A 56075-nucleotide genomic window follows, 5' to 3' on the forward strand; every position below is an offset into this window, starting at 1 on the left:
CGGTACAGGATGTTGCCCACATGGCGCCTCATCCGCGCCGACGACACCCTCTTCCTGGGGGCGTTCGACGCGGGCTGGGAAGGGCACGAGTCGGCCACGTACAAGGTGATGGCGACGCCGCACGGTCCTCTCTTCCGCGGCTTCCGGCGCATGTTCGAGGCGATCGTGGCAGGGGCGCAGCGCACGGTCTGAAAGGGGAGCGACACGTGATCGAGGCCGAGTTGAAGGCGCGGGTACGGGATCCGGAGCGAGTCATGGCACAGCTCGACGAGCGTGTGCGGGCGCGCAATGAGGTGTACCAGGACACGTACTACGAGCGGCCGGACGGCGCCCTCGCAAAGGCCGACGAGGAGCTGCGTGTCCGCACGGTCCACAGCGAGGACAGCAGTCGTACTGTTCTGACCTTCAAGGCGGCCGCGGTCGACGCAGCGTCCGGGTCGAAGCCCGAGCATGAGACGGGTGTCAGTGACGCGGCGGCAGCGCACGCCATCCTGCGCGGCCTTGGGTACGTCGAGGCCATCGCGTTCGAGAAGCGGTGCCGGAACTACGACTTCGAGGCGCGCGGCCGGCAGATGCTGGCCACTCTCGTGCGGGTCCCTGAGATCGACGGGACGTTCCTGGAGATCGAGACTCTCGTCGGTGAGGATGAGGTGACCGCGGCCTTGGACGACGTCCGCAGCGTCTTGACGGACCTGGGCATTGGAGCCGAGGACCTGACGCGCGAGACGTACACGGACGCCGTCGCGCAGCAACGTCGGTAAGTGGCCGGACATGACTCCGGGTGCGCGTGATCGCGCGTGAGTAGTCCCGCGGTGCTGTCCGGGGACGAGGCGGCGTTGGAGGTTCGTACGGGGTGGGTCGCATCTGCGCCGTAGATCTCCCTCAACTTTTACAAATGCGAGCTGATCGCGCCTATCTTGTCGCACATGCAGTCCTACACAATTGGGCAGGCCGCTCGTCTGCTCGGGGTCAGTCCCGATACCGCTCGCCGTTGGGCGGATGCCGGTCGCGTCGCCACGCACCGGGATGAAGGCGGGCGGCGGCTCATCGACGGGCGGGATCTCGCCGCGTTCTCCGTCGAGGTCGCGCAGAGCGGTGGTGCGGGGGAGGAGGACGTCTCGTACACCACCGCTCGTAACGCCTTTCCCGGCATCGTCACCGCCGTGAAGCTCGGTGATGTGGCCGCCCAGGTGGAGATTCAGGCGGGTCCGCACCGGCTGGTCTCGCTGCTGACCAGGGAGGCGGTGGAGGAGCTCGGCCTCGAGGTCGGGATGCAGGCCACCGCCCGGGTGAAGTCCACCAACGTGCACATCGATCGGGCCTGAGAGCCTGTGTCATATTCCCGGTCGGATCAGTGGGCGTCGTCTGGTGCGTGCGATCGCAAGGCGCCGGGAAGTCCTCGGTGGGGGTCCCCCCGGGCCGTTCAGGCCTGGGGGAGGAGCTACTAGGGCTTTTCGGCAACGCGGCGAGCGTGCGTGCCAGGCGGCGACCACCCGGCCGGGGATATGACACAGGCTCTGAGCAGGGGCTCGGTTCGTTGCGGGTCCCTTCCGCCTTCTCCGTTCGTCGCTCACCATTTCGCCAGGAGCTCTGCCATGTCCCCGAAGTTCCCCGCCCGCGCCGTCCGCCGTACCGCCGCCGCCGTCGTGACCGCCGCGCTGCTCGTTCCGCTCGCCGCCTGTGGGAGCGATGACGACAGCGGGAGCGAGAAGAAGGGCGGGGGCAAGGACGTGAAGCTCACCGTTCTTGCCGCCTCGTCGCTCACCGATGTCTTCGCCGCCGCCGAGAAGGCGTACGAGAAGGCGCACCCGGGCACGGACATCACGGTCTCCGCGGCCGGTTCGCAGGAGCTCGCCGCGCAGGTCAAGCAGGGGGCGCCCGCCGACGTCCTCGTCACCGCCGACACCAAGACCATGGAGGGGCTCACGGGCGAGACCGGCGCCCCTACCGTCATCGCCAAGAACCGCCTCGTCATCGCCACCCGCGAGGGCAACCCGGACAAGGTGAAGGGGCTGAAGGATCTGGGCGACAGCAAGCTGAAGGTCGTCCTCGCCGACGACACCGTGCCCGTCGGCCGCTACAGCAAGCAGGTCCTGGACAAGCAGGGCGTCAAGGTGAAGCCGGTCTCCAAGGAGGCCAACGTCCGCTCCGTGCTCAGCAAGGTGGAGCTCGGTGAGGCCGACGCCGGCATCGTCTACCGTACGGACGCCGCCACCGCGACCGACAAGGTCGACGCCGTCGAGATCCCCGACGCGCAGAACGCCGTCGCCTCCTACCCGGCCGCCACCCTCAAGGGCTCGAAGAACGGTGACGCCGCCGCCGCGTTCGTCAAGTGGCTCAGCACGCCTCAGGCGCAGAAGCTCCTGCGCGACGCGGGTTTCCAGAAGCCGTAGCCTGCACATTCACCATGAACCGCCGCCGCCCTCGCACGCGTCCCCGCGCGCCGCTGACGCTCGCCGTTCCCGCCCTGCTCGCCGTCGCGTTCCTGCTGATGCCGCTCGTCGGCATCCTCGCCAGGACCGAGTGGGGCGACCTCGGCACGCATCTGAGCACCCCCGGCGTCACCCAGGCCCTCAAGCTGTCCCTGCTCGTGTCCTTCTGGGCGCTCGGGCTCTCGCTGGTGCTCGGGGTGCCACTGGCCTGGCTCCTCGCCCGGGTCGAGTTCCGCGGGAAGGCGCTCGTACGGTCCCTCGTCCTGCTGCCGATGGTGCTGCCGCCCACCGTCGGCGGCGTCGCGCTCCTCCTCGGGTTCGGGCGGCGCGGCCTTCTCGGGCCCTGGCTGGAGGACACCTTCGGGATCGTGCTGCCCTTCCACACGTCGGGCGCGGTCGTCGCGGCGACGTTCGTGGCCATGCCGTTCCTCGTCATCAGTCTCGAGGGCGCCCTCGGCGGGCTGCGGCCCGGCTTCGAGGAGACGGCGGCCTCGCTCGGGGCCTCCCCGGTACGGGTGTTCTTCACCGTCACCCTGCCGATGGTCGCCCCCGGGCTCGTCGCGGGCGCCGCGCTGACCTGGGCGCGGGCCCTCGGCGAGTTCGGCGCCACGATCACCTTCGCGGGCAACCTGCCCGGCACCACCCAGACCCTGCCGCTCCAGGTGTACCTGCTGCTCCAGGACTCGCCGGAGGCCGCGACCTCGCTGTCGCTGCTGCTGCTCGCCATCGCGATGGCCGTACTGGCCGGGCTGCGGGGGCGCTGGACGACGGGGGCCCCCTCCGTACGCGTACGGGAGCGGCCCGCCGGCTCCGAGGAGGGGGACGACCCTCTGGCGACGCCCCCCGCGCCGCTCGTCAAAACCCCGGCCCCGCAGGAGCGCTGGGCCCTGCACGCCGACGTGACCGGGCACAACGAACTCACCCTGGACGCCGAGCCCGGCACCACCATCGCCGTCGTCGGGCCCAACGGCGCGGGCAAGACCACGCTGCTGCGCGCCCTGCTCGGCCTGACCCCGCGCGCCCACGCCCGCCTGCGGCTCGGTGAGCGCGACGTCACCGCGCTGCCGCCGCACCGCCGCGGCGTCGCCTGGGTCCCCCAGGAAGGCGCGCTCTTCCCCCACTTGAACGCCCTCGGCAACACCGCCTACGGGCTGCGCGCGCAGGGCGTCCGGCGCGCCGAGGCCCGCCGCGACGCGCAGGACTGGCTCGACCGGCTCGGCGTCGGCCATCTCGCGCACCGCAGGCCCGCCCAGCTGTCCGGCGGGCAGGCCCAACGGGTCGCGCTGGCACGGGCGTTGGCGGCGCGGCCCCGGCTGCTGCTCCTCGACGAACCGCTCGCCGCCCTCGACCAGACCACCCGCGCCCACGTCCGCCACACGTTGCGCCGCCACCTCGACGGGTTCGGCGGGGTGTGCCTCATCGTCACGCACGACCCCGTCGAGGCGGTGTCGCTGGCCGACCGGGTCCTCGTACTCGACGAAGGCCGTACGTTGCAGGACGCGCCGCCCGCCGACGTCACCCGGCACCCGCGCTCGCCCTGGGTGGCCCGCATGCTCGGCCGCAACGCCTGGCCCGGCACCGCGGACACCGACGGGTCGCTCGTCCTCGCCGGGGACGGCCGCCTGGTCGTCGCCGACCCGCCGACGGCGGGGGCGCGGGTGCTTGCGGTCATCGCCCCGGAGGCGGTGTCGGTGCACCGCGAGAGGCCGCAGGGCAGCCCGCGCAACGTATGGCCGGGGCGGGTACGCGAGATCACCACCGCCGGGAGCCGGCTGCGCGTCCTGATCGCGTCGGACGAGGCGCCCGACCTGGTCGCCGAGATCACTCCGCAGGCCGCGCTGGAACTGGGGCTCGTGGACGGGGCGGAGGTGTGGACGAGCGTGAAGGCTACGGAGGTTTCGGTGGTGGCGTTGTGAGGCTGGTGCCGGGCGGGGTCGGTGCTGGTGTGCTGCTGGTGTTGGCCTCGGCCTTGGGGGTCGGGGTGGTTGGCGGTCTGTGGGGGGGGATTACAGCGGTGCCTGCCAGGTCACCGTCGTGCCCGCCTCCGTACCGTTCGCGCTGCCCGTATCGCCCGTATCGCCCGTATCGCCCGTGTCCCCGTCGTCGTACACCGTCAGGCGTACTCCCTCCCGGTGGTCGGGCAGGGTCGCCCTCGCGTCGATGACCACGTCGACCCGTGTGACGCCCGTGCGGCGTGACGTGGCGGCCAGCGCGCGGCGCAGGGCCGCGAGCAGGTGGCTGGCGGTCGGGTCCGTGACCCGGTTGTCGACCGCACCGGCGAAGTGCACCGACGGCTGGATGCCGAGGACCGCGGCGGCGCCCGCCGTCTCGCGCAGGACCTTCCCGCGGAAGGTGGCCGGGGCGTCGGCGGGCGGCTGCTGGAGCGCGAAGATGGCCGTGCGCACCTCCTGGATGGTGGACTCCAGCTCGTCGACGGCGAGATCGAGCGTGGACTCGACCTTCGTCGACCGGGCCCTGCGGCGGGTCGCGTCCAGCATCATGCCGGTGGCGAAGAGTCGCTGGACGACGAGGTCGTGCAGGTCACGGGCGATGCGGTCGCGGTCCTCGAAGACCGCGAGGCGTTGCCTGCTCTGCTGGGCGTCGGCCAGTACGAGGGCCAGTGCGGCCTGCGAGGCGAACTGCGTGGCGAGCAGGCGTTCGGCCGCGGTGTAGGCGGGCGCGCCGCGTCGGCGGGGCAGGGCGAGCGTGCCGATGAGCCGGCCGCCGGCCTGCAACGGCAGCATCATGCTGGGGCCGAAGCGGAGGCGTACGTGCGTCGTCATGCGGGGATCGGTCGCCGAGTCCTCGATGAAGACGGGCTCCCCACCGAGCAACTGCTCGAGCACCGCGCTGCCGGGTTCGATGGTGGTGCCGATGAGGTCGTTGTGGCTCGGGGGGTAGGGGTGTGAGTTCGGCTTCGGTTGCGGGTTCGGGGCACCAGTGCTCCCCTGACGCGATACGGGGGCGGTCGGGCGCGGGCCGGAGCCGGAGCCGGGACCGGAGCCGGGGCCCGTGTCGGATGACGTCCCGCGGGGCCGGGCGTCGGCCGTCTTGCCCCAGCCGTGCGGCGCACCGTCCGTGGCCGCCGCCACGATCCGCATGCCCCCCGTCTCCGTCGGCTGCAGGATCACGCCCGCCGCCGCGCCCGCGAGGATCCTCGCCCGGTCCGCGACCGTCATCAGCGCGTCGGCCGCCGCCTCGCCGGTGAGCAGGGCCGTGGTGACCGCCGCCGCGCCCTCGATCCAGCGCTCCCGCTGCCGGGCCGCCTCGAAGAGCCGGGCGTTGCCGATCGCGATGCCCGCCTGGCTCGCCAGGACCCGCAGGAGCTGCCGGTCCTCCTCCGTGAAGGGGCCGCCGCGCTCCTTGCGCGCCAGCAGGAGCGTGCCGAACGGCTCGTCGTGAACGTATACCGGTACGTCGATGACCGTGCCGTCGGCGGTCGGCCGCACGGTCGGCACCCCCTCGGGGAAGCGTCCGGGGCCGCCCGCCACGTAGAGCTCGGCCGGACCCTCGCGACCGGCGGCGTCGACGCCGAGCGTGCCGAGCCCCGCCCCGGTCAGCCTCGCCGCGCTGTCCACGATGTGCTGGAGCGTGGCACGGAGTTCGAGGTCCGTGCCGACGCTGAGGACCGCTTCGAGGATCGGCTGCAGCGAGGGCGGTGCCGCGTCCGCTCCTTCGGGCATCTCGGTCACGTACTGAGCGCTCCGTGGTCGGTGGGGGCGGCGGCCCGGTCAGCCGGAGAGCGGAGCCAGGGACAGCGGTTGGATCTTGCCCTCCAGCATCGCACCGAGTCCCATCACGGCACACACATCGGGTCGCTCCGCGATGTGTACGGGCATTCCGGTGGCGGTCCGCAGCAGCTGGTCGAGGCCGGGGAGCAGCGCGCTGCCGCCGACCATCATGATGCCGCGGTCCGCGAGGTCGGCCACCAGATCCGGCGGGCAGTCGCGCAGCACCTTGCCGATGCCGTCGAGGACGGCGGTGAGCGGGGTGTGGATGGCGTCGCGGACCGCGGCCGTCTCCACGCGGACGGAACGGGCCGCGCCCGTCGCGACGTCCCTGCCGTGGATCTCCGTCGACTCCGGGCCCTGCGGCGTGAGGCCGTTGCCGTGCAGGGCGAGCTGGAGAGGGCGTACGGACTGGGAGGGCAGCATCAACTCGTGGTGGTGGCGAAGGTGTTGCACGACCGCGTTGTCGATCGCCTCGCCGCCCACCGGGATGCGCTCGGCGGTCACGATCGCGCCGAGGGAGAGGACCGCGACCTGCGTGGTCGCGGCGCCGCAGACGAGGATCATCGTCGCTTCGGGACGTTCCACGGGCAGGCCGCAGCCGACCGCCGCCGCGATGAGCGTGTCGACCAGTTCCACGCGGCGCGCGCCGAGCCCGACCATGGTCTCGACGGCGGCGCGCTGGGCGAGCGGATCCGCGTCGTGCGGGGTGCAGACGGCGGCGCGCAGCCGGGGCTTGCGGCGCAGGGTGCGGCGCAGCTTCTCGCTGATCAGGTTGCGCAGCATGCGCTGGGCCATGTCAATGTCGACGACGGTGCCGCCGGAGACGGGGCGGGCCACCCGGATGTAGGCGGGCGTACGTCCCGTCATCTCCTCGGCGAACCGGCCGACCGCGATGAGCGCGCCCGTGCGGGTGTTGACGGCGGCGGCGCTCGGCTCGTCGACGACGAGGCCCACCCCCTTGACGAACACCCGGGTCCGCGAGGCTCCCAGGTCTACGGCGATATGGCAGCGGCGCAACTGCTCCAGACTGACGGTCATGGCAGATCCTCCCGAGAGCGCAGACCGTGCGGACCACCGGGCAGCGGTCCTCTCTCGCATCGTGCGGCGGGCGCGGGCGGCACGCGCGCTGGACTGAGCCGGGCGGGGTGCCGCCGCACGGGTGATGTTTCGCGGCGGGCGGCGCCGGTGGAGACCGCGCCCAGCCGTCCCCCGCCCCTCGTCTCCAGTCCCTCGTCCGCCGGGGGCCGGCGGTCTCACATGTCGTGGAGCGCGCCGACCACGTCCGCGCTCACGACGGCCGCGGCCGCGCCGAGCGACCTGTGGTGCGGGAAACGGCCGGTGACCTCGCGGGCCCCGCTGTCGCGGACGACGTGTGCGCAGGTCAGCAGGTGGCGCTCGGAGGCCAGGGAGCCCGCGCCCGTCTCGCGGCCGCACTGGATCCGGGCGTGCCAGGACATGCTGCTCATGGCGCGCCGGTCGGCTCCGGTGACTGCCCTGTCCCCCCTGACTGCCCTGTCTGCGCCGACTGCCCCGACGGGCCTGCCTGACCTGCCGACGCGGCGGTCCCGGCAGCGGTCCCGGCGGTGGCCCACTCCTCAGCCCGCGGGGGCGCGTCCGGTGTCCAGGTGAGGCGGACCACGAGGTGGCCCTCGGCCTGGCCCTTCACGATCACGGCGCCTGCCTCAGCCGACATCCGTACCCCGAACTCGATCTCGACCGAGTCGGGCCGGAGGCTGCCGTCGCGGAACACCCGCAGCGCGGACGCGGCGGCGGCCCGCGCGCCGTCGAGCGACGCCTCGAACGTGCGGGCCGCCAGGGCGGGTTCGTCGCCGCGGGAGACGAGGCGGGAGCCGGAGCCGTCGTCCACGTCGGCGACGACGACCCGCGCGCCGTCCTCGGTCGTGAACTCCACCAACCCGTCCATGCGACGCCCCCGTTGAGCTGTGTCGATGCCCCACATCTGCCAACGGCATTGTTGCGGAACCCGCTGGTGGCTGTCAGCCACACCGGCGCACCGAGGGCCTCGGGGCCGCGAACCCGCGCCGCTGGCGGGTAGGTGCCCTGGCGGATTCCCGCCACGTCCCGCCAACTCCCGTACGCCACAAGGGCCCCGACACTCTTCGCAGTGCCCGGCACCACCCCCCGCCCGGGTCCGACGAAGAGAGGCAGCCCCATGACCAGAGCCCCCGTGCGGCGAAGAGCCCCGCTCGTGGCCGCCGCCGGTCTCGCGTTCGCCCTGCTTCCCGCGGGGCAGCAAGCCACCGCCGAAGGGCCGGCGGGCGGCGGCACCCCGGCGCCCACCACCCGTATCGCGCGCTCCGCCCACACCGTCACCCTGATCACCGGCGACCGGGTCACCGTCACCCGGCTCCCGGGCGGGCGGCGGACCGTCACCGTCGACCGGCCCGCCGGGGGGAGCGGGGCGGTGCGCAGCCTGATCTCGGACGGGCACGTCACCGTCGTACCGGACGAGGCGCGGCCGTATCTGCGCTCCGGCGTCCTCGACCAGCGGCTGTTCGACGTGACCGAGCTGATCCGGCTGGGCCGGGCGGGCGCCCCGCTGCCCCTCATCGTCACGTACGACAACGGCACGGCCCGCGGCCCCCGCGCCCGACTGCCGCGCGGGGTCGAGAAGGTGCGGCCCCTGCCGAGCGTCGACGGCGTTGCCGTCAGGGCCGATGAGCCGGGCGCGCTGTGGCGGTCCGTGCGCGGTGGGGCGGCGGGCATCGCCAAGGTGTGGCTGGACGGGCGCGTCGAGGCCGACATGGCGCGGAGCAACGAGCAGATCGGCACACCGAAGGCCTGGGCGGCCGGGCTCACGGGCAAGGGCGTGAAGGTCGCCGTCCTCGACACCGGGGTCGACGCCGGGCACCCGGACCTCAAGGGGCGCGTCGACGAGAGCAGGAGCTTCGTTCCGGGCGAGGAGGTGGCCGACCGCAACGGCCACGGCACCCACGTCGCCTCCACCGTCGGCGGCAGCGGGGCGGGCTCCGAGGGCGCGAAGGAGAAGGGCGTCGCGCCGGGCGCCTCGCTCGCCGTCGGCAAGGTGCTCGGCGACGACGGTTCCGGCAGCGAGTCCGAGATCATCGCCGGTATGGAGTGGGCCGCGAAGGACGTCGGCGCCAAGGTCGTGTCCATGAGCCTCGGCTCGCAGGAGACCAGTGACGGGACCGACCCGATGGCCGTCGCCGTCAACTCCCTCTCCAAGGAGACCGGCGCCCTCTTCGTCATCGCCGCGGGGAACACGGGCGCGCCCTCGTCCATCGGCTCGCCCGGTGCCGCCGACGCCGCGCTGACCGTCGGCGCCGTCGACTCCCGCGACGAGGCCGCGTACTTCACGGGACAGGGACCGCGCGCCGGTGACCACGCGCTCAAGCCCGACCTGTCGGCGCCCGGCGTCGACATCCTCGCGGCCCGTTCCCAACTTGCGGGCGGCACCGGCCTCTACACCGGGATGAGCGGTACGTCGATGGCGACGCCGCACGTCGCGGGCGCCGCCGCCCTGCTCGCCGAGCGGCACCCCGACTGGACGGGCGCCCGGCTCAAGGACGCCCTGATGTCCAGCGCGAAACAACTCGGCGCGCCCGCCTATGTGCTGGGGGCCGGACGGGTCAGCGTGCCCGACGCCGTCGACGCGAAGGTCACCGCGACCGGCACCGTCGACCTCGGCTTCCACGGCTGGCCGTACGACACCGACAAGCCGGTCGCCAAGACCCTCACGTACGCCAACACCTCTGACCAACCCGTCGCGTTGAGCCTGGACGCGCGAGGTGCCGCCGACGGAGTCGTCACCCTCGCCGACTCCACCCTCACCGTCCCGGCGCACGGCACCGCGTCGACCACCGTCACCGGGGACGCGGCCGAGGCGCCCGCCGGGAACACCAGCGGCGCCGTCGTCGCGAGCAGCGGCGGCAAGGAGGTCGCCCACACGGCGTTCGGCCTGGTCAAGGAGGAGGAGCGGTACACGCTCACCGTCCGCGTCAAGGACCGCGACGGCGCCGCGACACCCGCCGACCTCGTGGTGCAGCGCCTCGCCGAGGGGACCGAGCCGTTCCCGGCCGCTGTCGGCGACTCCGGCACCCTGGAACTGCGCCTGGAACCGGGCACGTACGCCCTCTCGACCTTCCTCGACGTGCGCGGGGCCGGCGGCGAGGACTCCCTCGGGCTAGGCTTCCTCGCCGACCCGCAGATCACCCTCGACCGGGACCGCGAGATCACCCTCGACGGGCGGAAACTGCGCGAGATCAGGGCGGCCGTGGACCGGCGCACCGAGACCCGGCAGCTCCTGATGGAGTACGACCGGACCGCAGGCGGCGCCGACCTGGTGGGCGCCGTCCAGGTGCCCGTGAAGTACGACAGCGTCTTCGCCGCGCCCACCCGGAAGGTCACCGAGGGCACCTTCGAGTACCGGACCGTCTGGCGCCTCGGCAAGCCCCTTGTGGACGTGCGGGGCCTCGGCGAGGCCGTCGCGCAGCCCGGCGGCACGATCGCCGAGGGGCGCAGCCGCTGGTCCCTGGTGGACGCGGGCGACGGCGCGCCGGCCGCGTACGAGGGGAAGGACGTCCGGGGCAGGGCCGTCGTGGTGCGCCGCACCGGCGAGCTCTCCCCGGCGCGGCTCGGGCAGGCCGCGCAGGACGCGGGCGCGAAGGCGCTGTTCGTGACGGACGACCGGCCGGGGCGCCTCAACGCCTGGTTCGGCACCGACGACAACGGCGACCGGCCGTTGCAGATCGCCACGGTCGACGCGGCGGACGGGGCAAGGCTCGTCGCGGCGGCGAAGGCGGGCAGGAGGATCGAGAACACCGGCACCGTCAACACCCCTTATGTGTATGACCTTTCCGAGGGCCACAAGGGCGCCGTGCCCGAGGACCTCACGTACGAGCCGGAGAAGAGTGAGCTGGCCGTCCTCGGCACCGCCTACCACGCGGTGAAGCCCGCGACGGGCGGTGAGTTCCGCTACTCGATCACCGACACCTTCCCCGTCGGCCTCGGCTTCCAGGAGAAGATCGACTACCCGGCCGAGCGGACGGAGTACGTCTCGGCCGGGCGCGGCCAGCTGTGGCACGAGTGCGTGACCACCGGTCCCGGCGCGCTGGAGGAGCGCGGCGGCCTCGTCGCCTACCGGGGCGGCGGGCACACCGAGCTGGACTGGTTCAAGCCGGTCCTGCACCCCTGGCTCGGCACCGGCCTCGGCTGGGGCCAGCAGCGCAGGGGCAACGACCTGGAGTTCGACGTGCCCGGCTGGGGCGACTCGGGCCCCGACCACACCGGCTTCGGCGATGTCTGGAACGACGACTCGATGACGCAGGTCAGCGAGGTCTTCGTGGACGGGGTGAGCGCCGACCGGAGCATGGGTGCGGCCGTGTACGTGTGGGACGCGGACCCCGCCGAGCACACCTACAGGGTCGTGACCGATACGACGCTCGACCCGGAGCGGTGGCGGCTCGGGACGAAGGGCCACGCCGAGTGGACCTTCAGGTCGAAGGAGACACCGGCGGACAGGAAGACCTTCCTGCCGCTCCTCAACCTCGGCTTCGACGTGGCCACGGACCTCTCGGGCGAGGTGCGGGGCGGTCGTACCGTGCCGGTCGGGATCTTCGCCGAGTACGTGAAGGGGGCGCGGGACACCGGGAGGATCGGGGGCGGCGAGCTGTCCGTCTCGTACGACGAGGGCAGGACGTGGCGGGACGTCGCGCTGGACCGGGAGGGTGGGAAGGCTTCCTGGGAGGCGCGGTTGAGGGTGCCGGACAGCGCGGAGTCCGTGTCGCTGCGGGCCTCGGCGCGCGATGACCGGGGCGGGGCCGTCTCGCAGGAGATCGTGCGGGCGGTGGGGGTGCGGTAGCCCCGGTGCCCTGCTCGGGGCGGAGCTCGGCGTAACCCACCGACGCGAGGCTCCGCCCCGGATCCCGCTCCTCAGCCGCCGGAGGGGCCCACTGGCCGCAGCGCCCTCTTCATGATCTTGCCCATGTCGTTGCGGGGCAGCGCCTCCAGGTACCGCACGACCCGTGGCCGCTTGTGCGGAGCCAGTCGCGCGGCCACGTGATCGGCCAACGCATCGGCCGACGGCGGGGCTTGGGCGTCGGCCGGGACGATCCACGCCACGATCCGCTCCCCGAGGTCGGGGTCCGGCTCACCGGTGACCGCGGCCTCCCGCACCCCCTCGTGTTCGAGCAGCGCGTTCTCGATCTCGCCCGCGCCGATCTTGTAGCCGCCGCTCTTGATGAGGTCGGTGGCCTTGCGGCCGACGATGCGCACATATCCGTCGGTGTCCCGCACCGCCATGTCGCCGGTGCGGAACCAGCCGCCGGGCGCGAAGGCCTCGGCGGTCGCGTCCGGGCGGTTCAGGTACTCCGTGAAGAGATTCGGGCCGCGCACCTGGATCTCGCCGACCGCCTCGGGGCCGCCGTCCGCCGCGAGCTCCTCGCCCTTCTCGTCGACCAGCCGCAGGCCGACCCCCGGCAGCGGCACGCCGACCGTGCCCGCGCGCGGCTCGCCGTCGGCCCGCACACTCGTGTTCATCAGGGTCTCCGTCATGCCGTACCGCTCGATGACGCGCCGGCCCGTGGCCGCCGCGATGCGCTCGTGGTCGTGGACCGGGAGCGCCGCCGAGCCGGAGACCAGGAGCCGCGCCCCGGCCAGCGCCTTCGCCAGCTCGGGTGCGCCGGGGAGGGCCTCGGCGATCCGGTGGTACATCGTCGGCACCCCGAACAGCATGGTCGCCCCGGTGCCAAGATCCCGCGCCACGCCCTCGGTGGTGAACCGCCCGAGGTGCCGTACGGAGCCGCCGCGCCGCAGCGGGCCGAGCGTGCCGAGGATCAGGCCGTGCACGTGGAAGAGCGGCAGGCCGTGCACGAGGACGTCGTCGGCGGTCCACTGCCAGGCGTCCTCCAGGGCGTCCAGCGTGGCGGCGATCGCGCGGCGCGGCAGGACGGCTCCCTTGGGCGGGCCCGTGGTGCCGGAGGTGTAGACGATCAGGGCGGGGGACTCGGGGGCGGGTTCGGCGGGCAGGTCTGCCGGTGGGGGCCCGCCGTCCTGGCGTACGTCGATGTCGTGCCGGGTCAAGTCGGCAAGGGCGGGCGGCAGTTCGGCGCCCGGCTCGGCCAGTACCAGCGAGGGTGCGCTGTCGCGGAGGATGTGGGCGAGTTCGGAGTCGCCCGACTTCGGGTTCAGCGGCACGGCCGGTACCCCGGCGAGCAGCGCGGCGACCACGCCCACGGCCGTCTCCATGGACGGCGTCGCCCAGACGGCGACCCGGTGGGCGCCCGAGGCGCGCAGTCGTAGCGCCAGTGAGCCAGTCGTTGAGGCAAGGTCGGGATAGGTCAGTGAGCGTTCGCCGAAGCGGAGGGCCTCGCCGCGCGCGGCGTTCAGGGCCGGGAAGAGGGGGTCCACGTCTCGTACTCCTCATCGTCGTCTCTGCACCGGAGCGTAGATCGCGACACGATCGGCCCGCATCCGTACACGGCGACGCCGCCTCCCCTGGGACGGGGGAGGCGGCGCCGCTGCGTACGGATGCGGGTGACGTCAGACCAGCCAGCCGAGGAAGTGGGCGAGACCGGCGACGACGTCAGTGATGAGGTTCATGGTGGTGCTTCTCCTTGTGGGACTCATCGGAAGGTCGGACCCGTGGGACCGGGCCCAACTCACCGGCCATGTATGGGACATGGGCCGGGGCGCGGTCACGGTCTGCAGCCCGTCGCTCGCGCACCGTAAGCATCGTCAACCGCATGGGCCCCGCGCAATTCCTGGCGCGACGATCACCTGTTCCAGGGAACAACTGCCCAGTCGTTCGCTTTCGTTGTTCGCATGCGCGTCGGTCGGTTCGGTCAGTACGTCAGCAGTACGCCCGCGTACGACACCCCCGCGATCACGACCCACGAGAAGAGCCCGAGCGCCGCCACCCGGCCGCCGGTACGGGTCAGGGACGGCAGGTCGACCGCGCTGCCGAGGCCGAACAGGGCGGCGGCCAGAAGGAGTTCCTGCGCCGTCTGCGCCGTGTCGATCGCCGCGCCCGGCAGCCACCCGGTGGTGCGCAGGGCGACCATGACGAGGAACCCGGCGACGAAGAGCGGCACGAGCGGCGGCCGCTTGGTGCCCGCGGCCCCCTCCGCGGCCCCGCCCGCGGTCCCCTCCACAGCCCCGCGCCCCTGCCGCCGCGCCCGCACCGAGAGGGCCAGCGCCGCGACGAGCGGGGCGAGCAGGGCGACCCGCATCAGCTTGACCAGGACCGCGTCGCCGAGCGCCCCGGCGCCGGCCGTCTGCGCGGTCGCCACGACCTGCCCGACATCGTGCACGCTCGCCCCGACCCAGCGCCCGAACTCCGCGTCGCTGAGCCCGAGGGGGTGCTGGAGCAGCGGCAGTACGGCGATGGCGAGGGTGCCGCACAGGGTCACAAGGGCCACCGACGTGGCCGTGTCCCGCTCGTCGCTCTCGGAGACCTCGCTGACCGCGCCGATCGCGGACGCGCCGCAGATCGAGTAGCCGGTGGCGATCAGCAGCGGCTGGTCGCCGCGCAGCCCCATGCGGCGGCCCAGCCACCAGGTGCCGGAGAAGGTGACCGCGACCACGCAGAGCACCATCGCGACCGAAGCCCAGCCGAGGCCGAGCACGTCGTCCAGGCTCAGCTTCAGGCCGAGCAGTACGATGCCGACGCGCATCAGCCGCTTCCCGGCGAACGTGAGGCCCGCCTTGCCGGGGCCGCGGACGAACGCGTGCGCGGCGCCCGGCAGATGGGCCGCCGCGATGCCGAGGACCACCGCCGCGGTGAGCATCGGCACCCCGGGCACGAGCCGGTGCACGCCCCAGGCGACGCCGACGCCGAGCACGGCGAGCGCCAGGCCCGGCAGCTTCCCGGGAGCGCGGACGGTGGGTGGGGCGCCGGGTGGGGCGGCGGGTGTCGTACGGGAGGCGGGGCGCTCCCCGAGCAGCGCCATTACCGGTCGGCCGGGAGCTCGTATACCCGGCGGACACTGCTGCCGAGGCGGGCGATGTCCGCGCCGTAGACGTGGATCGATATCGCGCGCGTACCGCAGGCGTTCCATACCCGGTGGATGTCGCCGGGCGGCGCGAAGCCGCAGACCGAACCGCGCGGGTTGACGACGTCCTCGGTGGCGACGAGCCGGGCGGTGCCACCGGCCCCGGCGGCGGGCACCAGACGGTAGCGGCGCTCCTGCTCCTCGCCCTCGTGCACGCCGGTCACGCACCACGACACGTGGTCGTGGACCGAGGTCCGCTGCCCCGGCAGCCACACCAGCGCCACCAGCGAGAAGCTGCCGTCCTGCTCGGCGTGCAGGACGTGCTGGCGGTACCGCTTGGGGTCGCCCTCGCGCTGCTCCTCGGTGAGCAGGTCGGCGGCGCCGAGGTGCGGGGCGAGCCGCTCGCCCACGAGGTACGCGGTCAGGTCGGGAGGCAGGCCGCGTCCCACGGCCTCGCGCACGTCGGCGACGAGGGTGTCGAGGCGCTCTGTGGTCCGGGCGGGCCGGTACGCGATCGGAGTGCTCATACCGGCAGCGTCGCGCCGCCCGATCCATCACGTCCAACGACAGTCTTTTGGCAACCCCCCAACTTGTGCTTATGGGTACGAGGGGGCGCAGGGAGGTGCTCAGCAGCCGACGCGGTTGGCGGCGACCGTCTTCAGTTCGTCGAGGACCAGGGCGGTGGCCGGGATCCGCAGATGGTCCTTGAGGACGTACGCCGACACCTGGCGCCGCGACGCGGGGTCCAGGGCGCGGCCCGTCACCTTGCCGTGGCAGAGGAAGTTCAGGACGAGCCCCGGCATCATCGCGATGCCGAGCCCCTCCGCGACCAGGCTCTGCACCACCAGGTTGTCGTCGGTGGTGAAGGCGATGTCGGGGGCGAAGCCCAGCTCGGCGCACTCGTGCAGGAAGTTGGCGCGGCAGCGCGGGCAGCCGGCGATCCACCGTTCCTCGGCGAGCTCGGCGAGCTTGACCGAACGCTGGCGCGCCATCCGGTGCCCGGCGGGCAGCAGCACGGTCAGCTGGTCCTCCATCAGCGGGATCTCCGCCAGCTCGTCCGGCACCTCGTCGTGCAGGCCGGGATAGGTGAAGGCGAGTGTGATGTCGCACTCGCCGCGCACCACGCGCCGCAGCGATTCGGGCGGCTCCTCCTCCAGGAGCTCCACGCGCACCCCCGGGTAGCCCGAGGCCAGCCGGGCCAGGGCCTCAGGGATGAGGGTCGCGTTGGCGCTGGGGAAGGCGCAGACCCGCACCCGGCCCGAGCGCAGCCGCGTGATCGCGGTCATCTGCTGCTGGGCGGCGGAGATGTCGTCCAGGATGATCCCCGCGTGCCGGGACAGCGCCTCACCGGCCTCCGTCAGCCGCATCTGGCGGCCGACCCGGGTGAACAGCGGGGTGCCGACGGACCGTTCCAGGGCCTTCATCTGCTGGGTGATCGCCGGTTGCGTATAGCCGAGGGAGCGGGCGGCCGCCGAGTACGACCCGACGCGGACCACCTCGTGGAACGTCTTGATGTGCCGTGAGTCGAACACCGCTGAATCATAAGCAGATGTTGGAGTCCGCGAACAAGAGCGGGTCCCGGCTTTTGCCTCGCGGGCAAGGACGGCCCGGAGCGTCCTCATCCTCCGAGCATTCTCCGAGCCGCACCGGTCGCGGTTGCTAGCCTGCGCGTTCGAGCGGTGTATGTGGTGTACGCGAAGGAGAACTCCCCATGGCAAGCCCCCGTATCGCGCTGGTCACCCGCAGGCCGCAGCCGGAGTACGACACCGATCTGCCCGTCCTGGCGAAGGCCCTCGGCGACGCGGGGGCCGAAGTCCGCGTCGTCGGCTGGGACGACCCGGACGTCGACTGGTCCGGCTTCGACCTCGCGGTGATCAGGTCCACCTGGGACTACAGCTGGCGCACCGCCGAGTACGTGGCGTGGGCCGAGCGGTGCGCCCGGCTCACCCGGCTCGCCAACCCCGCGGACGTCGTGCGGTGGAACACCGACAAGCGCTATCTGGGCGAGCTGGCCGAGGCCGGAGTGCCGGTCGTGCCGACGTACTACCGCGCGCCCGGCCAGGGAGCGGAACTGCCGCACACTGATGGCGAGTTCGTCGTCAAACCGGCCTCCGGGGCCGGTGCCCGGAACGCCGCGCGGTACCGCGCGGACGAGCGGGACGCGGCCCTGGCGCACCTCGCCCACCTGCACGCCGAGGGCTTCACCGCCATGGTCCAGCCCTACCTGGAGCGCATCGACGTCACCGGTGAGCGTGCCCTCGTCTTCTTCGGCGGACACTTCCTGCACGCCATACAGAAGGGCGCGGTGCTCGCGCCCGGCACGGCGTACGACGACCCCAAGATGCCGCACCCCGACCTGCGCCCCTGGGAGCCCACCGGCGCTGAACTCGACGTGGCCGCGCGGGCGTTGGCGGCCGTTCCTGGCTCGCCCGACCTGCTCTACGCGCGCGTGGACCTGGTGGACGGCGCCGACGGCGACCCCCGCGTCATGGAACTCGAACTCGTCGAGCCCAACTTCTTCCTCGGCCTCCACCCCGGCTCACTGCCCCGCGTCACGGAGCTGATCATCGAGGCGGCGAGTGTGTGAAGGCAGGCGCCTACTCCGTCGCACACGCGTCCCGCACCCCAACCCGCTGGAGCAGCCCCCAGGTGAACTCCGCCACGCAGGAGCGCGGTTCGCCGTTCGCGTCCGGCGCCTCGAACGCCAGGGCCCACCGCGTCGGCGCGCTTCCCTCCATGGGCCGCGCCGGGGTGAAGGCGCGGGCGGCCTCGTCGACCGTGCACGACCACGGCGCGAGGTCGTCGAGTGTACGGAGTCGCGGCGGCGGGGCTCCGGGAGCGCGCACCAGCCACTCGTTCCACACGGCGCCGTTCGGTGCGCGCAGCACCTCGAAGCGCAGGTCGGGCCAGAGCGGGACCGGCCAGAGCAGCGCCTCGCACTCCAGGTCGCCGATGGTGCGGCGGACCGTCGCCTCGGGTGCGCCGAGCACCGAGCGGTAGCGGGAGGCGGCGCCCCGGGAGCGCGGCGAGCGCGCCATCGCCTGCCAGCGGCGGTTGGCCTCGCGCATCTCGGCGATGGAGACACCCAGCTCGTGGCGGGCGTCCTCCACCAGGTCCGGATTGTGGTCGGCCATCCGGCGCAGCAGGACCAACTGGAAGTCGAGGGCGGTGAACGGGCCACCGGGAGAGCTAGCGGGCATGCACCCCATCGTCGCGCACCGCGAGCGCTCCCGGGCGGTGGCCCTCGGGCAGGAACAGCACCGAGTTCACGTACCGGGGACGTCTCGGCGTGAGCACCCGGCGCAGCAGGCCCTGCGACACGACGTGCGCCGTGCCGGACTGGTGGGTCTCCAGATCGAAGGCGGCCAGCGGCAGCCAGGTGTGCCGGGGCAGGACCCAGCCCCGGTAGCCGTGGTGGCGGGTCAGGAGCTCCACGACCGGGGCGATCGGCTGGATGCGGGACTCCAGCTCGATGAAGAGCGCCGGACGGTCGCGGTCGATCAGCTCGTGCGCGCCGCGCAGCACCTTCAGCTCATTGCCGTCCACGTCGATCTTGATGAAGTGGACGTCCCGCAGACCGAGGCCGTCCAGGGTCAGGCACGGCACGTCGACGGCGGTGGCGTGGATGTCGCGGCGCACGAGCGACGACACGCCCCGCTCGCCCCGGTCCCCGTCCGGCAGCCAGAGCCTGGCCGTGCCCGGACGGTCCGTCGCCGCGGCCCGCACCACCCGTACGTTGCCGGGCGTGCAGGCGGCGAGGACGCGCGCCAGGTGCGGCACCGGCTCGACGGCCACCACGCGCCGCGCGTGCGAGGCGAGCCGGTGCGACCACGGTCCGTACCAGCCGCCGACGTCCACGGCCGTGCCGCAGCCGGGCGGGCAGAGGTCGGCGAGCCGGGCGAGCTCCGGTTCGAAGCGGGGGTAGACGAGCCGGGCCAGGGCGGCGATCAGCCGGTCGGGGACGTAGGGCGCCACGCGGGCGGCGAACGTCATGGGCATCCCTTCGTCGTCGTGGTCAGCCCCGCGTTCACGGGGACATCCGCTTGATCAGCTGCTCGTGCTCGTCCTCGGAGACCTGCTCGCCGGAGGAGGGCAGCAGCTGCGGGATGCCGTCGACGACCGGATAGCGCCGTCGCAGCCGCGGGTTGTACAGCGACTCCTCCGGTATGAGGGGCTCCGCCGAGGACAGCAGGTGCAGCGGGCCCTTGTCCAGCGGGCAGGCGAGGATCTTGAGGAGCGGGTCGTCGGGGTTCATCCGCTGGTCAACTCCTTGGGGGCGGGGACGGGGTGGGGGGCGGTTCCGTCGTGCTTCGGCATGGCGAGGAGCACGGACACGGCGAGGACCGTGCCCGCGATCCGCAGGGCGAGGCGCACCGGCTCGTGCGGCAGCGCCTCGCCGAAGGCGAGCGTCCCGAGCACGGCCGTGAACAGCGACGTCACCGTCGTGCACACCGGCACGATCAGGGACGCCCGGCAGCGCTGCAGGGCCGCCTGCGACATGATCAGGCCGAACGCGCCGGTGAAGAGCAGCAGGTAGGGGTAGGGCGAACGGAGCAGGTCGCCGAGCGCGCCGCCGATGTCGTCCGTCGTCAGGTAGCTGGAGACGCCCTTGATGGCCAGCGAGCTGACCCCGTAGAGCAGGCCCACCGCGACGCCGTACTCGACGCCCGCCGTCGGCATGCGGTGCCGGTGCCTGGCGCGCCGCTCCGCCGAGCCGTACAGCCAGACGCCGGCCGCGAGCGACGGCAGGCAGACCGTGAGGATCAGCGCCACGGGCGCGCTGCGGCTGACCGCGTCGTTGTCGTCGCTGAGCGACAGGACCACCATGAGCAGGGCGAGCAGGATCCCGCCGACCGCGTACCGCTCGCGCCCCGAGGTCCGCTCGCCGAGCAGGACCGAGGAGAGCAGCAGGAGCAGCACCAGGCCCGATACGAAGATGCCCTGCGCGGCGGCGATCGGCAGCGTGCGGTACACGGCGAGCTGGGCGCCGAAGCCCGCCGCGAGGGAGAGCGAACCGCCGATCCACAGCGGGCTGCCGAGCACCTGCCTCAGGAGCCTAGCGGGGTTGCGGACGCTGACCGCCTGCATGGCCGTCAACGCCTTCTTCTCCAGCACGAATCCGGTGCTGTAGAGCAGGTTCGCGAACAGCGCCGCGGCCACGCCCCACCACACGGGCCTCAGGCCTTTCGGGCGTGCAGCAGGAGGATCGATGCGGCGCCGGGTACGGCGCAGGCCAGCCGGTCCAGGGCGCGCAGCGGGCGCGGCACGCCGTGGAAGGGCGCGCCGGACAGGCGCACCACATCGAACCCGGCGGCCGTGACGAACTCGCGCAGCGCGCGGGCCGTGTACAGCCGCAGGTGCCCCACCACCTCCTTGCCGGGGCGGCCGTGGATGGCGCGCAGGCTCACCTCGGAGAAGACGGGCTGGACACCGGCGAGGAGCAGGCCGCGGTTGTACCAGGCGGCGAGGTTCGGCGTGGAGAGCATCAGGTGCCCGCCCGGCCGGAGGACCCTGCGCAGTTCGTCCAGGGCGCTGTCCGGATCGACGAGGTGCTCGACGACCTCGCTGAACAGCACGGCGTCGGCCGCCCCGTCCGCGAACGGCAGCCCCCCGTCGGAGAGTTCGCCCCGCACCGCGTACGGCAGGCGGGCGTGCGCGCGCCGCAGGGCGTCCTGCGACCAGTCCACGCCGACGACGCGGTGGCCCGCGAGGAGCGGAGCCGCGGTCGCCGCCGCCGTGCCGTCGCCGCAGCCGATGTCGAGGACCGTGGCGGTACGGGTCGTCGCGGGGCCGAGCGCGGCGGCGAGGATACGGGCCTGGCGGAGGCTGCGGGCGTCGCCCGAGGCCACCGGGACGGACGGGTTCTCGTAGAAGTCCCGCAGTCCACGGGGGCGCCTGGGCCCGGCGGTTCCGGTGGGCCCTGAGGTCGTGTTGATCGTGTTGGCCGCGGTGGTCACTTGGGCTCCCCGGGGGTCCCGTGGGGTTCGGTGTGTTCCGTCGCGTGGAGGTAGTGCTCGAACAGGTCGCGCAGGTGCGCCCCGTCGCCGTGGCTGAGCAGCGTCCTCGACCAGCGCAGGGCCAGGTGCAGGCGGCCCGCAGTCGACGCCGTGGTCACGGTGAGCCCGCGGGGCAGCCTGGCCGGTGCCGAGAACCACACGGCGTGCGCGCGGCCCGCGTCACCGAAGTCCAGCGCGTACGGGACGCGGCCGATGTTGCTCAGGAGCGTGGTCGACGTCCAGGGCGCGGCGGCCCTGCGCAGACCGCGGGTGACGGCGGCCCTGAGGGTGACGGGCAGGACGGGTGCGGTCAGGAGTGCGGCGCCGTGGCCCAGTTGGGGACGGGGCAGCGCCTTCAGGGCGCGGGTGCGGTCGGAGGTGCGGCGCAGGAGGTCGTGGATCGCCTCCGGGGTCCAGTCGCGGTGCGCCAACTCCTCCGCCGCGAACGGCACTTCCACCAGACGAGTGCCGTTGCCCATCGGCATGGTGGCGTCACGCGGGCGGTCGTCGACGGGCATCGTGATGCGGAAGGGGCGCGGGCGCGCTCCGTGTTCGCGGTTCCAGTGCGCGATCATCAGCGCGGTCGCCACCATGAGCTGATCGTTCACCGTGAAGGGGGAGCCCTTGGGGCGGCGGGGCACGGGCAGCTCCGCCACCAGCATGCCGTTGCCGGGGGAGGGGTCGGGGGTGCCTTTCGCGACCCGGGCGGGGGGTGACCAGCCGGGTTTCGCGTCGGGTGGGGGTTCGGGGGTGGCGGCCTGGTCGGTGGGGGCGCGGGAGGGGGGCGCCGCGGGGGAGTTGTCCTGGCCGCCGTAGAGCTCGGCGGCGGTGGCGAGGACGCGTAGGCAGGCGGGGCCGTCCAGGGCCGTGTGGTTGATGGTGAGGAGCAGGACGGAGCGGGTGCCCTCGGCGGGGGCGGGTGCGTGGGGCTCTTGCGTCTCTGTGGGCCGGGCGGAAGTACCGGTGCGTCCCCGTGCGTCGGTCGTGCGGCCGTCCGTCGGCGGGGCGTCTGCCGCCACTATCACCTCCAGGCGGATAGGAGGTGATGTGGCCAGTGAGGGTGCCTCTGCCAGCGCTCTTTCGCGGGCCCGTTTGAGGGCGTCCGGTTCGGGGGCCGGGAAGGTGACGACTTCTGTGTCGGGGCCCGTCGTCAGTTCCCACTCGTAGCGGCGGCGGTACCAAGGGCCCCTGGCCTCCCGCATCAGGATGCGTGGGTGGCGGCGGAGGGCCTCGGTGAAGGCGGCCTTCAGGCGGGCCGGGTCCGGGGTACCCGGAAGGTGCACCTCGATGTGCACGGTCTCCGGCTCCTCCTCCTGGAGGCAGTGCCGTGAGACCTCGTCGACGACGGGGAACGGTACGCGGGACGGCGGCCGCGCGGGGCCGCCCGCCCGTCGTGCCGGGTGTTCCAGTGCGGTCATCGCTGGGTGCCTTCTCCTGTCGTGGACGTACGCCTGCGTCGGGGGAAGCGTGCCGTTCTGTGGCTCGGTGGCGCGGGGTCCGGCTGGGCGGCGGCGGGGCCGCGGGCCGAGACGGTCGGGCCCGCCTCGCCGGGTGGCGGGGGGTCCGTGGCGCGCTCGCGGCGGGGCAGCGGGGGCGTCGTCGGGGCGGGTGGCGGGCCGTACTCCAACGTATCCGTGACCCGTGGCTGTGTCTCCCGTACGGACACCAGCGCCGCGAACAGCGCGATGAGGGCCAGGAGTTGGGCCGGGTGGCCGAAGGTTCCCTCCTCGGGCGTGAAGGAGCCGCCCACGCCCGTCGCCGCCGCGATGCCCGCGCCGGCCATCGCGAGGAACGCGACCGGCACCAGGAGCGCGTGGCGCCACCGGGCGAGCAGCGCGAGGGCCGGGACCAGCAGGGCGAAGGGGCCCGCGATCACCGCGGCCACCAGCGTGAGCGCCACCGTGCCGAGCAGCAGGCCGGGGGCGGGCGGCGCGAGGGGCACGGCGTCCTGCTCCTTCTCGCGCCGCCACAGCACGGCCAGGGCGATCAGGACGAGTACGCCGACACCGGCCAGGATCAGGCCGATCTCGTAGATCTGCGACGGCTCGTAGGTGAGCTTGACGGTGCCGCCCTCGCCCTTGGGCACGAGCCAGCCCTGCTGCCAGCCGTCGAGCCGTACCGAGGTCAGCTCCTTGCCGTTGAGCTCGGCCTTCCAGCCGTCGTTCACGTTCTCGTACGTCGTGAGGTACGAGGCCGCTCCCGAGCCGACCGTGAGCTCGCGGCGGTCGCCGAGCCAGTCCTTGACCTTCAGCTCGCGCGAGGCGCTGTCGACCGCGGCCGGCGTGCCGTGGGTCAGCGACGCGTCCATGACGGTCAGCGGGCCCGCGTCGCCCGTCTCCACGCTGTGCGCGCCCGCGCCCAGCCGGACCTCGGAGTCCTTCTTGCCGCGCTGGCAGAGCGTGATGTCGACGGGGCGCCGCTCGGTGAGGTCGCGGACCTTGCCCTTGGCGGCGGTCTGGTACAGCTCGCCGTCGATCGCCATGTTCGGGCCCTGGCCGCAGGGCAGCGAGAAGTCCGCGTCGGGCGCGGGCTGTGGGGTGCGGTACTTGTCGAGGGCCGGGACGTACACCTCGGTGAGGCCCACGGGGAGCTGGAGGTCGCTGTCCGCCAGCGGGTTGTGCACCGTCAGCGGGGCCGTCTCCGTGATGGTGATGTCCATCCGGTCGGTGGTGATCGGGGCGAAGCGGGCGTTGCCGTTCTCGTCGACGCCCGCGGTCGCCGCGCCGTCCGGGGAGCTGATCTCGATCTGCTCGGGGCGGGTGGAGATGCCGCCCGCCGCGGGCAGCACGATCTCGCCCACCGGCTGCTTGTCCGGCCACTTGAGGTGGATCACCGGGTTGTCGGAGCCCGCGATCCACCCCGTCGTCAGGTCGCCGTCCGTGAGGTTGCGTGGCGACAGGGTGCTGCCGAGCTTCGCCGTGGAGTCCGCCGTGGCGATGATCTGCTGCTCCTGCTCGGGCGCCACCTTGTAGAGCAGGTCGTCGAGTTCGGCGCCCGGCACGGCCACCGCGCTCGACTTGAACGTGTACGTGCCGTCGCCCGCCGTCGTGAACCGGCGGTGCAGGCCCGACTCGGCGTTCACCGGCGAGAGCGCGCTCGGGTCGGAGGAGCGGTGCAGCGCGTACGTCCTGGCGCCGGCGTCCGTGGACTTCTCCGCGTCCGTCGGGAGCTGGAGGAGCTTGGTGACGCGTACGCCCGGGATGCCGATCTCCGCGAAACCGGCGCCCGTCAGACCGGGGCGCGGCTCCTGGGTGTCCACAATCGTGATCTTGACCCAGCCCGTGCTGCCCGCGCGGGCCTTGATCCGCTGGGTCGTGCCGTTCGGCTGGAGGTTGCTGGTCACGCTGCCCCGCTCGCTCTCCACGCGCACCCGGGTCGGCGCGGACCGGGCGCCGTTCTGTGGCAGCGGCGTGACGCGGAAGGAAGCAGGAAGCGTGATTTCGGAGTTGAACTCCGCCTTGATCCATTCGCCGTCCGAGGAGCCGGAGTTGCCCTCGGCCCATGCCGTGGCCGGGTTTCCGTCGAAGGCGTTCGCCGGGTCGTACTGCGGCAGGTGGAAGAACCAGTTGCCGTAGCTGGATGCCGAGACCGACTTGGCGCCGCGCAGCTCCGCCGTCGTCTGGTGCTCGATGCCCTTGGTGGGCAGGATCTGGCGCGGCTTCCTGCCGGCGTCCTGCTGGGCGTCGACCGCGTTCCGCTCGTCGCGCCCGTACGTGTAGGAGGTGTTGGTGTTGACCACGCCGAAGCGGGTGTCGGCGCGGCGCAGGCCGTCACCGACCACCTGCCATCCCGGCGTGCCGACACCGGGGTGGTTGTCGCCGGTCAGGACGGCAGGACGGTCCCGCATCGAGGGGTCGGCGGAGAGCGGCAGCAGGGACTCGGGGCCGCCGCTGACGACCGCCGTGTTGGACACCGGCTTCAGGCCCGCCTGGCCGGGCCGCTCCGCGCCCTTGCCGGGGGCGTAGATCTCCACGGCGCGCTGGCGCGGATAGAGCCCCTCGATCTGGAGCGGGGTGTCCTCGGCGATCTTCCCGTCGGTCGTCGTCGGACCGAGGCCCGTCACCCGGCTGAAGCCCGACTCCTCCAGGGTGCGCTTCACGGTCGCGGACGGAACGTGGCCGACCTGGTCGGGGTCGAGGTCGTTGCGTACGACGACGTAGTAGAGGCCGGCGCGGGTCAGGTAGTCGCGCAGACCCGGGACTTCGCCGCCCGTCATCAGCGCCTGCTCGACCGCGTCCATCGCGCGGCGGTTGCCCCGCGCTCCGAACGGCACGTAGTCGCGCTGCGCCCAGCGCGAATCGGCGAGCACGTCCAGGGGCTGGTCGATGGGGGAGCCCCAGGTGTAGATGCCGTGCGCGGTCGCGGGGACGACCAAGGCGCGGGAGTCGGGGGAGTACTTCTCCAGCCAGTCGGCCGCCGCCTGCCAGTACGTCGGCAGCTTCCGGAACGAACCCGGCTGCAGGATCGAGCCGTTGAGGTACGGCCACGCCAGGCCGGGCAGGACGAGGACCGCGGCGATCAGCGGCGCGTACCGCCTGCCGCGCACCGGGCGCGCGCCGCGCGCCTGGGCGGCCACCCCCACCAGGTGCATCAGGCCGAAGGCGAGCGCGAGGGCGAGCCCCGTCTGGAACTTGTAGATGTTGCGGAAGGGGACGAGCCCGCCGTCCAGCCACGACTGGACGGTCCCGTGGAAAGGGGCGCCGAACGCGCCGCCGTACCCGGCCAGGGTGATCAGGGCGACGGACAGGACCGTCAGGACCAGCCAGCGCCGCTCCGGCAGATCGCGCCGGGCCAGGCCCGCGAGGCCGAGCGCCGCGGCGAGCGCCGAGCAGACGACGGCCACCACGGCCGTCGCCACCGTCCAGCCCGCGGGCAGCCAGGCCTCGCCGAAGTGCAGGTACGCGACCCAGTTGCCGGCGCCGCGCAGCGTCTCCGTCGCCGACATCGTGCCCGTCGTGGTGGCCGAGTTCTCCACGTAGGGCAGGAAGTTCTCGCCGTAGATGCCGAGCATGAGCAGTGGCACGACCCACCAGGCGGTGGCGAGGACGACCCCGGGCACCCACCAGATGATCAGCTTCCGCTTGCGCGGGCCGCCCGGTCTGGAGAGGAGGTAGAGGGCCACGGGAAGCAGGGAGGCGAGCGTCGCCGCCGCGTTGACACCGCCCATGAACGGGATGATCAGCGCCGAGCGGCACGCGGCGAGGCGCGCGCTGATCCGCGCGTCGGTCAGCGGGAGCAGCACCCACGGCAGCACCGCGCCGGGCAGCACGGCGGCCGACGTCGACCCGATCACGATGGTGAACGTCGGCCACAGCGCGTACACCACCGCGCCGAGGAGCCTGCTGTGCCGGCTGCCGATGCCCAGGCGCTCGGCCAGGCGCATGGCGCCCCAGAACGCCACCGTCACGATCAGCGAGAGCCAGAGCCGCTCGGCGAGCCAGACCGGCAGGTGCACGAGCTTCGCCAGACCGTAGAACGGCAGCATCGGGAAGACGTACCCGACGTACTGGTCCTGGATCCCGCCGAAGCCGCCCCGGTCGTGCCACAGCTGGCCCAGGTCGGAGAGGAACTGCCAGGGGTCGACGGTGACACCGAGCTTGGTGTCGAACGTCATCCGCCCCGGCTCCACCGCGAGGAACGCCACGAACACCACGGCCCAGAACCCCAGCAACCAGCGCCGCGAGCGCGGCCCCCGCGAGGGTTCAGGGGCATCGGTCGTGGGCCGGACGGCCGCCGGGGGTGGGGCCTGGACCGTGGTCATGGACACCGCCTGAGGATGAGGAGGAGGTTCCAGGTCGCGACCTCGCGCACACCCGGCACCTTGGTGATCGCCCCGGCCAGGAACGGCCAGTAGCGCGAGCGCGCCGACAGGACGTCCACGTCGGTGCGGGCCCGCACCTGGCGCAGGGTCATACCGACGTGGTGCGCGAAGAGGTTCTCGCCCAGCGTGTGCTTCGCGGGCCTTCCGGTACGCCGCTCGTAGCGGACGCGGGCCCGCTCGGCGCCCAGGTAGTGCCATGGCGCCCACTCGTGGCCGCCCCAGGGCGAGAGCCAGTTGGTGAACGAGACATAGATCAGCCCGCCCGGCCTTGTCACCCGGACCAGCTCGCTCAGGAACGTCTGCGGGTCGTCGACGTGCTCCAGGACGTTCGAGGAGAACGCGACGTCGGCGACCCCGTCCGCGAGCGGCAGCAGATACCCGTCGGCCACCACGGCACCCTCGGGCGGCTTGGCCCCCAACTCGTCCTGATCCGGCTCGAAGAGGAAGCACTGAGCGCCGCGCCGCCGGAACTCCTCGGTGAAGTAGCCGCCCCCGCCGCCGACGTCGACGACGACCCGGCCGCCGACCGGCCCGTACGCCTCGACCTGGTCGGCGGCGTCGCGGGCGAGGAGTGTGTAGCACCGCTCGGGCTCCCGCTGCTCGCGCAGGAAGGCCCTCAGGAGGGTGGCGGAACGGCGCAGCGAGGGGTCCTTCACGCAGCCCCCTGAGGTGCCGGGGGCCCGGCAGCCGCCAGGTGCGCGGCGGCCGCCTCGGCCGCCACCGCCTGGAACTGCCGCACCGTGTTGCCCCAGCGGAACCGGGCGGCCCGCTCGCCGGCGGCCTTGCCGAGCGCTCTGCGGCGCTCGGCGCTGAGGGCGAGGGTGCACCAGGCGGCGGCGAAGGAGCTCTCGCCCCGCGCGAGCAGGCCCGTCGCGCCGTCCTCTATGGAGTCGCGCACCCCCGGGACGTCGAAGCCGATCGAGGGCGTCGAGCGCGTCGCCGCCTCGGTGATGACGAGCCCCCAGCCCTCCACGGCGGACGGATGGAGCAGCATCCAGGCCTCGCAGAGCAGTCGGTGCTTCTCCGCCTCGGGGACGTGGCCCCTGAACTCGACGCCGGGGCCCGCGAGTTGTTGGAGTCGCCGCCTTTCGGGGCCGTCGCCCACGATCACGAGCCGGCCGCCCGTGACGGGTCTGACGCGCTCCCACAGCCGGAGCAGCAGATCGATCCGCTTGTACTCGACGAGCCGCCCCATCGCCAGGAAGAGCGGCTCGTCGGAGCGGGCGTGCAGCGGCCCCGGCTCCTCGACGCCGTTGTGCACGATCCGGATGCGTTCGCGCTCGACGCCGATCGCCCGCAGCGCCGTGGCCGTCGACGGCGAGACGGCCACGAGCAGATTGCCGCGCTGCGCCCCGGAGAGGGCCCAGTGCTCAAGCCGTCGGCCGAGCCGGGCGGCGGGGGCAAGCGCGCCCTGGAAGCGCATCCCCCATAAGTCGGTGTGTACGTGGTTGACCAGGCACAGGGTGGGCCCGCGATGCCAGAGCGGCGCCAGGTACGGCATGCCGTTGCAGACCTCGACGAGCAGGTCGCAGTCGCCGATCTGCCGGGTGAACGCGGAACGTGCCCGTAGGTAGTGACCCTTGTCGCTGCCCGCGGAGACCACGCGGTAGTCGCGGTACGCGGCGGGCCCGCCGCACAGCAACGTGACCTGATGGCCCTGTTTGCTGAGTCCGTCGGCGAGCCGGTCGACGAGGAGTTCGGAGCCGCCCGCGGCCGGATTGCCGAGGTCGCGGTGGGCGAGGAAGACGATCCGGCGCGGATGTGGGGGAGACGCCGGAGGGTGCTGCGCGGGGCGTGGGGCGGCCGAGCGCAGCGAGGACGGTACGTGCTGGGGCATACGTGCTCCAACTCGTCTCAGGGTGCGGAACTGTGGGGGGTCCGGTCGGGAGGAACGGTTTTGTGGGGTACTGCGGATGTCGCGGGTCTTGCGGCTCTTGTAGGTCTTGCAGGCCTGCGGGGCGGTGGCTGTGCGCGGGTGGTGCGGTAGCTGTACGCGGGTGGTGCGGGGACTGCGCTCGGGTGGTGCGGGGACTGTGCTCGGGTGGGGGTGGACAGTTTTCGCCGCCCGGAACCGCGCGGCTACTCACCGAAGTGACAATTTCCGGGCTTTCGAGAGCTGATGCCGCATCACATCGTGGTCGACTGCAGGGCTGTCGGTGACGTCCCGGGATCCGGACTCCCCGGCTCCGCCGAACCGCGCCGCCGCCCTCCGGGACCGGGTGCCCCGTCGCCGCGCCGTCCGCGCACGACGAGCACGATTCCGGCCACCTCGAGCACTCCGCCCAGCACGGCCGCGCCGACCGGAAGCGTCTCGCCGACCAGCTTCAGCCGGCTGCTGTCGTCGTCGGCGAGCTTCACCTGGTCCTTCTGCGTGGCAGGCGTGAACGCGATCCGCTCACTGTCGAGCAGCACCGTCGAGTCCTTGCTCGACCCCGGCGCGCGCAGCGTCTTGCGGGGCCCGATGGCGGCGTAGATGATCCGGCCGGTGCGCTGGTCGGCGACGAGCTCGATGCCGTGGTTGGCGTAGTACTCGTCCGCGATGACCTGGCCCTGCTTCGGCCGGCCGACCAAGGTCCCCGGCACCTGACGCGTACCGGTCTTGGTGGGCCGCACGGTGGCCGTGAAGCGGAGCCCCTCGTACCCCTGGATCTTCTTCGTGCCCCGGTAGGTGAGCGGCACGGTCGCGCCCAGCGTGTTGTCCCACCAGCGGTAGGAGCGCTTCTCCACGTCGAAGGGGAACTTCAGGTAGGCCTCGCCCTCGAAGTACGGCTTCTCGCCGCAGCAGTGCACCGGCGCGTTCGTCCTCCGGTCGGTGACCCAGCGTTCCAGCGTCCACTGGAGCGAGTCGTGCGGGTCGGCCGCGGGCAGCGACTTGTCCGGATCGACGGACGTGGACACGTCCCAGACCGCCCGCCCGCTGTCCTCGCTGTCCGCCACGTCGCCGCGCACCTGCCGCGTGATGGTGAGGTTCTTGTCGTGGACGGTCTTGATCTTCTCCGTGTCGAAGTAGCTCCCCTTGCCCTTGAAGACGGTGATGGTGTCGATGTCCACCGGGGTGCGTTTCGCGCGTGGCTCGACGTACCAGGCCAGCATCGGCGCCAGGACCAGCAGGAACGCGCCGAGCCCGAGAAGGATCAGTGACAGGGGAGAGGCGGTGCGGCGCATGAGGTCACTCCTGGGCTGAGGCGGGAGAAGTGTTACCGAGCCGTATGGGCCGGGAACGTAAGCGCACCCTTGACGAAGTGTCAATGCGTTGCAGAGACTGAGGACTTGCCGGGTGGGACCGGTACGGGCTGTGCGCCAGGGGCGACGCGGCCCGAGCCGCTCGGCCCGGCCGGGGGACTGCGCGACCGGGATGGGGACGACCTCCGACAGAGAGGCTGACCCTCACCATGCACCGATTGCTCGCCGCTTCACTCACCGTCGCCGCCGGGGCGCTGCTCGCCGTGGGCGCGGCGCTCGGCATCGTCGCCCTCCTCGACGCCACGCCGGACCAGCCGAACACGCCACTGGTGCATTACGAGGCACCGGCGACGCAGGGGCAGTGAGCGACCGTGGCCGCGACTGACACCCAGCCCGCCGAGACGGCCGTCGCCCCCGACCCCATGACCGCCGACGAGGACCCGGACCGCCCCACGGCCCGCTCCGCCTGGCGCGACGTGCCGCCGCGGCAGGTGCGGGAGTTCGCCGCGCTCGCCATGGAGGAGGTGCCCGCGCTCGCCCAGGACATCCTGCGCGAGATCCGTGCCGAGTACCCCGGCCTACCCGTCGTCCGCGACGACTCGGGCGAGCCGATGGCGCTGATCGGCATCCGCCGCGCGCTGGAAGGTTTCGTCCAGCAGCTGGCGTCGCAGGAAGGGCGTCCGCGCTACCACCTGGAAGTGTTCCAGGAGTTCGGTCGCGGCGAGGGCCTGCACGGCCGCAGTCTCGACTCGCTCCAGGCGATCTACCGCCTCGGGGTACGCCTCGCCTGGCGGCGCCTCGCCGAGATCGGCCAGCAGATCGAGATCCCGCCGCCGGCCATGTACGAGCTCGCCGAGTCGGGCTTCGAGTACCTGGACGGCCTCGTCGACCAGTCAGTACGCGGATACGCGGAGGCGGCGGCGCGGGAGGCGGGCGAACGGCTGCGGCTGCAACGGAAGTTGATGGAGCTGCTGCTGACGGAGCGGCGTTCCGACACGGCGACGGGAGCGCCGCACGGACCGCAGTCCGGGTCGTCCTCGGGATCCGGCTCGGCCTCCGGTACCGGAGCCGCGGCCTTCGGGCACGGCCTCGGCGAACGCGCCGCCCGCGTCGGCTGGCAACTGCCCGAACGCGTCGCCGTCGGCGTCCTGCTGCGCCCCGCTCGGGATGCCGTCGCGCCCGCTGTCGGGGCGGGCGTCCTGCTCGACATGGAGGCCGAGCAGCCCCGCATGGTGGTACCGGACCCCGAGGCGGCCGGGCGGCCCGAGCTGCTGCGCCGCGCCATGGCGGGCTGGTCGGGCGCCATCGGCCCGCCCGTGGCGCTGGCCGACGCGGCGAAGTCGCTGCGCTGGGCGGAGGCCGCGGTACGGCTCATGGAGCGCGGCCTGCTGCCCGCCGGCGAGGTCCTGCACTGCACGCAGCACACCGAGGCGCTGGTGCTCCTGCAGCCCGAGGAGCTCATCGAGGACCTGGCCCGCCGCTGTCTGGCCCCACTGGACCACTGCGGGCCCGCCCACGGCCGCCGCCTCGCGGAGACCTTGCTCGCCTGGCTGGAGACCCGCGGCGGCGCCCCGGAGGTGGCGGCCCGCCTCGGCGTCCACCCCCAGACGGTGCGCTACCGCCTACGCCAGATCAGGGAACTCTGGGGTGACGAGATTGACGACCCGGACCGCCGGTTCGAACTCGAATTGGTGTTGCGGGCCCGCCGATTGCGGGGCCTTGTGGGCAGAACGTGACACCCGGACCCGACGTCCGACCGTGACCGGACCTTCCGATTCCGCACACAACCTTCACAGCGTCGACTTCCGCTCCCGCCGAGACGGCACCTAGCCTCCATGCCTCATGGACTACTGCCTCCCGTGCCGCAGGCACCTCAATGGCGCCCTCGCCTGCCCGGGGTGCGGAATTCCTGCCGAAGCGTGCCGGGCGTACGCGCGGTCGGCCGCCGCGCCGCCGGAGGAACCGGACGCCTGTGACGACGGGTACGAGGAGCCGTCCCCGCGCCCCCGCGGCCGCCGCAAGGAGCGCAGCCGCAGAGCGCACCGGCGCAGGCGCCGCAAGGTCCTCTTCATCACGGCGGGCCTGGCGCTCGCAGCGGGCGGCCTGAGCCTGGCGGAGCTGGGTACGGAGGGGGCGTCCGAGAGTCCCGTGCGGTCGTCCGCACCGGACGGTGACGTCGCAGGAGGCCCGTCCCCGACGGATTCCACGGGCCCCGACGGCGGCGCGGTCGGTGCGGCGGCGGTCGAGGACGTGGCGGCGCGGTCGGCGGCGCCCTCCGGGTCGGCGGCGGAGGCCGAGCGGCGGCGGGCGGAGGAGGAGCTGGCGAGACAGCGCGAGGCCGCGAACGGCGCCCAGGACGGACAGGGCAGGAACAGCAACGGCGAACAGGAAGACGCCCCGTCCCGCACCACTGCCCCCACCCAGGCCCCCCGCCCCGGCACCACGCCCCGCCCAACCGCCCCACCGGCCACCGAGCACCCCGCCCCGACGGGCCCCCCGGCCCCGACCCCCACCAAGACCTGCCACCGCTTCCTCTGGTGGTGCACGTAAGAGCCTGTGTCATATCCCCGGTCGGATCAGTGGGCGTCGTCTGGTGCGTGCGATCGCAAGGCGCCGGGAAGTCCTCGTAGCAGAGCTACTAGGGCTTTTCGGCAACGCGGCGAGCGTGCGTGCCAGGCGGCGACCACCCGGCCGGGGATATGACACAGGCTCTAACGCCCCCCGGCAAGCCACTCAGCCCTCTTCGCCCAGCATCCTCCGCAAAAGCCCGCGCAAAGCGACCCGCTCGTCCCGGGACAGCTCGGCCAACGGCTCCCGCGCGAAGTGCAGGGACTCCCGCAGGCTACGGGCGACCTCGGCGCCCTCCTCCGTCGGCGCTGCCAGCTTCACGCGGCGGTCGGTCGCGTCGGGGCGCCGCTCGACGAGGCCGCGGGCCTCGAGGCGGTCCACGATCCCCGTGATGTTCGACGGCTCGCACTTCAACTTCTGCGCGATGCGACGCATAGGCATAGGTTCCAGGGAGAGCAGACCCAGTACGCGGGCCTGCGCCCCGGTCAGTGAATGCCCGGCCGCGGCCTCCTCGTACTCCTCGTGGTAGCGCGCCACGACCGAGCCGATGAGCTCGACCACCTCGAGCGTCAGCGGGTCGGAGCGGGGGGACGGGGTACCGGCCCCGGAGCTGCTGGACGTGCTGCTGGACATGTTCTTCAGGTTACCGGGTTACTTGACATCATGAAATATCCAGGAGCATGGTTGTTTCATACTCTGAAGTATTTGTCGTACCGCCATCCATGGCACCGTCGTAGGAGGACACCCCCTCATGTCCGTCACCCCTGAGCAGCAGCTTCCCTCCGTCAGCCGCGAATGGCACCTCGTGCGGCGCCCCGAGGGCTGGCCGGTCCCGGAGGACTTCGCGCTGCGCGAGGCCCCCGTCGAGGCCCCGGCCGAGGGCCGCGTCCTGGTCCGCAACCTCTACTTCTCCGTGGACCCGTACATGCGGGGCCGGATGAACGACGTGAAGTCGTACGTGCCGCCGTTCCAGCTCGACCGCCCCATGGAGGGCGGCGCGGTCGGCGAGGTCGTCGCCTCGAACGCCGAGGGCTTCGCGGTCGGCGACCACGTCCTGCACTTCGCGGGCTGGCGCGAGTACGCCTCCGTCCCCGTCCAGCACGCCACCAAGGTCGACGCGCAGGCCGCGCCCCTCTCCGCGTACCTCGGCGTACTCGGCATGACGGGCCTGACCGCGTACGCCGGGCTCCTTGAGGTCGCCTCCTTCAAGGAGGGCGACGCGGTCTTCGTCTCCGGCGCCGCCGGTGCCGTCGGCGGTCAGGTCGGCCAGATCGCCAAGCTGAAGGGCGCCTCGCGCGTTGTCGGCTCGGCGGGCTCGGACGACAAGGTCAAGCTCCTCGTCGAGGAGTACGGCTTCGACGCGGCCTTCAACTACAAGGACGACAAGCCGGTCGCCGAGCAGCTCAAGGAGGTGGCCCCCGACGGCATCGACGTCTACTTCGACAACGTCGGCGGCGAGCACCTGGAAGCCGCCATCAGCCGTCTGAACGTGCACGGCCGCGTCACCATCTGCGGCATGATCGCCGGGTACAACGACACCGAGCCGACCCCGGCCCCGCGCAACCTCGCCCTGGTCATCGGCAAGCGCCTGCGCCTTCAGGGCATGCTCGTGCAGGACCACAACGACCTCCAGCCCGAGTTCGTGCGCGAGGTCGGCGCCTGGGTCCGCTCCGGCGAGCTCAAGTACAAGGAGACGGTTGTCGAGGGCGTGGAGAACGGCGTGGACGCATTCCTCGGCATGCTCCGCGGTGAGAACACCGGCAAGATGATCGTCTCCCTCGCCTGAGGGCCTGTGTGGCGTCCGCCGGGACGCCCGCCAGGCGACTTCCGGTATCCGATAACCTAATTCCACAAACCGTGGTTGTGGGCGCGCACCACGTCACATCTCAGGAGGAACAGGAACTCATGTCCATCCAGAAGATCGACGTCAAGTACACCGCCGTCGCCACCGCAGAGAACGGCCGTGACGGCCGCGTGGCCAGCGACGACGGCAAGCTCGACGTCGTCGTGAACCCGCCGAAGGAGATGGGTGGCAGCGGCGCGGGCACCAACCCCGAGCAGCTCTTCGCCGCCGGTTACAGCGCCTGCTTCCAGGGCGCCCTCGGCGTGGTCGCCCGCAAGGAGAACGCCGACATCTCCGGCTCGACCGTCACCGCCAAGGTCGGCATCGGCCAGAACGAGGCCGGCGGCTTCGGCCTGGAGGTGGCGATCACCGCCTCCATCCCGAACGTGGACGCGGCCACCGCGCAGTCCCTGGTCGAGAAGGCCCACCAGGTGTGCCCCTACTCGAACGCCACGCGCGGCAACATCAAGGTCGAGCTCTCGGTCGCCTGACCCGCTCGCCGTACGTACGACGGAGGGCCGCACCCCGGAATCAATCGGGGTGCGGCCCTCCGTCGTGCCTGCCTACGGGTGTCGCCCCAGCCGCTCAGCCCGCCGCGAGCACCGCCTCGTGCACCACCCGGGCGAGCCGCTCGTTCTCCGGCGCCGAACCGCCGGGGAAGGCGTACCGCCGCCGCGCGTACCCGTAGGCGAGCCCGCTGCGCGGATCGGCGAACGCCTGGGAGCCGCCCGCGCCGCTGTGCCCGATCGAGCCCGCGCCGAGGAACGGGAACAGGACCTCGGACGTGGCCTGGAAGCCGACCGCGAAGATCTTGTGCGCCTGCGACACCAGGTCGTACCCGACCGACTGGATCTGCCCGAACTCGGCGACCGTGTCCGCCGTGAGGAGCGCCTCGCCGCCCTCGACACCGGTGACGGCCGCCGCGTACATCCCGGCGAGGCCGCGCGCGGAGGCCACGCCGCCGACCGAGGCGGGGCCCTTCGCGCGTATCGCACGGGAGTTGGGCAGGGCCTGGAGGTCGGTGGGCCGAGCCGCGTTGCGGTTGAAGGCGATGGAGTTGAGGCTCTGCGGCCCCGTCGGCACCGACGCGAGGAGCGCCTGCTGCTCGGGCGTCGGGTCCATCGGCAGGACCGAGTGGAACCGGCTCTCGTGCTCCTCGGGCAGGCCGAGGAAGAAGTCGAGGCCGTGCGGTGCGCGCACCCGCTCCTCGTACACCTCTTGCAGGGTCCGGCCGGTGGCGCGGAACACCACCTCGCCGGAGAGCGCCCCGATGGCGAGGGCGTGGTAGCCGAAGGCGGTGCCGGGGCGCCAGTACGGGCGCTGCGCGGCCAGCCGCTCGGCGATCGCCCGGTCGTCGGCGAGTTCCTCGGGCGAGAAGCCGGTGTCCGCGCCCACCACGCCCGCCCGGTGTGCGAGCAGTTCGCGCAGGGTCACCGCACCCTTGCCCCCGGCGGCGAACTCCGGCCAGTAGTGGGCGACTTCGCGGTCCAGATCGAGCGTGCCGTCCTGGACGAGCAGGGCGACGACGAGATGGGCCGCACCCTTGGTGGACGAGTACACCCCGTACAGCGTGTCCGCGTCCGTGTCGGGGCCGGCCCACAGGTCGACGACCTTGCGGCCCTTGACGTACGCGGCCAGCTGCCCGGCGTAGCGGGGGCCCTCGGCGGCGAGGACGGCGGTGAACTCGTCGCGCACGGTCTCGTAACCGTCGGCGACAGTGCCCTGCACTCGGATTTCACGGGTCATACGGGATGGCCTCCGGGGGCGCGTCGGAAATGATCTGTGTCCGCTCAACCGCCGCGCCGCCGGAACTCATTCCCGCTGGTCCCCGCCTACCGGCGAACGCTCAGCAAAGCCTGCCCGACCTGCGAGAACATCCCCTTCGGGTGGTCGCGGAAGAGCGGCTCCGTGCCGAAGAGCACCACGTTCGCGCCGCCCGCCGATCCGCTGACGACCGAGGCCTGGCCCGCGGCTTCGGCGGGTCCTCCGGAGCCGTCGTCCAGCGCCCGCCAGTGCCCGGACAGCAGGGGGTTTCCGCTGCCGTACCTCTGCTCCACACGCACCCCGGGGCCGAGGTCGGTGAACCACATCGGCGCGTAGACGAAGCTGTGGTCCGGCGCCCCGCCGGTCACCGCCCCGCCGGTCACCCTGCCGCCGCCCGTGTTGGCCACGCGGACCACGCCGTTGGCGTCGCCGTTGCCCTCGACGGGCTCGGCGGCGAGCAGCTTCGCGTCGGCGTTCAGCGCGGCCCCGACGGCTCCCCGCCCGACGAGCCCGCCGCCCCCGGAGAGGAACCGGTCGAGGCCGGCCCTGGCCGCCGGATTCAGCTTGCCGCGGTCGAGTCCGGCCGACACGAAGAGCACGTCCGCCTTCCTCCAGTCGAAGCCGGAGTTGAGCACGGCGGTCGACACGGGCACCACGTCGAAGTTCATCTCCCGCAGCGCGAACAGCTCGCCCGGCGTGACGGCCGCGGCGACCCGTGTGCGGTGCAGGGCGGCGCCGCCCCGGGCCCTGGCGGCCTCGAAAGCCACGTCGTACTTCCGTGCGGCGGCGGTCGCGGCACGGCGCGCGGACGACGGCAGGACGGCGTTGCCCTCGCGGTCACGGCGGACCGGAATGCCCTGCGATAGCAGGGAGTTGAGGGCTTCGAACTCGCGCGGGTCGTCCAGTCGCAGCCGCAGGTCGCCGTGTGGCGCCACCCGGCCGATCGGCGTCGCCGCGCGTACCGGGCGCGTGTGGACGCCGCGCAGGTCACCGTCCTGGACCACGTCGACGCTCGCGCCCCAGAGGCGCCCGAGGCTCCACCCCGAGATGTCGTACATCGTCGACACCTTGTCGCTGATGTCCCGCCCGTCGGCCAGCATCACATTGGCCAGGCCCCGCTTCGGCTGGTGCATGTCGACGACGTACGAGCCCTTCGGGTACGTCCGTCCGCCGAGCCGGAAGCCGCGCCCCGCCCGCTCCACCCGCACGTCGTTGGCGACCAGATGGTCCACGAGCCGCGCCGCTGCCGCCGCCGAACGCTGACGGCCCCCGCTCGCCGGAATCACGTACGCGCGCGGGAACTTGGTCGTGTACACGTCCTCGGGGCCGATCCCCGGCACCCCCGGAACCGTCTCCTCCGACACCGGCACCTGCTCGGCACCGGCCGCGCCCCGCCGGAAGACCTCGATCTGGTCGGCGATCACCGAGCGGCGGTGGCTGTCGGTGTAGGCGAGGGTGGCGCGCATCGCGGCGCCCGCGATGTCGACGTTGACGGCGGCCCTGCGCCGGAGCTCCGCGACGGGCTGCGTCTCGTACTCCTCGTTGTTCACCTGCATCGGGAACTCGATGGTGTGCGTGGCGACCGCGCCGTGGAAGGGCAGGTACTGCGGAGTGAAGATCGGCGGCCAGTCGTCCCAGCCCTCCTGCTGGTCGCGGAAGGGGATGACGGGCGGCTTCACGCCGTCCTTCTCCTCGGTGTAGCCGAGGCCCTTGATGGCGGCCTCCATGCCGAGGGCGTTGGCGTAGGCATTCTTGAGGAAGAGGTCGTACTCGTAGTTCTCGCCGTGCGGGGGAGTGGTCGGCTCGATCAGTGTGCCGTTGACGTATCCGTGCAGGTCGATCATGACGGCGGGCTGCTTGACGACGGCGATCCGCCGGATCGCGCGGGACTCGGGCTGCGAGGCGGTGATGAAGTCGCGGTTGAGGTCGAAGCCGCCCGCGTTGGCGCGGGTGCCGGCGATGCGGCCGTCGGGGTTGCTGGTGACGTTGAAGTAGAGGCGGTTGTGCGCGAGCAGGTCCCGGCTCTTCTCGTCCTTCGCCCTCGCCAGCCTCTCGATGAGCTTCAGGGCGGCGTCGGTGCCCTCCCACTCGTTGCCGTGGATGTTGTTGTTGATGAAGACGGGCGTCTTGTACGAGGACTTGATCGCCTGGTCGTGGGCGGCGGCCCGCGGCGCGTTCTCGATGCGCTCGCGCATCCGCGCCTGCCGGGCCGTCTCACGCGCGGACTCGGGCGCGGTGACGGTCACGAGGTAGAGCTGGTGACCGCCCGCGGAGCGGCCCGCGATCTCCACGCTGACGCGGTCGCCGATGCGTTGCAGGGCGTTCAGCTTCGGGGCTATGCCGTGGTACGGCGTGAGCCCCAGTTTTATCGATTTGTCGGCCGGGTTCTCCGGGGGCGCGGTGAGCCTCCGCTCGCGCGGGTAGCCGCGGCCGTTGTCGCTGCCGAGCTTGTCGCTGCCGATCTCGTCGGTCCCGGGCCCGTTGCTGCCGGGGCCGGGGGACCGCGTATCGGCGAGGGCGCGTTCGGCGGCTTCCGCCGGGGCGTCGGCGGCCCGTTCGGCGCCGTTCGGCGAGCCCTCACGGACGACCGGACGCGGCGTCGGACCGGCAACCGCGCTGCCCGGGGCGAGCGCGGTGAGGACCAGGGCGCCCGCGGTGACGGCGGTGATGGCGGTGACGGCGGTGGTGAGCGATACGGTGCTCGACGGCCGGGATATACCCATACGTACCTCCGGGGGATCGGTATGCGAGGTCTTACCGGCTCAACTCCCCCGCAACAAGAGGGCCTTGTGCCCCGCCTGTGACAGAGCCGCCGCCACCCCACGCAGACCGCCGCCCACCTGCGGCTAAGGTGTGCCGCATGCGCGATCTGGGTGTGGGCTTCGGCTACTTGGTGAAGGGGCAGCGCTGGGTCGCCCGGCACGGCCGGCAGTACGGATGGGGACTGCTGCCCGGCCTCATCACCCTCGTCCTCTACGCGGCTGCGCTCGTCGCTCTCGCCCTGTGGGGCGCCGATCTCGTCGGCTGGGCCACGCCGTTCGCCGACGACTGGTCCTCGCCCTGGCCCGGCATCTTCCGCGGCTTCCTCACGGCCCTGCTCTTCGCCCTCGCGCTGCTGCTCTCCGTCCTCACCTTCACCGCCGTGACGCTGCTCATCGGTGAGCCGTTCTACGAGTCGCTCTCCGAGCAGGTCGACATCGCCGAGGGCGGCCACGCACCGGAGTCCGGGCTGCCGCTCTGGCGGGACCTGTGGATCTCCGCCAGGGACAGCCTCCGCATCCTGGTGCGGGCGGCGCTCTGGGGCGTGCTGCTCTTCGCGCTCGGCTTCGTCCCGGTCGCGGGCCAGACCGTGGTCCCGGTGATCGGCTTCTGCGTGACCGGGTTCTTCCTGGTGGAGGAGCTCACCGCCGTCGCCCTGCAGCGCCGCGGCGTGGAACTGCGCGAACGGCTCACCCTGCTGCGCTCCCGCAAGCGGCTGGCCTGGGGCTTCGGCGCGCCGCTCGCCGTCGCCTTCATGGTGCCGTTCGTCGCGGTGTTCCTGATGCCGGGCGCGGTCGCGGGGGCGACGCTGATGGCCCGCGACCTGCTCGGCGAGAACGCGTCGGGTGGCGGCGACGGCGGCGACGGCGGCGGCAGTCGTTCAAGGGCCGGCGCCGGTGGCGGTCCGGCCGCCGGTCAGGACGACGACGCGGCCACCCGGAGGATCCCCCGCACCTGAGCGATGATGTCGAGCCGGTTCCGCACGAACTCGGGATCGGTGACGTCACCCGTCGCCGGATCCGTGTTGCCCGCGCCGAACTGCAGCACCGGCGTGTGCACATGGCCGCCGGGCAGCCGGTCGTGCAGCCCGAGCCGGTCCCGCAGCAGCGTCGCGCGGTAGCCGATCTCGTTCGACAGGTAGTCCCCGCCGCCGCCCGCGCGCGCCGTCGACCCCTCGGTGGGCCCGCCGGGCCGGACCACGGGCTCGGTGCCGCCCGCCGGAATCTCGGTCACGGACGTGTTGTCGTACACGGGGAAACGGCCTGTCCGCGCGTCCGCGATCTTCTTGTACGGGAGGGTCGTCGACGTCCACTGAGGCTGCGAGCCGGGGTCGGTCACCGGGATGGTCTCCGTGCGCGACACGTTGTCGTTGTCGGCGAAGCCGCCGCGCCAGGCACCGTTGGTCCGCTCGATGTCGAACCGGCCGACGCGTCCCTGGCTGATGGTGGTGAAGAGGTCGACGCGCGGCAGGTGCGGCCGCAGCGCCCGCTCCACGGCGCCGTCGGCGAAGTCCTGCCAGCGGACCGGGAAGACGACGGCCTCGATGCGCGCGGGCCCGTCGGGGGTCCGGATCGTGGTGCCGTCCAGGGCGAGGGCGGTGGCGCCGGACGGATTGCTGATACGGACGTCACGGTCGAGGGTGAAGGGGTCGAAGCCGGTGACGAGGATGCGTTTGATGTGCTTGTGGCGGGTGGGGGAGGGGCTGCTGTTGTCGCTGTTGCCGCCGTGATAGTCGACGGAGTCCTGGCCGCGGGAGGTCCGCTCCAACTCGCCTATGAGCCGGGCTCGTCGGGTGTCCGTGAGGGAGAAGCGCGCAGGCTGCCACGTCCGCAGCTCCCGCGTCATGCCGAGCCGCGCCCAGTACAGCGGCCGGTCGTCGTCCCGGCTGAGGGCCGCCCCGGAGGACCCGGCGGGCCCGTGCCCCTGCGCCCGGCCGACGGCCCGCCGCCACAGCGACCTGCCCTCGCGGGCGACGAGTCGCCGTGCCTGGCCGTAGGAGTGGGAGGCGCCGAGCGCACGCGCGAGATCCGGGGCCACGGAGTCGAATCCGCTGCGCCGAAGGATCTCCTGCGGGGCGGCGCGGTCGAGCCGCGCCTCCTCGGCGGTGGGGGCGGCACGCCCGGCCGGGGCGGCGGAGGCGGGGGCCGGGGCGGCGAGCCCGGCGAGGAGAGCGGCGACGCCGAGAGCGCCAAGTCGAGAGAGCACGCGAGTCCTTCCGTAACCGGTGGGGTGGCGGAAGTATCGCGGGGCGGGAGGGGTGAGGGCTAGATCGGGTCTGCGGGACGGGAGGAGTGAGGGCTGGATCGTGACCCGAGGCGGTGCGGTGCCGCGCGGTGGCGGGCGCCTACCGCGTCTTCCGCAGCAGTCGGGCGCGGGCCGCCGCCGCGAGCAGCGCGCAGCCGAGCGCGCCGACCACCAGGTCCGTCCAGGCCGGGGCACCGGCCTCGCGCAGCACGGCGGAGACGCCGAAGCCGGTGTCCCAGCCGGCCTCCGTGATCGCGGAGCCGAACCCCTGGATGAGCAGGATGAAGCCGAAGAGGGTCAGCATCCCCACGGACGACTTCTTGCCCTGCCCGTTCTGTCCGGCCTCGCCCTGTCCGGCCTTGTTCTGCCCGGTCCTGATCGCCATGCGTATGTCTCCCCGAATGCGGCGCCTCGCGTACCACGACGGCGCGGCGCCACTCGTTCCGATGCGGTCGCATCAGATCATGCCCGGAGACGGGATACGATGCAACCGCATCGAAAAGATCCGGCCCGCCCGGCGCCCCGACGAAAGGCATCCGCCCGTGCCCAGACAGGTCGACTACGAGGACCGCCGCAGCCGCATCGCCGAAGCGGTCTGCGCCCTGATCGCCCGCTCCGGGATGGAGTCGGTCAGCCTCCGCGACGTCGCGGCGGTGGCGGGGGTGTCGATGGGCGCGGTCCAGCGCTGCTTCCGCACCAAGGAGGAGATGCTGCTCTTCGCGCTGGAGGGCATCTCACAGCGGATCGGCGACCGGGCGAAGGCCCGCATCGAGGCGTCGGGCACCCCGCGATCGGCCGTGACCCTGCTCCACCGCACGCTGTCGGCGCTTGCCCTCGTCGAGCCGGAGGACAGGGCGGAGGCGCAGGTCTGGGGCGCCTTCGTCGCGCACGCGGCGGTGAGCGAGCGACTGGCGGCGGTGCTGCGCGAGACGTACGCGAAGTCGCACGAACTCGTCGCCTGGCTGCTCGGTTACGGCCAGGAGACCGGCGACTTCCGCCCCGGCTTCACCCCGGCCGCCGAGGCCGCCACCTTGCTGGCCCTGACGGAGGGCCTCACGGCCCAGGTGCTGGTGGGCCACCAGACACCGGGCACGGCACGCGAGATCTTGCGGCGGTACGAGGACGGGTTGCGGGCGTAGACGGGGGGATCGGACTGGCCACAGGTGGGCGTGTTCCGGTCGGCGCGGTACGCGGAGTGATCCGGCGAGCGGCAGGGTCGGCCAAGTCGGCGACAGACAGTCCGCGACCCCATCCTGCGTGCGGCGCGCCGTGGGAATTCGGTTGCCGCTACCGCTCGCCTCCCGGCACGCTCGGCCCATGAACACGCTCCGGACTGCCGCCACCCCGCCCCCGCGCCCCTTTGCCGCTCGTCCGGCACGGAGCGGGCAGCAGGCCGGCCGGCAGCGGTCATGGAGGCCGATTCGCGCGTACGCGTGAGCGAGGTCCTGGTCGCGGGGCTTCTCGCCGGGTACGGCATCGCCATGCCGGTCGGCGGAGTCGCGACCCACCTCGTGGCGCTGACCGCCCGCACGTCCCTATGGACCGGAGCCCACGCCGCCCTGGGAGTCGCCACCGCCGACGGCCTGTACGCCCTGCTCGCCGCGGTCGGCGGCGCCTCGCTGACCGGCGTCGTCGAGCCGGTCATGACGCCCTTGAGGTGGGCCTCGGTCCTGGTGCTCGTCGTACTGGCGGCGCGGGGCGCGGCGACGGCGGTCCGCCGGTACCGCGCGCGCGACGCGGCCACCGCGAGGACCGGCACCCCCCTCGGCCCCGCCCGTGCCTACACCGCCCTGCTCGGGCTCACTCTCCTGAACCCCGCCACAATGATCTACTTCGCCGCACTCGTCCTCGGCAGCCCGGCCACCGCCACGCTGACGCACCTGGAGCAGACGGTGTTCGCGCTGGCCGCCTTTGCTGCCTCGGCGAGCTGGCAGCTGCTCCTCGCAGGCGGTGGGGCGCTGCTGGGCCGGGCGCTGACGGGTCACCGGGGCCGTCTGCTCACGGCGCTCACGTCGAGCGCGCTGATCACGGGCCTTGCGGTCCAGCTCCTGCTGAGCACCGGGTGAGCGGCGCGTCGTCGTCGCGCGCGGCCGGACCGACTGCCCGGCCGTGCCCTCCACCGCCGTCGGATGGTGATGACTCCGCCGTCGGATGGCCGAGGACGCGGCTCGCGATACCGGCCGTCACGGGGTTCGTCTCCCGGTAGTACGCGAGTTCGGCGAGGGCGACCGTGAGCGCCCAGCCCCGGCCGCGCGCCCACGTGGCGTCGTCGGCGGCAGGGCCGAGCGCGGTGCGGAAGGCCTCACGTGCTTCGGGGGTGGCCGTCAGGTACCAGGCCGGGGTCAGGTCGACGGCGGGACCGCCCGTGCCCATGCATCCGAAGTCGCTGACGACGGTGAGCCGGCCGCCGGGGCCGACGAGGACGTCGCCCGGCTGCAGATCCGCGTGCACTCAGATGGCGGACCTACACCCTGACGGGGCGTCAAGTGCGGTCTGCCACACGGCTGTTGTGCCCGCTCGTCCACGGCGCCCCGCAATCACGTGAGCGTCGCACGCGTCTCGGCGTCGCATCCCGCCGGCGGATCACTGCGGTGGGCGGCGGGCGCCCCGGCCGCGCCCACCCCTCGTAGAGCGAGCAAGAACTCCGCGACGTCCTTGGAGGGCAGGAGGGGGTCGGCGAGTACGTGATCGGGGTCGGGGTCGGGGTCGGGCGTCACACCGTCCAGCCACCGGAAGACGGGCCAGGCCGGTACATGGCGTCGGACGTCCCCGCGGAGTCCACGCGCTCCACATGGAGCCCGGACCACGCCGGGAACGGGCGCCGACCAGCCGCCGCACGGGCGCCTCGTCGGTGTCGGCCTCGTCCGCGTGCATCTTCCCCCGGTCAACCGAATTGGCGTGCGGCATGGGGGTCCTTCTGTTCGAGCGCCGCCGAGAGCTCGGGGGAGTGCGTGCCGGGCGTCCGGGCGCGGGGCGGCGCAGGCCGCCTCCGCGAGGGGCGGATCGGGGGCCGGGCTCAATCTAGGGCTGCTCGATGAACTCCGCGACAAGGTCGCGGACGTATGCCTCGTCCGTACCGGGTATCGAGAAGACCACCCGGAAGTAGAGCGGCGCGACGATCCGGTCCAGGACCCGCTCCAGGGGCGGGGGTGCCTCGCCACGCTCGCGCGCCGTGTCGAGGACGGGCCCGAAGCGCTCGGTGACCCGGCGCAGGCACTCGCGCAGGCCGTCGTGCCGCTCGTCGACGTCGGGCGCGACCTCGGCGCGGAAGAACGCGATGCCGCCGGGCCGGGAGAGCTCCGTCAGGGTCCAGATCGCCTGGTTCTCCAGGTCGGTGCGCAGATCGCCGAGGAGCGGGGGCGCACCGGCCTCGCCGCGGTGCTCGGCGACGTCGGCAAGGAGCGCGGCGAGACTGCCCCAGCGCCGGTAGAGGGTGCTGGGGTTGACCCCCGCGCGCTGGGCCACCGCGGGCAGCGTCACCTGGTCGGCACCGCGCTCGCCCACCAGCGCGACCGCGGCGCTGTGGACGGCGGCACGGACGCGGCTGCTGCGGCCTCCGGGCCGCCTCGTCGGTACGTCAGTGTTCACCCCTCCACCTTAAAGCAAAGACTTGCGCCTTAGGGGCCGGAGTGGTCTAGAGTCGCACTAACGCACAGATCACCGCTTTAGCGAGATCGCCGCTTCAGCGTCTTCCGAAGGGATCACCATGTCCACCGACGAATCCGCCCTCGCCCTCGGACGCAGCTTCCACCGGGCCCTCGTCTCGGGCGACTGGGACGCCATCCGGGCCCTGCTGCACGACGACGCCACCTGGACCCTTCCCGGCGACAACACCATCTCCGGCACGGCCGACGGCGCCGACGCCGTGGTGGAACGCGCTCGGCGGATCGCTTCGTACGGCCTGAACTTCGAGCTGCTGCACATCCTGGTCAGCAGGGAGAACATGGCACTCTCCCTGCACAACACCGCACGCCGGGAGGACGCCGTCCTCGACGAGTACCTGGCCACGGTCTGCCGACTCCGGGACGGCAGGATCGCGAGCATCGAGACCTACCTCTCCGACGTGCCCGGGATGAACGCCTTCTTCGCCTGAGCGCCCCGGCGTCGAGGCGGTCGGGTCAGGGCCGCCGCAGCTCAAGAGCGACGGCCCCGCGGAGCAGCTCGTGCGCCCGGTCGAGAGGCAGCGTGCCGCTCAGCCACCGCTCGCTCAGCCCCTCGACCAGCGCGCTGAGCCGCTCGGCCGCCGCCTCCGCGTCGACCCCGGGCCCGGCCTGCCCGGTGTCGCAGGACCGCCGCACCAGGTGCGCGAGGTCGTCGACCCACTCCCGGGTCGCGGTGGCCAGCTGCTCCCGCAGCTCCGGGTCGAAGACCGCGGTGGCGCGCAGTTCGCCCCAGGCCGCGCTGTTCTCCCGTACGTGCGGGGTGTCCTGGAGTTCGAGGAGCAGCAGGCCGGTGAGGCGGGCGCGGGGGGCGTCGTCCGGGGAGGCGTCCGGGGCGGGGTCGGTGTAGCGGACCGCCCGACGGCTGATGAACTCCAGCGTGCGGCGGAGCAGCCCTGCGCGGTCCTTGAAGTGGTAGTAGATCAGGGCGGTCGAGACGCCGGCCTCCGCGGACACTTCCTCGACGCGCAGCCCGCGCACGCCACGGCGGGCGATGAGCCGGGCGGCGGCTTCGAGGATCTGGGTGGGCCTGTCCGGCATCGCGTACTCCACTGCTCCGCCGCCTTTGAGGGCTGGCTGTCGACTCTCTCCGGTGCCCGATCATGCCTCAAGCCCTCGCGGGACACCCCTGCCGTAGGCTCGTCCTGACCAAATTTTCAGTCAGGGGGAATCGATCATGTCGTTCGGGCGGATGACCAGGCGTCGGGTCGTACGGGCAGGGATGGGGGCCGGGGCCCTCGCCGCCCTCGGCGGGACGCTGAGCGGCTGCGGCGGCGAGCAGGGACAGAAGCGGGGCGGCCGGGGCCAGGACGGGGACCGGGAACGTGCCGGGCGCGCCGCGCCCACAGCCACCCCCGACGGCCGCCGCCGCATGCCGGAGGAGGCGGCGCCGCACGAGCTGACGTACATGTCCTGGCCGAGCCGCCGCATCTGGAAGTCCGACGTGCACGCCGTGCGGCAGGACATCGCGCGGATCGCCCGGACGATCGCCGAGTTCGAGCCGGTGACCCTGCTGGCGAACGAGCGGGACGTGGCGGCGGCCCGGCGCGCCTGCGGCTCGGGCGTGACGGTCGTGCCGGTGCCGGTGGACGACCTGTGGATGCGGGACACTGGCCCGAGCTTCGTCCTCGGCCCGGACGGCATCGCGGGCGTCGACCTCAACTTCAACGGCTGGGGCGGCAAGCAGGAGCACGGCCGCGACGGGAAGGTGGCGCGGACGGTCCTCGCCGACCGGCGCATCGCCAGGATCGAGGCGCCCCTCGTCGGCGAGGGCGGCGCGATCGAGACCGACGGGGCGGGCACCCTGCTGGCGACCGAGAGCTCGCTGGTCAACGGCAACCGCAACCGAGGCAGGTCCCGCGCCGACATCGAGCGCGCGCTCAAGAGCCTGTTCGGGGTGACCAAGGTCCTCTGGGTGGCCGGTGTCCGGGGCGAGGACATCACGGACTGCCACATCGACGCGCTGGCCCGGTTCACCGAACCCGGCGTGGTCCTCCTGAGCACCCCGGCCCCGACGGCGCCGGAGGATGTCTGGTCCAAGGCGTACGCCCAGGCGCGCGCGGCCCTGGCCGGGGCGACGGACGCCCGCGGCAAGCGCCTCGAGACCGTCTCCCTGCCGGAACCGGTCGACATCGGCCGCCGCGGCGACGGCTTCCTCGCGACCTACGTGAACTACTACGTCGTCAACGGCGGCGTGATCATGCCCCGCTTCGGCGACCGCAAGGCGGACGACGCGGCGGCGTCGACCGTGCGGGACCTCTACCCGGACCGACGGGTCACCCAGCTCCCGGTGGACACCCTCGGCGAGGGCGGCGGCGGCATCCACTGCGCGACCCAACAACTGCCGAAGGCGCACCGCGACGACTGAGGCGAGGCGGTGCCCTTCGCTCGATCCGTTACGTAGGGTCGGGCCCGAGAAGCGCGCGAACGGCGCGTGCGCGTGACGGACAGGGGGAAGAGGCCAGGTGACGGAGACCGAGACTGTGACCGAGGCCGAGGTCGAGACGCCGGTAGCCCAACCCGGCCCGACCGCACCGGGGTTGACCCTCCGCCCATGGCACCCCCGTGACGCCCCCGCCCTCCTCGCGGCCCACCGCGACCCGGTCATGCGCCGCTGGCTCGTGACGGACCTGACGAACGCGACCGAGGCGCGCCGCTGGATCGACGCGCAGGGCGAGGCGTGGGCCGACGGCACCCGCTTCAGCTTCGCTGTGATCGATGCCGATGCCGATGCCGATGCCGATGCCGATGCCGATGCCGGACCGGTAGCCGGGGCCGACCGCCTCCTGGGACACGTGACGCTCAAGGTGCGGCCGGACGGTTCGCGGTCCGGTGCCGCCTCGGAGGTGGGGTACTGGACCGTGCCCGAGGCCCGCGGCAAGGGCGTCGCCCCGCGCGCCCTGGAAGCGGTCTCCCGCTGGGCGTTCGCCACGCGACGCGCGCTGCCGCCCGGCCGCCTCGAACTTCTCCACGCCGCCGCCAACCGCGGTTCCTGCCGCGTCGCCCAGAAGTGCGGCTACGTCATGCACTCCGTACTGCCGCCCTTCCCGCCCGACTGTCCGGGAGAGGGGCACCTCCACGTCCGCGTGGACCGAGCGACCCCCGCGCCGCCTCCCTGAGCGCCCGCAGGAACGGGCTCGTCGCCGGTGCCGGAGTCAGGCCCCGCGCCGTCGCCGCGTACACCGTCCGGCTTGGCAGGCCCTCGTCCCGTACGGGAACCAGCGCGATGTCCGGCCGTACGCCCTCCGCCGCGAGCGCCGGTACGAGGGTGACGCCGAGGCCCGCCGCCACGTAGCCCTGTTTCGCGGTCCACTCCGCGACGACGTGTGCGACGCGGGGCCGGAAGCCGTGGCGGAGTGCCGGGCCGAGGAGGGTTCCCTCGCCGCCGGGGCCGCCCGCTATCCACGGCTCGGCGGCGAGCCGGCTCAGGCGCAGCTCCGGCTCGGCCGCCAGCGCGTGGCCCGCGGGCAGCGCGACGTACAGCGCCTCGTCGAGCAGGTGGTGCAGCTCGTACGCCTCGCCGGGCAGTGCGCCACCCGTCGTCGACACCACCGCCAGGTCGAGCTCGCCCTCCGCGAGGCGGGCGAGGAGATCGGCCGTCAGGCCCTCCTCGCGGGTCAGGGTCACCTGGGGGTGGCGGGTGCGGAAGGCCGCGATCGCCCGGGGCACGAGCCCCGCGTCCGCCGTCGCGAACGCCCCGACCCGCAGCGGTCCGCCCGCTGCCTCCCGCAGTGCCGCCAACTCCCGGCCCATGGAGCCCAGTCGGTTCAGGATCTCGTGCGCGTGCGGGAGCAGCGCCCGCCCCTGCGCGGTCGGACGCACCCCGCGTGGCAGCCTGTCGAAGAGCGGCGCCCCGCCCAGCGCCGACTCGAGAGCGGAGACCTGCCGGGACACGGCGGACTGCGTCCAGCCCAGCTCCCGCGCGGCCACCGTGAACGACCCGTGCCGGGTCACCTCGACGAAGGTCCGCAGCCAGACGGTCGACAGCTCCGGCGGTGAGGATGGCGGGGATGGCGGGGATGGCGGGGATGGCGACAGGGGTGGCGGCGAGTGCGGCGGCGCGTCCGCTCTCCGTGCGGCATGCGGGTTCGGCATGGCTCGCATGCTAGACATTCGCTTGTCGCATCCCGTGTCCGGGCCTAGCGTCGGCGGCATGGAAAAGATCGCATTCCTCGGACTCGGCCGCATGGGCGAACCAATGGCGCGTCAACTGCTCGCCGCAGGACACCCGTTGAAGGTTTGGAACCGCACCCCGGAGAAGGCCGGACCGCTCGTCGCGACGGGTGCCGAGGCCGCCGCGAGCCCCGCCGACGCCGTGCGCGAGGCCGACGTCGTCATCACGATGCTCGCAGGCCCCGACGCCGTGCGCACGGTCGCCGACGCCCTCGTCCCCGCGCTGCGCCCCGGCGCGTACTGGGTGGAGATGTCGACCGTCGGACCCGATGTCGTAAGGGAGTTGGCGGGCCGCGTCCCCGCCGGTGTCACCCTCGTCGACGCCCCCGTCATGGGCAGTACCGACAAGGCCGCCGAGGGGCGGCTCGGCATCCTCGCGGGCGGCGACGCGGCCGGCGTCGAGCACGTACTCGCCCGCTTCGGGCCCGTCACCCGCACCGGCGCCCTCGGCTCCGGCGCCGCGCTCAAGCTCGTCGTGAACACCGCCGTCATCGGCGGTGTGGGCCTGGTCGCCGAGGCCATGAAACTCGCCGACGCGCTCGGCCTCGACGAGGCCACCGCCAAGGACGCCCTCGCCGCGGGGCCGCTCGGCGGCGCCGTCGCCCGCGCCTTCGCGACCGGCGTGCACTTCGGCAGCGATCTCGCCGTCAAGGACATCACCCTCGCCACGGAGTCGGCTCGACTTCCGATGATGGAAGCGGTGTTGGGCCACTTCGAGGCAGCTGCCGCCGACCCCGACGTCGTCCACGAGGACGTCGCCCGCGCCGTCACCCACATCCGCACCCGCCACGCCCGCCCGATGCGGATCACCATCGACAACCCCGCCTCCGCCCCGCAGCCCTTCGGCCCCTACTCGCAGGTCGCCCGCGTCGAACACGCCGACGGCGGCGTGCTGTTGTACGTCTCGGGCCAGTGCGCCGAGGGCGACGGCATGGCCGCCCAGACCCGCGGTGTCTTCGACGCCCTGAAGCGTCTGCTCGAGGCGCACGGCGCGGGACTCGACGACATCATCAACATCCGTACGTTCCTCACCGACATGGACGGCTTCGCCGACTACGCGGCCGTCCGCAAGGAGTTCCTCACCGGGACTCCGCCCACCAGCACCACCGTCGCGGTCTCACGGCTCGTCCCGCCGCGGGCGCTGGTCGAGGTCGAGGTCGTCGCCGCCGTCGCCCCGCCCAGGTAGGACCACCGCCGTTGAGCCACCCGCTCAAGCAGCCTGCTCAAGCCACCCGCTTGCGCGACGTCACCTGTCGATAGGCGAGCTCGGCCAGCCGCGACTGCCCGTTCTTGCTGGGGTGGAACCAGTCCCAGTGGCTCAACTGGTCACCGTCGAAGCGGTAGTCGAAGACCGCCCCGCCGTCGTAACGGCAACGCCGGTCCTTGTCGCACACCTCTTCGAGGACCTTGTTGTACGCGACCACGCGATCCCGCACCGTGTCGCGCCGCTGCGTCGCCCTGGCGTCGAGGTCGTCCGGGTCGGCCAGCATCGAGGCGCAGATGCCCAGCTTCCACACCTGCTTGCCCAGCGGATTGGCCCGCCCCTGGGACCAGAGCCTCTTGAGATCCGGCACGGACGCCACGTACACCTGCGCCTTCGGCAGCTCGCGGCGGAGCGTGCGCATCGCGTCCTCGAAGTCGGCGCGGAACTGCGCGACCGGGGTCATCGAGGCGGCCGAGGGGCGGCAGGCGTCGTTGGCGCCCGTCATCACCGTCACCAGTTCGGGGCGCTCGGCGGCGGCCTGCTCGATCTGGCCGGCGAGATCCGCCATGCGCGCCCCGGTCTTCGCGTGGTTCCAACTGTGCGAGGCGGCCCGCCCCTTCCCGAGCAGCCGCGTCGCCAGGCTGTTGACCTCGCCGTCGGTCCCGGTCGCCCAGGACGCCTCGGGGCAGTCGGCGAGCACCGAGCAGGCGTCGAAGCCGCGGGTGATGGAGTCGCCGACGGCGGCAAGCGAGCGGGGCGAGGTGTCCCAGACGGGCGTAGGCGTGGGGGACGGCTTGCCGTGGGCCGGTGGCCCGCCCGGCGCCGAGGAGTTGTCGCCCTGCGCGTCGCACGCGGTGAGCGCCCCGCCGCACAGAAGGGCCGCCGTCGCCATAGCGACCCCGGCGCGCGAGCGGTGCCTGCGGATCCGCATCCCCTGCTCCCCTCTGTCGTTCAACGTGACGTCATGCGTGCGGCCGGGGTTGCGCCCCGCCGGGTGAAAGGTCGGAGCTTCCTGGCCTTCGGACCGACCGTACGTCACACTCCTTGCGCCGCCGCACGGTAGCCTCGGCCCGTAGCCGCCGGGCCGCCGCTGTCACGGCAGCGACAGGGCGGGTGGCCCACCCGGTGGCGCCCCGCTGCAGTGGTTCCGCTAAATTACATCACGTCACATCTGTCCCCTTTTCCCAGTTTTATCTAGTATTTGGGAAAACTGCTCGGCACGGGCGCGAGGCCGCCGGGGAAGGCGAACCTCGACCCACACTGGAGGTCCCGGTGACGACACGTGGAGTTCTGTACGTGCACTCCGCTCCGCGCGCGCTGTGCCCACACGTCGAGTGGGCCGTCGCGGGCGTGCTCGGCGCGCGCGTGAGCCTCGACTGGATCAGGCAGCCCGCGGCGCCGGGCACCTGGAGATCCGAATTCTCCTGGCAGGGCTCGGTGGGCACCGCGTCCAAGCTCGCCTCCGCCCTGCGCGGCTGGGACCTGCTGCGCTTCGAGGTCACGGCGGAGCCCTGCGCGAGCGCCGAGGGAGAGCGCTACAGCGCCACGCCCGAGCTCGGCATCTACCACGCCGTCACCGGCATCCACGGCGACATCCTGATCCCCGAGGACCGGTTGCGCGCCGCGCTCGCCCGCTCGCAGCGCGGCGAGAGCGACCTGGCGGCCGAGCTGGCCAAGCTTCTGGGCAAGCCCTGGGACGACGAGCTCGAGCCCTTCAGGTACGCGGGCGAGGGCGCGCCCGTGCGGTGGCTGCACCAAGTGGTGTGACGTGACGCGAATGGGCCCCCACCGGATGGTGGGGGCCCATTCGCTTGCGTACGGCAGACACTCAGACAGGTACGACAGACTCAGACGGTCCGGAACGCCAGGACGACGTTGTGGCCGCCGAAGCCGAACGAGTCGTTCAGCGCCGCGATCCTGCCCTCGGGCAGCGGGCGGGCCGTGTCACGGATGACATCGGCGTCCACCTCGGGGTCGAGGTTCTCGATGTTGATCGTCGGCGGGGCGATGCGGTGCTTCAGCGCGAGGACCGTGGCCACGGTCTCCACGCCGCCCGCGCCGCCGAGCAGGTGACCCGTCATCGACTTGGTGCTGGCGATCGCCATGTGGTCGACGTCGTCGCCGAACGCCTTGCGCAGCGCCTTGATCTCCGCGACGTCACCCTGCGGCGTCGAAGTCGCGTGCGCGTTCACGTGCACGACCTCGGCGGGCTTCAGGTCCGTCGTGTCGATCAGGTTCTGCAGCGCCGCGGCGATGCCGTTGCCGGACGGCTCGGGCTGCGTGATGTGGTGGGCGTCGGCCGAGATGCCCTGGCCGACGGCCTCCGCGTAGATCTTCGCGCCGCGGGCCTTGGCGTGCTCCTCGGACTCGAGGACGATCACGCCCGCGCCCTCGCCGAGCACGAAACCGTTGCGGTCCGCGTCGTAGGGACGCGAGGCGCCCTGCGGGTCGTCGTTGTTCTTGGACATCGCCATCATGTTGCCGAACGCGACGATCGGCAGCGGGTGGATCGCCGCCTCGGTGCCGCCCGCGACGACGACGTCGGCGCGGCCGGTGCGGATCATCTCTACGGCGTAACCGATGGCCTCCGCGCCCGAGGCGCAGGCCGACACCGGGGTGTGGACGCCCGCCTGGGCACCCAGCTCGATGCCGACGTTGGCCGCCGGGGAGTTGGGCATCAGCATCGGCACGGTGTGCGGGGAGACGCGGCGTACGCCCTTCTCCTTGAGCACGTCGTACTGGTCGAGCAGGGTGGTCACGCCGCCGATGCCGGAGGCGATGACCGCGCCGAGGCGGTGCGGGTCCACGGAGGAGTCCTCGCCCGCCTTGGCGGTGTAGCCGGCGTCCGCCCAGGCCTCCTTGGCCGCGATCAGCGCGAACTGCGCCGAACGGTCCAGCTTGCGGGCCTGCGGCCGGGGAATGATCTCGCCCGGCTCCACGGCGATCTGACCGGCGATGCGGACGGGCAGCTCGGCTGCCCAGTCCTGCTCCAGCGCGCTGACGCCGGAGCGGCCCGCGAGCAGGCCCTCCCACGTCGACGCGGCGTCGCCACCCAGCGGTGTGGTTGCGCCGATACCGGTGACGACCACGGTGCGATTGGTCGAGTTCACAGGAAATTTCTCCACGATGTTGAGGGGATCAGCGGCGCCACCGCCGGGTGGCGACAGAGCAGACAGAGCTGGGTCAGTTCTGGTGCTCGAGGATGTACTTGGTCGCGTCGCCGACCGTCTTGAGGTTCTTGACGTCGTCGTCCGGGATCTTGACGTCGAAGCGCTCTTCGGCGGCGACGACGACCTCGACCATGGACAGCGAGTCGACGTCCAGGTCGTCGGTGAAGGACTTGTCCAGCTGGACGTCCTCGACCGGGATGCCGGCGATCTCGTTCACGATCTCCGCGAGACCGGCGACGATCTCTTCCTGAGTGGCGGCCATGTTGGCGCTCCTTCTTATGTATCCAGAGGGTGTGGCGCCCGCCGCGGCAGCGGCAGGTTGGTTTTACAGCCGTACGGACCGGGTGATCCGGACGGTATGCCTAGGGGAGGGTAACGACCGTGGCGGCGTACACGAGACCCGCCCCGAAGCCGATGACGAGCGCGGTGTCGCCGCTCTTCGCCTCGCCGGTCGCCAGGAGCCGCTCCATTGCGAGCGGGATCGAGGCGGCCGAGGTGTTGCCGGTGGTGCGCACGTCACGGGCGACCGTGACATGTTCCGGCAGTTTCAGAGTCTTCACCATCGAGTCGATGATCCGCTCGTTGGCCTGGTGCGGAATGAAGACATCCAGGTCGTCCGCGGTGATTCCGGCCGCGTCCAGCGCCTGCTGGGCGACCTTCGCCATCTCGAACACGGCCCAGCGGAAGACCGCCTGGCCTTCCTGCGTGATGGCAGGGTACTTGGCAGGCGCACCGCCGTTGCGGTACACGTCCCAGGACTCGGTCTGCTTGATCGTCTCGGACTTGTCGCCCTCCGAGCCCCAGACCGTCGGGCCGATCCTCGGCTCCTTGGAGGGGCCCACGATCACAGCGCCCGCGCCGTCACCGAACAGGAACGCCGTCGCGCGGTCGTGCAGGTCGGTGAGGTCGCTGAGCCGCTCCACGCCGATGACGAGGACGTACTCGGCGGAGCCCTCGACGACCATGCCCTTGGCCAGCGTCAGGCCGTAGCCGAACCCCGCGCAGCCCGCGGAGATGTCGAACGCGGCGGGCTTGCCCGCGCCGATCTTGTCCGCGATCTCGGTCGCGATGGCCGGGGTCTGCTTGAAGTGCGAGACGGTGGAGACGACCACGGCACCGATCTGCGCGGGCGTGATGCCGGCGTCGGCGATCGCCTTGCCCGCCGCCTCCACGGACATCGCGGCCACGGTCTCCTCGTCGGAGGCCCAGTGGCGGGTCGCGATGCCGGAGCGGGAGCGGATCCATTCGTCGGACGAGTCGATCGTCTCCAGGATCACCTCGTTCGGCACGACGCGCGTGGGACGGTAACCGCCGACACCCATGATCCGCGCGTACGGATGGCCCTGACTGGCCTTGATCTTCGACATGCGCTACGGCTCCTTGTCAGCTCTCGGCTAGGAATGCTCGGCGACGAGCGCACGGGCCGCGTCGAGATCGTCGGGGGTCTTCACCGCGAGCGTCGTGACGCCCGGCAGGGCGCGCTTGGCGAGACCGGTGAGGGTGCCGCCGGGGCACACCTCGATCAGCGCCGTCACGCCCATCTCCTTGAAGGTCTCCATGCACAGGTCCCAGCGGACCGGGTTGGCGACCTGGCCGACCAGGCGGGAGATCACTTCGGTGCCGTCGGCGACCGTCCTGCCGTCGCGGTTGGAGACGTAGGCGAAGCGCGGGTCGGCGACGACGAGGTCCTTGGCGGCCTCCTCCAGCGCGGCCACCGCGGGCGCCATGTGCTCGGTGTGGAACGCGCCCGCGACCTTGAGGGCGATCACCTTGCGGACGCCCTCGGGCTTGTCCTCCGCGAGGGCGGCGAGCTGCTCCAGGGTGCCCGCGGCGACGATCTGGCCCGCGCCGTTCACGTTCGCCGGGGTCAGGCCGAGCTTCTCCAGGTGCGGGACGGTGACCTCGGGGTCGCCGCCGAGCAGCGCGGCCATGCCGGTCTCGGTGACCGCGGCGGCCTCTGCCATGGCGAGGCCGCGCCTACGCACGAGACGCAGCGCGTCGTCGTCACCGAGCACACCGGCGTACGCGGCGGCGGTGATCTCACCGACGCTGTGTCCGGCGACGGCGCCCGGCGTGATGTCACCGAGTGCCGCGGCGGAGAGCAGTCCAGCGGCCACGAGCAGCGGCTGGGCCACCGCGGTGTCGCGGATGGCGTCCGCGTCGGCCTGGGTGCCGTAGTGGGCGAGGTCGAGCCCGATGGCGTCGGACCAGGCGGCGAGGCGGTCGGCGGCGCCGGGGAGGTCGAGCCAGGGGGTCAGGAAGCCGGGCGACTGAGCGCCTTGGCCGGGAGCGACGAGTACGAGCACTCTTACACTCTCTCTTGTGGACGGTGGGGGCCGCCCGTGGGGACAGGGACGAAGAACGGCTGGGGGAATTGTAGGGGGCCGACAAAACCCTACGACTGAGGATCCGCGTCGGCCAGACGCCCCAGGATGAGCGCGATGCGCAGCGTGAAAGCGGAGCGCACATCGGAAGGTGACCAGCCGGTGACGTCAGTCACACGTCGGAGCCGGTAGCGCACGGTATTGGGATGGACGAAGAGCATCCGGGCCGCG

At 72.8% G+C, this 56075-nt stretch carries 54 protein-coding genes (2 of these 54 only partly in view); 20 read left to right on the plus strand and 34 right to left on the minus strand.

The window, feature by feature from the left end; translation table 11 throughout:
* The 5 genes from AC07DI_RS20005 to AC07DI_RS20025 all read left to right on the plus strand — a co-directional run.
* Positions 1-192 carry the 3' portion of a helix-turn-helix domain-containing protein gene (locus tag AC07DI_RS20005; RefSeq protein ID WP_478905430.1) on the plus strand. It extends 666 nt beyond the left edge of the window, so only the last 192 of its 858 coding nucleotides appear in the window; the start codon falls outside the window, past its left edge; the stop codon is at positions 190-192.
* 14 nt (positions 193-206) lie between these two features.
* Positions 207-761: a class IV adenylate cyclase gene (cyaB, locus tag AC07DI_RS20010; RefSeq protein WP_478905431.1), complete on the plus strand. Its 555-nt coding sequence runs from the start codon at positions 207-209 to the stop codon at positions 759-761.
* 165 nt (positions 762-926) lie between these two features.
* On the plus strand, positions 927-1325 hold the full coding sequence (locus tag AC07DI_RS20015; RefSeq protein WP_384255330.1) for a TOBE domain-containing protein: 399 nt from the start codon (positions 927-929) through the stop codon (positions 1323-1325).
* 270 nt (positions 1326-1595) lie between these two features.
* On the plus strand, positions 1596-2393 hold the full coding sequence (modA, locus tag AC07DI_RS20020) for a molybdate ABC transporter substrate-binding protein (RefSeq protein ID WP_478905432.1): 798 nt from the start codon (positions 1596-1598) through the stop codon (positions 2391-2393).
* Positions 2394-2407: 14 nt separating this feature from the next.
* Positions 2408-4348: an ABC transporter permease gene (locus AC07DI_RS20025; protein ID WP_478905433.1), complete on the plus strand. Its 1941-nt coding sequence runs from the start codon at positions 2408-2410 to the stop codon at positions 4346-4348.
* Positions 4349-4438: 90 nt separating this feature from the next.
* On the opposite strand, the gene AC07DI_RS20030 is transcribed toward AC07DI_RS20025, so the two are convergent.
* From AC07DI_RS20030 to AC07DI_RS20045, 4 genes are all read right to left on the minus strand, one after another.
* Positions 4439-6115, minus strand: a complete 1677-nt coding sequence (locus AC07DI_RS20030) for a GAF domain-containing protein (protein WP_478905554.1) — start codon at positions 6113-6115, stop codon at positions 4439-4441.
* Between the two features lie 48 nt (positions 6116-6163).
* Positions 6164-7201 carry a rod shape-determining protein gene (locus tag AC07DI_RS20035; RefSeq protein WP_478905434.1) on the minus strand — a complete coding sequence of 346 codons (1038 nt, stop codon included), beginning with the start codon at positions 7199-7201 and terminating at the stop codon, positions 6164-6166.
* A gap of 215 nt (positions 7202-7416) precedes the next feature.
* Entirely contained in the window at positions 7417-7629 is a 213-nt protein-coding gene (locus AC07DI_RS20040) for a hypothetical protein (protein WP_478905435.1), read from the minus strand.
* Positions 7626-8087: a CU044_2847 family protein gene (locus tag AC07DI_RS20045; protein ID WP_478905436.1), complete on the minus strand. Its 462-nt coding sequence runs from the start codon at positions 8085-8087 to the stop codon at positions 7626-7628. The genes AC07DI_RS20040 and AC07DI_RS20045 overlap by 4 nt, the downstream gene beginning before the upstream one ends.
* A 249-nt stretch (positions 8088-8336) precedes the next feature.
* Here AC07DI_RS20045 and AC07DI_RS20050 point away from each other — a divergent pair, with 249 nt between their 5' ends.
* On the plus strand, positions 8337-12005 hold the full coding sequence (locus AC07DI_RS20050) for a S8 family serine peptidase (protein ID WP_478905437.1): 3669 nt from the start codon (positions 8337-8339) through the stop codon (positions 12003-12005).
* 71 nt (positions 12006-12076) lie between these two features.
* Here AC07DI_RS20050 and AC07DI_RS20055 read toward each other — a convergent pair whose 3' ends face one another.
* The 4 genes from AC07DI_RS20055 to AC07DI_RS20070 form a co-directional block, all read right to left on the minus strand.
* Entirely contained in the window at positions 12077-13552 is a 1476-nt protein-coding gene (locus tag AC07DI_RS20055) for an acyl-CoA synthetase (protein ID WP_478905439.1), read from the minus strand.
* Positions 13553-13986: 434 nt separating this feature from the next.
* On the minus strand, positions 13987-15093 hold the full coding sequence (locus AC07DI_RS20060) for a YeiH family protein (protein WP_478905440.1): 1107 nt from the start codon (positions 15091-15093) through the stop codon (positions 13987-13989).
* Positions 15093-15662 (minus strand): cysteine dioxygenase family protein, encoded by a 570-nt coding sequence (locus tag AC07DI_RS20065; protein WP_478905441.1) that lies wholly within the window; start codon positions 15660-15662, stop codon positions 15093-15095. The genes AC07DI_RS20060 and AC07DI_RS20065 overlap by 1 nt, the downstream gene beginning before the upstream one ends.
* Before the next feature lie 99 nt (positions 15663-15761).
* A complete protein-coding gene (locus AC07DI_RS20070) occupies positions 15762-16667 on the minus strand; it encodes a LysR family transcriptional regulator (RefSeq protein ID WP_384255357.1) in 906 nt (301 codons plus the stop codon).
* A gap of 179 nt (positions 16668-16846) precedes the next feature.
* Between AC07DI_RS20070 and AC07DI_RS20075 the strand changes: the two genes are divergently transcribed.
* A complete protein-coding gene (locus tag AC07DI_RS20075; RefSeq protein ID WP_478905443.1) occupies positions 16847-17722 on the plus strand; it encodes an ATP-grasp domain-containing protein in 876 nt (291 codons plus the stop codon).
* Between the two features lie 10 nt (positions 17723-17732).
* Here the strand turns inward: AC07DI_RS20075 and AC07DI_RS20080 are convergent, their stop codons facing one another.
* From AC07DI_RS20080 to pgfA, 10 genes are all read right to left on the minus strand, one after another.
* Entirely contained in the window at positions 17733-18344 is a 612-nt protein-coding gene (locus tag AC07DI_RS20080) for a hypothetical protein (protein WP_478905444.1), read from the minus strand.
* Positions 18325-19134, minus strand: a complete 810-nt coding sequence (locus tag AC07DI_RS20085) for an FkbM family methyltransferase (protein ID WP_478905445.1) — start codon at positions 19132-19134, stop codon at positions 18325-18327. Before AC07DI_RS20085 ends, AC07DI_RS20080 begins: the two co-directional genes overlap by 20 nt.
* Positions 19135-19162: 28 nt before the next feature.
* A complete protein-coding gene (locus AC07DI_RS20090; protein WP_478905446.1) occupies positions 19163-19390 on the minus strand; it encodes a Trm112 family protein in 228 nt (75 codons plus the stop codon).
* On the minus strand, positions 19387-20295 hold the full coding sequence (locus AC07DI_RS20095) for a DMT family protein (RefSeq protein ID WP_478905447.1): 909 nt from the start codon (positions 20293-20295) through the stop codon (positions 19387-19389). The genes AC07DI_RS20090 and AC07DI_RS20095 overlap by 4 nt, the downstream gene beginning before the upstream one ends.
* Before the next feature lie 17 nt (positions 20296-20312).
* Entirely contained in the window at positions 20313-21071 is a 759-nt protein-coding gene (locus AC07DI_RS20100; protein ID WP_478905555.1) for a class I SAM-dependent methyltransferase, read from the minus strand.
* 17 nt (positions 21072-21088) lie between these two features.
* A complete protein-coding gene (locus AC07DI_RS20105) occupies positions 21089-22549 on the minus strand; it encodes a condensation protein (protein ID WP_478905449.1) in 1461 nt (486 codons plus the stop codon).
* Positions 22546-26892, minus strand: a complete 4347-nt coding sequence (locus AC07DI_RS20110) for an alpha-(1->3)-arabinofuranosyltransferase (RefSeq protein WP_478905556.1) — start codon at positions 26890-26892, stop codon at positions 22546-22548. The genes AC07DI_RS20105 and AC07DI_RS20110 overlap by 4 nt, the downstream gene beginning before the upstream one ends.
* The gene (locus tag AC07DI_RS20115; RefSeq protein ID WP_478905451.1) at positions 26889-27608 is read right to left on the minus strand and encodes a class I SAM-dependent methyltransferase; all 720 of its coding nucleotides are present in this window, start codon (positions 27606-27608) and stop codon (positions 26889-26891) included. Before AC07DI_RS20115 ends, AC07DI_RS20110 begins: the two co-directional genes overlap by 4 nt.
* Positions 27605-28789, minus strand: a complete 1185-nt coding sequence (locus tag AC07DI_RS20120; RefSeq protein ID WP_478905452.1) for a glycosyltransferase family 4 protein — start codon at positions 28787-28789, stop codon at positions 27605-27607. Before AC07DI_RS20120 ends, AC07DI_RS20115 begins: the two co-directional genes overlap by 4 nt.
* A gap of 290 nt (positions 28790-29079) precedes the next feature.
* The gene (pgfA, locus tag AC07DI_RS20125; RefSeq protein ID WP_478905453.1) at positions 29080-30117 is read right to left on the minus strand and encodes a cell envelope lipid trafficking protein PgfA; all 1038 of its coding nucleotides are present in this window, start codon (positions 30115-30117) and stop codon (positions 29080-29082) included.
* Between the two features lie 236 nt (positions 30118-30353).
* Here pgfA and AC07DI_RS20130 point away from each other — a divergent pair, with 236 nt between their 5' ends.
* From AC07DI_RS20130 to AC07DI_RS20140, 3 genes are all read left to right on the plus strand, one after another.
* Positions 30354-30500, plus strand: coding sequence for a hypothetical protein (locus AC07DI_RS20130; RefSeq protein WP_384255403.1), 147 nt, complete (start codon positions 30354-30356; stop codon positions 30498-30500).
* Positions 30501-30557: 57 nt separating this feature from the next.
* On the plus strand, positions 30558-31871 hold the full coding sequence (locus tag AC07DI_RS20135; protein ID WP_478905557.1) for a PucR-like N-terminal domain-containing protein: 1314 nt from the start codon (positions 30558-30560) through the stop codon (positions 31869-31871).
* Positions 31872-31977: 106 nt separating this feature from the next.
* Complete coding sequence (locus tag AC07DI_RS20140; protein ID WP_478905454.1) at positions 31978-32685, plus strand: SCO2400 family protein; 708 nt, start codon at positions 31978-31980, stop codon at positions 32683-32685.
* Between the two features lie 183 nt (positions 32686-32868).
* Here the strand turns inward: AC07DI_RS20140 and AC07DI_RS20145 are convergent, their stop codons facing one another.
* Positions 32869-33336, minus strand: a complete 468-nt coding sequence (locus tag AC07DI_RS20145; RefSeq protein WP_478905455.1) for a MarR family winged helix-turn-helix transcriptional regulator — start codon at positions 33334-33336, stop codon at positions 32869-32871.
* Positions 33337-33454: 118 nt separating this feature from the next.
* Here AC07DI_RS20145 and AC07DI_RS20150 point away from each other — a divergent pair, with 118 nt between their 5' ends.
* A complete protein-coding gene (locus AC07DI_RS20150) occupies positions 33455-34489 on the plus strand; it encodes an NADP-dependent oxidoreductase (RefSeq protein WP_384263449.1) in 1035 nt (344 codons plus the stop codon).
* Positions 34490-34608: 119 nt separating this feature from the next.
* Positions 34609-35037, plus strand: coding sequence for an organic hydroperoxide resistance protein (locus AC07DI_RS20155; protein WP_384263452.1), 429 nt, complete (start codon positions 34609-34611; stop codon positions 35035-35037).
* 94 nt (positions 35038-35131) lie between these two features.
* Here the strand turns inward: AC07DI_RS20155 and AC07DI_RS20160 are convergent, their stop codons facing one another.
* Complete coding sequence (locus AC07DI_RS20160) at positions 35132-36292, minus strand: serine hydrolase domain-containing protein (protein ID WP_478905456.1); 1161 nt, start codon at positions 36290-36292, stop codon at positions 35132-35134.
* Between the two features lie 86 nt (positions 36293-36378).
* Entirely contained in the window at positions 36379-39033 is a 2655-nt protein-coding gene (locus AC07DI_RS20165; RefSeq protein ID WP_478905457.1) for a M14 family zinc carboxypeptidase, read from the minus strand.
* A 137-nt stretch (positions 39034-39170) separates the two neighbouring features.
* Between AC07DI_RS20165 and AC07DI_RS20170 the strand changes: the two genes are divergently transcribed.
* The gene (locus AC07DI_RS20170; RefSeq protein WP_478905458.1) at positions 39171-40028 is read left to right on the plus strand and encodes an EI24 domain-containing protein; all 858 of its coding nucleotides are present in this window, start codon (positions 39171-39173) and stop codon (positions 40026-40028) included.
* Here the strand turns inward: AC07DI_RS20170 and AC07DI_RS20175 are convergent.
* Both AC07DI_RS20175 and AC07DI_RS20180 read right to left on the minus strand, forming a co-directional pair.
* Entirely contained in the window at positions 39986-41275 is a 1290-nt protein-coding gene (locus tag AC07DI_RS20175; RefSeq protein WP_478905459.1) for a pyroglutamyl-peptidase I, read from the minus strand. The genes AC07DI_RS20170 and AC07DI_RS20175 overlap by 43 nt on opposite strands.
* A gap of 139 nt (positions 41276-41414) precedes the next feature.
* Positions 41415-41699 carry a hypothetical protein gene (locus tag AC07DI_RS20180; RefSeq protein ID WP_384263464.1) on the minus strand — a complete coding sequence of 95 codons (285 nt, stop codon included), beginning with the start codon at positions 41697-41699 and terminating at the stop codon, positions 41415-41417.
* Between the two features lie 157 nt (positions 41700-41856).
* On the opposite strand from AC07DI_RS20180, the gene AC07DI_RS20185 reads away from it, so the two are divergent.
* Together AC07DI_RS20185 and AC07DI_RS20190 are read left to right on the plus strand one after the other, a co-directional pair.
* Positions 41857-42453, plus strand: a complete 597-nt coding sequence (locus AC07DI_RS20185) for a TetR/AcrR family transcriptional regulator (protein WP_478905460.1) — start codon at positions 41857-41859, stop codon at positions 42451-42453.
* 270 nt (positions 42454-42723) lie between these two features.
* Entirely contained in the window at positions 42724-43380 is a 657-nt protein-coding gene (locus tag AC07DI_RS20190; RefSeq protein ID WP_384263469.1) for a LysE family transporter, read from the plus strand.
* Here AC07DI_RS20190 and AC07DI_RS20195 read toward each other — a convergent pair.
* The 3 genes from AC07DI_RS20195 to AC07DI_RS20205 all read right to left on the minus strand — a co-directional run bounded on the left by AC07DI_RS20195 (position 43340) and on the right by AC07DI_RS20205 (position 44902).
* Positions 43340-43765 carry a phosphotransferase gene (locus tag AC07DI_RS20195; RefSeq protein WP_478905461.1) on the minus strand — a complete coding sequence of 142 codons (426 nt, stop codon included), beginning with the start codon at positions 43763-43765 and terminating at the stop codon, positions 43340-43342. The two genes, AC07DI_RS20190 and AC07DI_RS20195, sit on opposite strands and share 41 nt — an antisense overlap.
* Positions 43766-43851: 86 nt before the next feature.
* Positions 43852-44031 (minus strand): hypothetical protein, encoded by a 180-nt coding sequence (locus AC07DI_RS20200; protein WP_478905462.1) that lies wholly within the window; start codon positions 44029-44031, stop codon positions 43852-43854.
* A 304-nt stretch (positions 44032-44335) separates the two neighbouring features.
* Entirely contained in the window at positions 44336-44902 is a 567-nt protein-coding gene (locus tag AC07DI_RS20205) for a TetR/AcrR family transcriptional regulator (protein ID WP_478905463.1), read from the minus strand.
* Positions 44903-45020: 118 nt separating this feature from the next.
* Here AC07DI_RS20205 and AC07DI_RS20210 point away from each other — a divergent pair, with 118 nt between their 5' ends.
* The gene (locus AC07DI_RS20210; RefSeq protein WP_384263474.1) at positions 45021-45407 is read left to right on the plus strand and encodes a nuclear transport factor 2 family protein; all 387 of its coding nucleotides are present in this window, start codon (positions 45021-45023) and stop codon (positions 45405-45407) included.
* A 25-nt stretch (positions 45408-45432) separates the two neighbouring features.
* Here the strand turns inward: AC07DI_RS20210 and AC07DI_RS20215 are convergent, their stop codons facing one another.
* The gene (locus tag AC07DI_RS20215) at positions 45433-46014 is read right to left on the minus strand and encodes a TetR/AcrR family transcriptional regulator (protein ID WP_478905464.1); all 582 of its coding nucleotides are present in this window, start codon (positions 46012-46014) and stop codon (positions 45433-45435) included.
* 151 nt (positions 46015-46165) lie between these two features.
* On the opposite strand from AC07DI_RS20215, the gene AC07DI_RS20220 reads away from it, so the two are divergent.
* Both AC07DI_RS20220 and AC07DI_RS20225 read left to right on the plus strand, forming a co-directional pair.
* Positions 46166-47341, plus strand: a complete 1176-nt coding sequence (locus AC07DI_RS20220) for an agmatine deiminase family protein (RefSeq protein ID WP_478905466.1) — start codon at positions 46166-46168, stop codon at positions 47339-47341.
* 97 nt (positions 47342-47438) lie between these two features.
* The gene (locus tag AC07DI_RS20225; RefSeq protein WP_478905467.1) at positions 47439-48092 is read left to right on the plus strand and encodes a GNAT family N-acetyltransferase; all 654 of its coding nucleotides are present in this window, start codon (positions 47439-47441) and stop codon (positions 48090-48092) included.
* On the opposite strand, the gene AC07DI_RS20230 is transcribed toward AC07DI_RS20225, so the two are convergent.
* The gene (locus AC07DI_RS20230) at positions 47995-48960 is read right to left on the minus strand and encodes a LysR family transcriptional regulator (RefSeq protein WP_478905558.1); all 966 of its coding nucleotides are present in this window, start codon (positions 48958-48960) and stop codon (positions 47995-47997) included. The genes AC07DI_RS20225 and AC07DI_RS20230 overlap by 98 nt on opposite strands.
* A gap of 166 nt (positions 48961-49126) precedes the next feature.
* On the opposite strand from AC07DI_RS20230, the gene AC07DI_RS20235 reads away from it, so the two are divergent.
* Complete coding sequence (locus AC07DI_RS20235; protein WP_478905468.1) at positions 49127-50332, plus strand: NAD(P)-binding domain-containing protein; 1206 nt, start codon at positions 49127-49129, stop codon at positions 50330-50332.
* Between the two features lie 37 nt (positions 50333-50369).
* On the opposite strand, the gene AC07DI_RS20240 is transcribed toward AC07DI_RS20235, so the two are convergent.
* Positions 50370-51281: an SGNH/GDSL hydrolase family protein gene (locus AC07DI_RS20240; protein WP_478905469.1), complete on the minus strand. Its 912-nt coding sequence runs from the start codon at positions 51279-51281 to the stop codon at positions 50370-50372.
* A gap of 341 nt (positions 51282-51622) precedes the next feature.
* On the opposite strand from AC07DI_RS20240, the gene AC07DI_RS20245 reads away from it, so the two are divergent.
* On the plus strand, positions 51623-52117 hold the full coding sequence (locus AC07DI_RS20245; RefSeq protein ID WP_356261936.1) for a DUF3145 domain-containing protein: 495 nt from the start codon (positions 51623-51625) through the stop codon (positions 52115-52117).
* Between the two features lie 80 nt (positions 52118-52197).
* On the opposite strand, the gene fabF is transcribed toward AC07DI_RS20245, so the two are convergent.
* The 5 genes from fabF to fasR all read right to left on the minus strand — a co-directional run.
* On the minus strand, positions 52198-53460 hold the full coding sequence (gene fabF / locus AC07DI_RS20250; protein ID WP_478905470.1) for a beta-ketoacyl-ACP synthase II: 1263 nt from the start codon (positions 53458-53460) through the stop codon (positions 52198-52200).
* Between the two features lie 73 nt (positions 53461-53533).
* On the minus strand, positions 53534-53782 hold the full coding sequence (locus AC07DI_RS20255) for an acyl carrier protein (protein ID WP_030777934.1): 249 nt from the start codon (positions 53780-53782) through the stop codon (positions 53534-53536).
* 100 nt (positions 53783-53882) lie between these two features.
* Complete coding sequence (locus AC07DI_RS20260) at positions 53883-54887, minus strand: beta-ketoacyl-ACP synthase 3 (protein ID WP_478905471.1); 1005 nt, start codon at positions 54885-54887, stop codon at positions 53883-53885.
* A gap of 27 nt (positions 54888-54914) precedes the next feature.
* Entirely contained in the window at positions 54915-55826 is a 912-nt protein-coding gene (locus tag AC07DI_RS20265; protein ID WP_384259684.1) for an ACP S-malonyltransferase, read from the minus strand.
* Positions 55827-55915: 89 nt separating this feature from the next.
* On the minus strand, positions 55916-56075 hold the 3' portion of the coding sequence (gene fasR / locus AC07DI_RS20270; protein WP_478905559.1) for a fatty acid biosynthesis transcriptional regulator FasR. Its footprint extends 980 nt past the window's final position; 160 of the gene's 1140 nt are visible here — the last part of the coding sequence; the start codon falls outside the window, past its right edge; the stop codon is at positions 55916-55918.

This window comes from Streptomyces sp. NPDC044106 (assembly GCF_056433985.1).

Excerpts from the sequence above, each read along its gene's own strand:
- AC07DI_RS20030 (WP_478905554.1), bottom strand. The coding sequence starts at position 6,115 with ATGCCCGAAGGAGCGGACGCGGCACCGCCCTCGCTGCAGCCGATCCTC.
- AC07DI_RS20060 (WP_478905440.1), bottom strand. The coding sequence starts at position 15,093 with ATGGCGCTGCTCGGGGAGCGCCCCGCCTCCCGTACGACACCCGCCGCC.
- AC07DI_RS20180 (WP_384263464.1), bottom strand. The coding sequence starts at position 41,699 with ATGGCGATCAGGACCGGGCAGAACAAGGCCGGACAGGGCGAGGCCGGA.
- AC07DI_RS20120 (WP_478905452.1), bottom strand. The coding sequence starts at position 28,789 with ATGCCCCAGCACGTACCGTCCTCGCTGCGCTCGGCCGCCCCACGCCCC.
- AC07DI_RS20210 (WP_384263474.1), top strand. The coding sequence starts at position 45,021 with ATGTCCACCGACGAATCCGCCCTCGCCCTCGGACGCAGCTTCCACCGG.
- AC07DI_RS20190 (WP_384263469.1), top strand. The coding sequence starts at position 42,724 with ATGGAGGCCGATTCGCGCGTACGCGTGAGCGAGGTCCTGGTCGCGGGG.
- AC07DI_RS20025 (WP_478905433.1), top strand. The coding sequence starts at position 2,408 with ATGAACCGCCGCCGCCCTCGCACGCGTCCCCGCGCGCCGCTGACGCTC.
- AC07DI_RS20085 (WP_478905445.1), bottom strand. The coding sequence starts at position 19,134 with ATGCCCATGACGTTCGCCGCCCGCGTGGCGCCCTACGTCCCCGACCGG.
- AC07DI_RS20235 (WP_478905468.1), top strand. The coding sequence starts at position 49,127 with ATGGAAAAGATCGCATTCCTCGGACTCGGCCGCATGGGCGAACCAATG.
- AC07DI_RS20040 (WP_478905435.1), bottom strand. The coding sequence starts at position 7,629 with ATGAGCAGCATGTCCTGGCACGCCCGGATCCAGTGCGGCCGCGAGACG.
- AC07DI_RS20065 (WP_478905441.1), bottom strand. The coding sequence starts at position 15,662 with ATGAGCACTCCGATCGCGTACCGGCCCGCCCGGACCACAGAGCGCCTC.
- AC07DI_RS20220 (WP_478905466.1), top strand. The coding sequence starts at position 46,166 with ATGACCAGGCGTCGGGTCGTACGGGCAGGGATGGGGGCCGGGGCCCTC.
- AC07DI_RS20255 (WP_030777934.1), bottom strand. The coding sequence starts at position 53,782 with ATGGCCGCCACTCAGGAAGAGATCGTCGCCGGTCTCGCGGAGATCGTG.
- AC07DI_RS20260 (WP_478905471.1), bottom strand. The coding sequence starts at position 54,887 with ATGTCGAAGATCAAGGCCAGTCAGGGCCATCCGTACGCGCGGATCATG.
- AC07DI_RS20105 (WP_478905449.1), bottom strand. The coding sequence starts at position 22,549 with ATGACCGCACTGGAACACCCGGCACGACGGGCGGGCGGCCCCGCGCGG.
- AC07DI_RS20080 (WP_478905444.1), bottom strand. The coding sequence starts at position 18,344 with ATGGGGTGCATGCCCGCTAGCTCTCCCGGTGGCCCGTTCACCGCCCTC.
- AC07DI_RS20110 (WP_478905556.1), bottom strand. The coding sequence starts at position 26,892 with ATGACCACGGTCCAGGCCCCACCCCCGGCGGCCGTCCGGCCCACGACC.
- AC07DI_RS20050 (WP_478905437.1), top strand. The coding sequence starts at position 8,337 with ATGACCAGAGCCCCCGTGCGGCGAAGAGCCCCGCTCGTGGCCGCCGCC.
- AC07DI_RS20140 (WP_478905454.1), top strand. The coding sequence starts at position 31,978 with ATGGACTACTGCCTCCCGTGCCGCAGGCACCTCAATGGCGCCCTCGCC.
- AC07DI_RS20160 (WP_478905456.1), bottom strand. The coding sequence starts at position 36,292 with ATGACCCGTGAAATCCGAGTGCAGGGCACTGTCGCCGACGGTTACGAG.
- AC07DI_RS20045 (WP_478905436.1), bottom strand. The coding sequence starts at position 8,087 with ATGGACGGGTTGGTGGAGTTCACGACCGAGGACGGCGCGCGGGTCGTC.
- AC07DI_RS20150 (WP_384263449.1), top strand. The coding sequence starts at position 33,455 with ATGTCCGTCACCCCTGAGCAGCAGCTTCCCTCCGTCAGCCGCGAATGG.
- AC07DI_RS20090 (WP_478905446.1), bottom strand. The coding sequence starts at position 19,390 with ATGAACCCCGACGACCCGCTCCTCAAGATCCTCGCCTGCCCGCTGGAC.
- modA (WP_478905432.1), top strand. The coding sequence starts at position 1,596 with ATGTCCCCGAAGTTCCCCGCCCGCGCCGTCCGCCGTACCGCCGCCGCC.
- pgfA (WP_478905453.1), bottom strand. The coding sequence starts at position 30,117 with ATGCGCCGCACCGCCTCTCCCCTGTCACTGATCCTTCTCGGGCTCGGC.
- AC07DI_RS20215 (WP_478905464.1), bottom strand. The coding sequence starts at position 46,014 with ATGCCGGACAGGCCCACCCAGATCCTCGAAGCCGCCGCCCGGCTCATC.
- AC07DI_RS20165 (WP_478905457.1), bottom strand. The coding sequence starts at position 39,033 with ATGGGTATATCCCGGCCGTCGAGCACCGTATCGCTCACCACCGCCGTC.
- AC07DI_RS20170 (WP_478905458.1), top strand. The coding sequence starts at position 39,171 with ATGCGCGATCTGGGTGTGGGCTTCGGCTACTTGGTGAAGGGGCAGCGC.
- AC07DI_RS20155 (WP_384263452.1), top strand. The coding sequence starts at position 34,609 with ATGTCCATCCAGAAGATCGACGTCAAGTACACCGCCGTCGCCACCGCA.
- AC07DI_RS20135 (WP_478905557.1), top strand. The coding sequence starts at position 30,558 with ATGACCGCCGACGAGGACCCGGACCGCCCCACGGCCCGCTCCGCCTGG.
- AC07DI_RS20145 (WP_478905455.1), bottom strand. The coding sequence starts at position 33,336 with ATGTCCAGCAGCACGTCCAGCAGCTCCGGGGCCGGTACCCCGTCCCCC.
- AC07DI_RS20015 (WP_384255330.1), top strand. The coding sequence starts at position 927 with ATGCAGTCCTACACAATTGGGCAGGCCGCTCGTCTGCTCGGGGTCAGT.
- AC07DI_RS20075 (WP_478905443.1), top strand. The coding sequence starts at position 16,847 with ATGGCAAGCCCCCGTATCGCGCTGGTCACCCGCAGGCCGCAGCCGGAG.
- AC07DI_RS20035 (WP_478905434.1), bottom strand. The coding sequence starts at position 7,201 with ATGACCGTCAGTCTGGAGCAGTTGCGCCGCTGCCATATCGCCGTAGAC.
- AC07DI_RS20240 (WP_478905469.1), bottom strand. The coding sequence starts at position 51,281 with ATGCGGATCCGCAGGCACCGCTCGCGCGCCGGGGTCGCTATGGCGACG.